Genomic DNA, 56,998 nt, shown 5'->3' with positions numbered 1-56,998 from the left:
AGAGCAGGCGCCAGCCAAGGTCCAGGCTCTGGTCGATGGTGCGGTCCTCATTGGGGCCCTGGCCCAGAAATTCTTTTTCGAAGTGGGCGCCGAAATCCAGATACAGTTTATCGGTCTCGCCAAGCTCCTCTTCGCCGATGACGCTGGCCAGGTCCCGCGCGTCGTTTACCTTGGCGTAGCTGGCGAACAGCTGGTTGGAAACGTCCGCGTGATCGGCACGGGTGTAGCCTTCGCCGATGCCGTCCTTCATCAGGCGGGACAGGCTGGGCAGAACACTGATGGGCGGATAAACGCCCTGCTGGTCCAGGTAGCGGTCCAGCACGATCTGCCCTTCGGTGATATAGCCTGTCAAATCGGGGATGGGGTGTGTGATATCGTCGTTGGGCATCGTCAGAATGGGAATCTGCGTTACGCTGCCCTCGCGCCCCTCGATAACGCCCGCGCGCTCGTACAGGCTGGCGAGGTCGGAATAAAGATAGCCCGGATAGCCCTTGCGGCCCGGGATCTCGCCCTTGGAGGATGAGAATTCGCGCAGCGCTTCGGCGTAGCTGGTCATATCCGTCATCACCACGAGGATATGCATGCCCTGCTCGAAGGCGAGGTATTCGGCCGCTGTCAGCGCGCAGCGCGGCGTGAGGATGCGCTCTACGATGGGGTCGGACGAGAGGTTCAAAAACATTGTAACACGGGACAGCGCGCCGGATTCTTCAAAGCTGCGGCGGAAATATTCCGCCACGTCCTTGGTCACGCCCATGGCGCAGAACACCACGCCGAAGTTGGCACCCTCATCCTCACTCAGCTTGGCCTGCCGCACGATCTGCGCGGCAAGCTTGTTGTGGCTCATGCCGCTGCCGGAGAAGATGGGCAGCTTCTGGCCGCGGATCAGCGTAATAAGGCTGTCGATGGAAGAAATACCCGTGCGGATGTAGTTGCGCGGATAACTGCGGGAGACAGGGTTGATGGCGCTGCCGTTGATATCCTCGAAGCGCTCGGCGTAAACAGGGCCGAGGCCGTCGATGGGTTCGCCCGCGCCGTTGAAAATGCGGCCCACGATCTCGGGCGCGAGCGCCAGGCGCATGGGGCTGCCCGTAAAGCGGCTGGCCGTGCCTGAAAGCGTCATGCCGCTGGTGCCCGCAAACACCTGGATGACGGCGCGCTCGCCTTCCAACGCCGCGATGCGGCCCAGGCGCGTGCCGGTGGCGGTTTTCATCTCCACCATTTCCTCGAAGCCGACGCCTTTTACGCCGTCCACCGCGACAAGCGGGCCGTTGATGTCAGAAAGGCCCAAATATTCCATTGCCATATGCAAACGCTCCTTTCCGTTCAGCCCGCCGCAGGGGTCTGCTTTGCAAGCAGCTGCGCGCACATATCGTCCAGCTCCTTGTTGTACTCGCCGAACATTTCCGGCTTGTCGTTGGGAATCTCATACTTTACCTTTACCAGCTTGTCGAACAGCCCCGCTTCGGCCATGGCACTGACGGGAACGCCCTTGTCCACCAGCTCCACGGCGCGGTCATACAGGTGGAGAATGGCCTCCATCATCCACATCTGTTTGTCCAGCGGCACATAGGTGTCGTTTTTGTGGAAAGCGTTCTGCTGCAGAAAGCCCGTCCGGATGACGCGCGCCGTCTCAATGACGACCTTCTGGCTGTCGGGCAGCACATCCGAGCCGATGAGCTTGACGATCTCCATCAGCTTGTTTTCCTCGCTGAGCAGGCCCAGGATGCGGCCGCGCATGGTGCAGAACTTTTCACCCAGATGCTCGGTGTAGTAGGGGTCCAGGTCTTCGTAATATTCGCTGTAGCTCATGGTCCAGTTGATGGCGGGGTAATGGCGCGCGTAGGCGAGGCTTTTGTCCAGCGCCAGAAAGCAGCGCACGAAACGCTTGGTGTTCTGGGTGACGGGCTCCGAAAAATCGCTGCCCTGGGGCGAAACCGCGCCGATGATGGACACGCTGCCCGCCGCGCCGGAAAGGGACTGCACGCAGCCCGCGCGCTCATAGAACGCGGCCAAGCGGCTGGGCAGGTAGGCGGGGAAGCCCTCTTCGGCGGGCATCTCCTCCAGACGGCCGGAGATCTCGCGCAGCGCTTCTGCCCAGCGGGACGTGGAATCCGCCATCATGGCCACGTCGTAGCCCATGTCGCGGTAGTATTCCGCCAGCGTGATGCCCGTGTAGATGGACGCCTCGCGTGCGGCCACGGGCATATTGCTGGTATTAGCGATGAGCACCGTGCGCTCCGTCATGGGCTTGCCGCTTTTGGGGTCGATCAGCTCGCGGAATTCGTTCAGCACCTGCGTCATCTCGTTGCCGCGCTCGCCGCAGCCCACATAGATGATGATGTCCGCGTCGCTCCACTTGGCAAGCTGGTGCTGCGTCATCGTCTTGCCGGTGCCGAAGCCGCCGGGAATGGCGGCCGTGCCGCCCTTTGCAATGGGAAACAGCGTGTCGATGACGCGCTGGCCCGTGATGAGCGGACGGCCGATGGGCTCCCGCGCGGCCACGGGACGGGGCGTGCGGATGGGCCACTTTTGTGCCAGACAAACGGTCTTTTCCTCACCGGAGGCCGTCGTTATCTTACAGATGGGGTCCGTCACGGTATATTGGCCGTTTTCAGCGGCCCAGGTAACGACGCCGGAAATATCCGGGGGCACCATGCTTTTGTGGGTGATGATGCTGGTCTCCGGGCAGGTTGCGACGACGGTGCCGCCCGAAACGCTGTCGCCGGGCTTGACGGTGACGGTCACATCCCACCTGCGGGCCATATCCAGGCTGTCCACATGGACGCCCGTGGCGATGAACGCGCCGTTTTTTTGGGCGATATCCGTGAGCGGACGCTCGATGCCGTCAAAAATATTTTCCATGATGCCGGGCCCGAGCGTGGCGGAGAGCGGCGCGCCGGTGCCCTTGACGGGCTCACCCACCAGCAGGCCGGTGGTGTTCTCGTACACCTGGATGGTGGTGCGCGCTTCGCTGACGCTGATGACCTCGCCGATGAGGCCCGCGTTTCCGACGTACACCATCTCCGCCATGCCGAACGTGCTGGTATCCTTCACCGTGACGACAGGCCCGTTGATCGAATAAATTACATCTTTCATAGGCTTGCTCCTAATTCCAGGCCGTCCGGAAAAAACGCTTGAAAAAACGGCTTTTCCGGCAGCGGCCCATACTCGTTTGCGCGCCTGCGCGCCCGGATGGGCGCGCAGGCGCGCGTTACTCCACCCGCAGCTTGCAGCGCGTCAAAAAGGCGGCGCGCTCGGCTGCGGCGGCGAAATCCAGCGTTTCGTCGTACAGGATATGCTGTGTCTCCAGCTTGACGCCGCCCAGACGGATGGAACCGTCCACGGCGATATCCGCCGAGGGCAGGGCCTTTTTCACCACGGGGGCCAGCAGCGCCTCGTCGGCACGGCGCAGGCGCACCGTGCATTTGCCGGAAATTTCCGGTGCGCGCCTGGCCAGCGCGTCCGCCACGCGCTGGGCGTAAGCGGGTGTCCCGGTGTACTCCTCCAGCGCTTCTTCCATTTCGGCAAACAGGCCGTTCACAAGCTGGCTGCGGTACACCAGCAGCTTTTTGCGGTTGTCCTGCTTGACCGAGGCCATTTTGCGGGCCAGACGGTTCTTGGCCTCTTCCCGGTAGGGGATGAGCGGGTCGCCCCGGTGGCCCTCCATCAGCTTGTCAAAGTTGGCGTCCCCCTGGCGCCTGGCGTCGTCGATGATGCGCTGCGCCTGCGTTTTTGCCGCTTCAATGACAGAGTCCTCGAACTCGGAGTATTGCTCCGGCGTTTCCATGCTGCGCGCGGCGCGCTGCTGCTCGGCTGCTTTCTTATTCATGCTCGTCACCTCAAATTTTAACGCCCACGACCTCGGAGATATAGCGTTTGATGCTGTCGCCGGGGTTCGAGTCGCTGTGGCGGTCCGGCATTTCGACGATGAGCGGCCGCTTGCGCGTGAGCTTGTATTCAAATACGACCGCGGAGCATTTCGCGACCAGCTTGTCGGTGATGAGCACAAGGCCGATGTCCGGGTCCGCACAGGCCTTGTCCAGCGCCGCGCGCACTTCGTCCTCTTCGTGCACCACGACGCCTCTGACGCCCACCAGCCGCATGCCGGCCAGCGTGTCCACGTTGTCGCTGATCAGGAAATATTTCATGGCTTAAAACTTGGTGATGATGAGGATGGCGATGAGCATGCCGTACAGCGCGATGCCTTCGCCCAGAACCACGAAGATCAGCGCTTTGCCGAAGCTCTTCGGGTCCTCGGTGAGGGCGCCGATGGCGGCGGGCGCGCCGGAACCGACGGCAATGCCGGCGCCGATGCCGGCGACGCCCACGGCCAGGGCGGCGGCGATCATGCCGATGCCCATATTGTTGTCGGGAGCGGCGGCTGCGGTCTCGCCGTCGGCGGCGAAGGCCATGCTGGAAAAGGCGCACGCCAGTGCGAATACGGCAATCAGTACCAGAAAGGTGCGGGCAAACTTTTTAACATTCATCTTTTTCATAACAGATACTCCATTCTGCCGCAAAGCGGCGTTGTGTTGATATAAAAAATAATAGCGCAGCTACTATTTTTTACACGCATCCGGGCACTTTGTGCCCGGGCGCTTGAAATCTTAGGCCGTGGGCCGGGACGGCCCACAGGACCGTTTTTTATAGCTTTGCTGTGCAAAGCTATAAAAAAATCTATTCACAAACCCCGGAGCCGTCCGGGCGGGGTAGCAGAAAAGAAGCTGCGTACGGCAGCGGTGCGGCCCATGCGCACAGAGGTTCATTCGGCCTTGTCCGCGGCTGGGTCCAGAGAGATTCTGAGCGGGGCGAAGGGAACGCCGTTCGCGTCGAAAAAGCGGCTGAAGATCTCATAGAACTCCAGGCGCAGCACCTGAATGCCTACGAACAGCGCCTCCAGCGCCATGACGAACACGTTGCCTACGGCGACGATGAGCACATAAAATACACCGCCCGTCATATTGGCCAGCGTGAACACGACGGTCATCATGCCCGCGTGAACCAATACGAACCCGCCCACACGCAGAAAGCTCATGGTGTTGGAGGCAAAGCTCAGCACGGTGTCGAACATCTCAAAAAAACCATTGAGAAGGATATCGCCCACCGAGCCCTCGGGCTTTTCGCCGGCGCACAGCGCGCTCAGCGGCTCGGCAAAGTACATCAGGAAGAACGGCACCGCGATGCACAAGATAAGATACGGCACGCTGCCCACGAAGGGAAGCTCCATGCCCAGCATCGGCAGCAGAAGCGCGATGAGACTGACGTAGAACACCAGCCCGGAAACGCCGTTTACGGAAAAGATGGTCTTTGCAATGATGTGCTTGCGCAAATTGGAAATGATGCCCGTGACGATGGCGGAAACGATGATGAGCACGCCCGCCACCACGCTGGCGATGAGGATGTTGTTGATGCCTTCGGGAGCCAGTACTTCCAGCGGCTTTTCAGCAAAGCCCAGCGCGTGGAACATCGGGTCCAGCACATGCTCGTAGCCGAACACGCTGCCGTACAGAAAACCGAAAATAACGCTGAAAACGCTGCACCGTGCTACCACGCGCCCAAGCTCCATGTGCATTTTTTTCCACATGACGAAATAGGCGATAAGGCCCAGCAGCAAGCCTTGGCCGACGTCGCCGAACATGATGCCGAACAGAAGCGCGTAAGTGACGGCCACAAAGCCGGTGGGATCCAGATCTCCATAGCCGGGCAGGCCGTACATGGTGATGAACATTTCAAATGGCCGGGCGAACCAGTTGTTTTTCAGCTTGACGGGAGGCTGGCGGTCCGGAGCGCCGTCCACGGCATCGGCTTCGTCGTCCTCGCAGGCTTTCACGCCGTGCACCATCAGCAGCCCCTGCTTCAGGCGTTCTACATCGCTTTCCGGCACATACCCGCTGATATAATACGTGTGCTCCAGCGTGATGACATACTTGCGCATGTCGAAGATCTGCATCTCATAGTTGAGCCAGGAGGCGTATTCGCGCAGGCGCTCGATGTCTGCGGGCGCGGCGATGTCGCTCATGTTGTCCAGCTCTTTCTGCTCGGCCTGCAGTTCGCTTTCCTGCGTCATGATCTGCGCCAGCGCGTCCTGAGGCGTGCCGTGCACAAAATCCGGCACCCACATGCGCTCGAAGTACAAGTTGGCGAAGATATCGTCCACTTCTTTGGCGTGGCTTTCGGGCACGAAGTACATACCCCAGTAATACTCGCCGTCAAAGTCGTACTCACTGAAGGTGAACGAGTGGTCGTCGTAATACGGCAGCTTCAGGTAGCTGTCCTTGGGGATGCGCCCGAAGCGCACCTTCAGGTATTTGCAGGCGAAGATCTCGTCCACGCTTGTATGCAGGCCTGTCAGATGGTACAGCTGCGTTTTTGTCTGGGCATAGGTGGCCAGCTTTGCGCTGATCTCAGCCTGGCGCTTGCCGCGCTCAGCTACCTGGGCGGAAAGCGCCTCCACCTCGTCCTTCACCGCGCCGTATTCGAAGAACCTGCCGCGGTATTCCTGCAGAGCGGGATCTCCGCCCACGTCCTTGATGAGCCCGAGCGTGCTGGCCAGCAGCGGCGTGTACAGGTTTTCCGCCGCGCCCGCCGCTGCGTTGATGCGCTCGGCGTCCTTGTCGGGGTGGAAACACGCCAGCTTGGCAAGCACTTCAAGCGTCTGCTGGGGGTCCTGCTCCGGCCCGTAGATGTTAATGTGCTTCATTTTTACCATGCCCATGCTGTGGTACCTCGCTTCTTTTCAATTGCTCCCGCGCCCCGGCGCGGGGAAGGGGATGGCCGCGGCGTCCGGCTGCCGCGATACGGTCAGTATTTCAAGAAGGCGCTGATCTGCTCCGGCGAAAGGCCGTAGCGCACGCCCTCGATGACGTTGATGATATTGCTGCGCTCCAGATTGGCCAGGCACAACAGCGCGGCAAGCACCGTCTGCGGCGTGCTGGAAAAATGCAGCAGCTTCTGCGCGGCGCGGTACAGAGCGCGCGTTTCGGATACTTCGGAGGCATCCGCCGGGTCTGCCGAGCGGGCGCCGTATACCTGTCCCGCGCGGCCCGCATTGTACAGCTTCAAAAATTCGTCCAGCCCCCGGGTATCGGCCAATGCGTTCATGTTTTTGGCCGAGAGCACGCCGTACACCGGTATAAGGAGCTTTTTCAAGTCTTCGGGTGTGAGCTGGGGGCTGAAAAACGCTTTGGCGCGGAACAGGAGGTCCAGGTTGTAGATCTCCGCTTCCATACGGAACAGGCGCTTTGTGTCCGCTGCGCTGCGGCCGGAGAGGTCGCGGTCGATCTGCGCCAGAACAGTGGTGTAGAAGTAAGACTGAAACGCATGCTCGCATTTCAGATAATCAAGCTTCTGGCCCGCGGCGGGCAGCACGCCGGCCAGCACCTTGGCGTAGGGCGTGCCGGCCACTACCTCAAGGCAGTCCTGCGCGCTTTCGGCCTTGGCCAGCCTGAGCAGGCTGAAGCTGGTTTTGGGCATCAGAAAGCCGGGCACCTGGATGATATAATGATGCCGGAAGCCCATGGACAGAAGCCGCAGCTTGGCAAGAAGCTCGTTGATCTCGCTGCGCATTAAAAAATACGCTCCGAACTTGCCCTTGCGGAAGCTGTAGCGCATCAGCGATTCGTATTTGTAATAAACGTCCTTGCTGAGTGCCTCTTCGATCTGCGCGCGGTGCAGGTTGGTTTGGGAAAGCCCTTTCAGGCTGTCCTTAAAATAGGGATGGCTCTGCAGCGCGGCCGTCACCTCAATGACGCTGCGCTTGCGCATCAGCTCCAGGTAATCGCCGTGCGAAAGGCGGCGTGCGGCGATGGCCTTGGCCTTGGGTACGATGGCAAGCGCGGACAGATTTTCAAGCATGGCCTTTTCGCCCCTTTCTGTTATGCGTAGCGCGCGTCACAGCGCGGCCAGCGTATTTTGTGTGATCTCGGCCAGCCATGCGTCATGCCCGGCCTCAAAGGCGTTGTCCAGCGCATGCTTGGCGTCCAGATAGGCGGCGTCCATACGCTCGCTCTCGCGGGCCTCGCGCTGGGCGAATTCCTCATCGATGGCGGCGCGTCCCTTATCGGCCTCGGCTTCGCGGCGGGCGATCTCAGCATCGGCGCGTTTTTTGGCATCTGCCAGAACAGCCTGCTTTTCCTGCTGGGCCTGCTCGATGATCTCGCGGGCCTTGCGGTCTGTTTCAATGATGCGGTCTACAAATTTTTCCATGATATCCCTCCCGCAATGTTGTATACTATATAAATAGGAAATAAAGCGATATTACTTACCTACTTTACTCCCATTCTTCGGAAATATCAATATTATACATCTGCCAAAGTTTTGTCAACCCTTCCTGGCAGATGTTGCCATTTTGTACAGTATTTCTGTAGGAATGTTTTTGAACGAAAAACAAATGTGTTTTGAATCCTGCCATCTGTGTGTGGAATGCGGGCATTTTTCCGGCTGAAAGCACGCAGCTAAAAAAATGGAACGAACGCAAACGCCCCCGAAACGCGCGCGGCGTTTCAGGGGGCGTGTTCTTTGCGGGATGTGCGTCCGTATATACGGTGCGGCAGGCGCGTTCTTCTTATGCGGGGTTCGGTCGTTCCAGCCGGAGCGCGGGCTGCCCGTCCGCGCCGTCGTACAGGGCGGTCCCGCAGAAGCCCTGTTCCAGCAGGCGGGAGACCGCCAGCGTGTCCGCCAGAGGGATGTGCACACGCCGTACGGCGTCTTCATTCGGCGTTCCCGGGGCAGGCTGCCGAAGGCCGGGCGGCGTCAGCAGGTAATGCGGGCGCAGCGCCGCCAGCGGGCGCACGAGGAACAGCGTAAAGCCCGCCTCGAAAAAGCCGTCCAGCAGCAGGCCGCCCGTTTTGACGGGGACTGCGGCGGCGAGCCTTTTTTCGGGGGAGGCACAGGGCGGCCAGAGGCGTTCGCCCAGCAGGGAAAGAAAGCGCCCGGCAAAGGCCCGGCCCTCGGGCGTGGCGGCGGGCGGCAGCAGAAAACGGGCCGGAAGGCGCGCGGGTGCCAGCGCGCCGCGCAGAGCGGCAGCCTGGGGCGTGGCGGAACGGGCGGGTACACAGGCGCAGCAGACAACCAACTCTCCGCCCAGAAAACCGCCCCACCATTCGCCTTCGCCAAACAGCGCGGCAAGCGTTTCGCGTGTGCCCCAGGCGGCGTCGCGCCCGCAAGCGCCATACAGCGTGCAAATAGCCGCAAGGTCCATCAATACCAGCCGCCGCACAGTGAAGCGCGGCGGCACAGGATACAGTGAATGCTCCATAAAATGATTCCTCCCAGTTGAAAATGACGGCAGGCCTTTTTGTGCCGCTCGCCGTGCCGCGCGGGAGCGCCGGGACGGAAAACTGCCGCGGGCAAGCGGGCGCAGCCCGGTGCTATAACCCATATGCGTGCCGCTTTTGTTTTATGCGGGTGGATTTTTACACGCCGGCATGCTACAATAAGAAAAACGACAGGCTTGCCCCGCCGGGAGGAAACGTATGAAACTGCCAAAGATTTTTTTCCGCAAGCTCATCATCGGCGCTGTGCTGTTGGCCATCGCCACCGGCATGACGGCGTTTATTAAGGAATCCCTCGATACGCAGGACCCGGAATCCGCGCTGCCCATCATTACAGTTCTGTATGGGGATGAGGAGCTTGTTCCGGACAAGGAGGTGCGCCGGGCGGGTTGGGAATGGAATTTTTTCCTGACACAGGAAAAAACGCCGCTGCTCTCGCCGGAGGACGTGCCGCTGCAGCCTGTGGACGTGATGCCGGGCGCACAGATGCGCATTCTGTTCACCAAGGAACCTTCGGAGCTGCGGGTGATGCGTGCCGTCAGCGATAAGCCGACGGAATATCTGGAGCTTTCGGATGCGGGCGGCGGCCGTTTCAGCACACCCACCACGCCGGGCCTCTATTTTTATAAAGTACGGGCGGAATGGTCCGGCCGGGGCTTTATCCAATATTATTTTGCTTTGCAGGTGCGTGAGCTGCAAATATAATGAAAAGGCCGTTCCCGTGGGAACGGCCTTTTCACGGCTTTTGCGGAATGGCATGCCATACTTATGTGCCGGGAGCCGTCAGCTCACGTGCGCCTGCGCGGTACCATTTTGTTTTGCGCATGCCCAGGTAGAGCAGCAGCATCACAAAGGCCGCGGCCAGCGTGTCGCTGAGGTAATGCCGCCCGATGACGAGCCTGCACAAGGCCATAAAGGCCACATAGGCCCAGCAAAGCGCCCATACCAGCGTGCGGCGGCGGTTCCACTTGAGGCAGACGTCACAGGCCAGTGTCAGGATGAACACACTGCACGCGGCAGCCGTGTGGCCGGACGGAAAGCTGGAACCGCCGTTGCCGAACGGCTGCATCCAGCTTGTAAACTGTGCGAACGCGCCCTCGAAGCCGCCGCCCGCGGCGGTGAGCATGTCGTCAAAGCGCGTGCGCTGCCAGACAGCCTTGATAATGTTGATGGCGGCAAGCCCGGCCAGCAGATACACCGTGCCCCAAAGGCATACGAATTCCAGCTTTTTGCGCCCCCCGCTGCGGGAGCGGTACAGCGCCAGTGAGCATATACCCAGCGAAAGGCCGCCCAGCAGGACGGTCCACAGTGTGATGGAAGGGCCGGACATCCCGCGCTTTACAAGATGGTGCGCGCCCATATACAGCAGGATGCCGCTGCCGGCAACCGCCAGCAGGCCGCCCGCGGCGCGCAGCGGCATGCTTCGCGCACCGTCCAGGGCAATACAGACGCACAGCACGACGGCGGGCAAATACTGAGGAAACCAGCCGAAGGCCTCCATCAATACGGCGGGCAGGAACCCGGGTGAATACAGCGCGAGGTCGATCTCCAGATCCCAGAGTGCCGCGGCGCCCAGCCCCGCACACAGCAGCGCGGCACCCAATGCCAGGAACCAGCGGTTCGTTTTTCCTTTCAGCATGGCATGCTCCCCTCCGGCGGGCCGCTTCCGGCCGCGCCTCATTCTCAACGTTTTGCTCTATCATATCACAAAAAGAACTTTGCAACAAACCGGCGCGGGTGTATAATCGGGGTTGACAGGCAACGCCGCGCCTGCGGCAAACGGCAAAAGGAGGAAACTGCGTTATGCAATACAGAATTTTGGGAAAGACAGGTTTGAAGGTATCTGCTGTGGGTTTTGGGGGCATTCCCATCCAACGCATCGACGCACGGGGAACCCGCGCACTGATGGAACGCCTTGTGGAAAAGGGTGTGAACTACATTGACACCGCGCGCGGCTACACTGTGTCGGAGAGCTATCTGGGCGAGGCATTGTCCGGTGGTCTGCGGGAGAAGTTCATTCTTGCAACGAAATCCATGTCCCGCGGTTACGCGGACATGGCGCGGGACATCGGCATCAGCCTGAGCAACCTGAGGACGGATTATATCGACCTGTATCAGCTGCACAATATAAAGTCTGATGCTGATTTTGAGCTGGCGTTTTCTGCTGAGGGCGCCGTGGCTGCCATTCAGGACGCCATCCGGGCGGGCAAGGTCGGACATCTCGGCGCAACAGCTCACTCGGTGGACAGCTTCGAGCGGCTGCTCTCCTATCCGGAGATCGAGACCATCATGTTCCCATATAATATCGTTGAAAGCCAGGGTGAAGCGTTGATGGAGCGTGCGGCCGCGCAGAACGTGGGGGTCATTGCGATGAAGCCGCTGGCGGGCGGCAACATCACCGACGGTACGCTGGCCATGCGGTACATCCTGCAAAACAAGACCTGTACGCTGGCCATCCCCGGAATGGCCACGTTGGAAGAGATAGAGCAGAACACAGCTGCGGCGGAGCAGGACGGCCCGCTTACACCGGAGGAGTTGGCCGCATGCGAAGCCATCCGCGCCGGGCTTTCGGGCAATTTCTGCCGCAGGTGCGGATACTGTGCGCCGTGCACGGTGGGCATCGATATCCCGGGTATCTTCACGCTGGAAAACTATCTCAAGCATTACGATCTGGCGGACTGGGCCAGATCGCGCTACGAGTCTCAGACGGCAAGGGCGGGGGACTGCATCGGCTGCGGTAAGTGCGAGGCGCGCTGCCCTTACGAGCTGCCCATCCGTGAAAAGCTGAAGGACGTGGCCAAGGCGTTCGGCGCGTAGCCGCTTTACAGGCTGCTGCAGCCGGTGATAAAAGAAAAAGGCCGGAGTTCTGATTGAAAATGCAATCGGAGCTCCGGCCTTTAAACTCGAATTCCCTCCGTGAGGGGGAGCGACCGCCGGCGCAGCCTCCTTGATTGCCAGCAGCGCGGTTTCAATCCACGCTCCCCGGGAAGGGAGCGGCAGCTTTCAGCATGCGGCGAATCCCTTTCCGTCGGCTTTGACGGTGGGCGGGGTACATCAGAGTGGCCGGATGGAAGGCGCCTTCTTTTTCTAGCAGCCTGAACAACTCCCGCGCGGCTTCCCGGACATGAAGGCCTCGGTATCCAGAAAATCCGCGGCCACCAGGCAGGAATAAAGCATGCGGATAAAGAACATGCCCGCTCCCGGGTTCTGCTTTGCGAAGGGGGGAGGTTGTCCGCCGGGCAGGGATACTTCCCGGGCCCAGGCGCCGTAAGGCTCCAGCCCGCCGCGGCCCGCCCGGTTGATCCGTCCCCAAAAGGTGGCGGCTTCCGGGCCGTCTCCGCGCCCGCCGCCATCCGGAAGGCCGCCGTGATGGCCTGCCACGGCGAAGGCGGCGAAGGGCTGGCCGCGCCCCATACATTCAAAAGCGCCGGCAGTGGCGTGATCCACCCGCCTGGAATCGCCCGTCAGCCGCCGCTGAAACGCAGCAGAGTATTTTCCAATGTCATGGGCCGTCCCGGCCAGCAGCCCCTGTGCCTCGCCGCCGAAAGGGCGGGAAAACTCCGCCGCCAGATGCTCGAAAACCGTTTGTTCCCGTCCGTCCTCCGCGATGTGTGCAAGAAATTTATTTTCCATAGCCGCTCTTTTCTTGGCAGCCCGGCACGAGCGCCTTGCGGTGGGCCGCAGGGATGGGTGAACAAAACATGTGGCTGAACAGAATCGCCTGTATTTGTTGTTATTTCCAGTATGTATTAGTATTTGTTGAAATTAAAACGGAAAAATAGGGAAATAAATTTGAGAATTTTATCGCTTTTTACAAAACACAGGTCGGCCCTGTCTGCCGTGGGGGCGTTGCTTGAAGGCTTGCATGCGGTGGAAAAGGCAAAACAGAGCGGCAGCCCGTTCCCTGCCGACGGCCTGCCGCTGTATTGCCGGTTATTCTATTTCCGGATGGTATTTCTGCCGTGTGGCCGCGCCGCCGCGCAGATGACGCTCCTCTTTATTCACGCGCAGCACCTTCTGCACCTCGTCGTACAGAGTGTGATTCTGCTTTTCCAAACGGTATGTAATATCCTTGTGCACTGTAGATTTGCTGATGCCGAACGCTTTGGCCGCGCTGCGCACGGTGGCGCCGGTCTCCGTGATGTATTCGCCCAATTGCACCGCCCGCTCCTCCGGATTGCCCTTCATGCCGCAACAACTCCCTATTTGTGTTTGTTGCATATATATGGCGGCTTCGGGCGGTTTATGCGGACAAAGCGAAGAGAAAGGCCGGCGTACAGTAAAATGTGAACCGTCCGCCGCGGCAGCAGCGGCCTGCCATAAGCGGCCGAAGTGCAATGTGCAGCCGCGGTGGTACGGATTTTGGAATTTTAAGCAAAATATGCAATGCTTCTTTTGGAAGCGGACAAAACCTGTGTTGTTTTTTATAGATAAAAAAACTATGATAATAACAAAGCACAAGCCGCGGCGGCACGCCGCGCGGCGCACAAGCACCGGCTTTTGCCGTCACTTCTATTTGGAAAGGGAGCCCCCATATGAAAGAGCATTACAACAAGGTCCTGCGGGACAGCGACGCCCGTGTCGCACGCTTTATGGAGATTCAGATCCTGGACCGGAACGACCCGTTTTTTGGCGGATTCCCCTCGGCGGACAGCATTGCGGAGCCGAAGGTGGCCATCTATCATCTGACGACCATGACGGCCTGCTGCCTGAACGCGGACAGCAAATGGCATCTGGACGCAGAGGTGCTCCGGCGCATTTTGCTGGCGCTGGATTATGTGCGCCGCTCCCAGCGGCCGGGCGGCTATTTCGACCTCGTCAACTGCAACTTTTTTTCCGGCCCGGACACGGCTTTCTGCACGAAGCGGCTGCTGCCCGTGTACGTATATCTGCGCCGGATCGCGGAGGGTGCGCAGGCGGCGGACGCGGCGGAAAAAGATGTGTGCGCGCAGCTGCTGCCGCTGTATGAAGCCATTGTGAAAGATGCCGCCGAAGCACTGACACACTGCGGTTTTCATACGCCGAACCACCGCTGGGCCATCGCATCGGTACTGATGATGTGCCACAGGCTGCTGGGCGGCGAGACGTACAAAAAGGCCGCGGACGCTATTTTGCTGGAAGGCAGCGACTGCAACGCAGACGGCGAATATGCGGAGCGCTCGGCGGGCAATTACAACCGGATCAACAACGACGCGATGATCATGCTGGCCGTGGCCACGGGCGACGACGCTTATTACGAACCTGTGGTGCGGAACCTGACCATGATGCTCACCTATATCGAGCCGGACGACAGCATCTTTACGAACAACTCCACCCGGCAGGACCGGGGGCGCAAGATCTATCCCAAAGACTATTACTTTGAGTATCTGTATATGGGCGACGTGCTGCAGAAGCCGGAATTTCTGGACGCGGCGAATGAGATCATAGCGGCAGTGGACCGCCACGGCCTGAAGGCCATGGATTGCCTGATCCAGTTCATGCTGCAGCCCCGCCTGGCCGCGCTGGAGCACGCGGGCAGCGGTTTCCCGGCGGATTATCACAAATTTTACAAGGGCAGCGAGATCGTACGCTGCCGCCGGAAGGGGTATTCCTACACCATCATCAACCACAGCGCGGGCTTTTTGTATTTCCAGAACGGCGATTTTACTGTGAGTATGCACATCGGCGCCAGTTTCTGTGAGCACCGCAGCTTCATCCCCGAGACGCTGGCCTCCACGGGCGAAAACGCCTATGCGCTGCACCAGACCATGACGGGCTGGTATTATCTGCCGTTTGAAGAAAAGCCGGAGACCAGCGACTGGTGGAAAATGGACCACACGAAGCGCGCGCAGCTTCACGGGCCGGATATGATATTCGATGTGGAGGTCACCGAGGCGGAGAACGGCATTGACGTGCACATCGTCAACACCGGGATCGACCGTGCGCCTCTGCGTGTGGAGCTTGCGTTCGACGCGGGCTGCCGCGTGGAGACGGAGCATTTTGCCGCGGACGGCGCGGAGGGCGGCGGTATCGTCGCCAAATCCGGAACGCTGACGGCCTCCAGGGGAAGGTACGCCATCGAGGCGGGCCCGTGCTTCGGCGCGCACGGCTTCACAGCGGGTAAGTTTGGAAGCATGAAGCGCACCGAGGGCTGCTATACTGTGTATTTGACGGATTACAGCTGTTTTGAGCACACCATCTCTCTGCGGGCGAAACCCAGCCTTCACGATTGAGACCCCTGAAAAAAACGAAACGCATTGCCCCGGCGGATGCCGGGGCGTTTTTTGAAGAAGCGGAAAAGCCGTGTGCATCCGGAAAAATTTTTTGTGTAAAAAATGGCGGATCCGCTTGCTATTTTGGAGCAGCCGTGCTAATTTATAAGTATCATTCGAATGTTCCCGGGCGCGTTGTGTGCTTCGGGAAGGCCGGAAAGGTCTTTTCAACTGAATACGCGGATAGAGGCGCGGGACTCATGCGTACCCGGAACAATGGCCAGGCAGCCGTTTCGGGGAGAGGGGGAACCGCCGAAGGAGCAGCCGCCTGCCTGGGCGGCGTATCCTGGGCCGTGGGAGAATATCCTGCGGACTGTCACAAAATTTGTGGAGCGCTATCCAGACGCATCTTCCAGCGGAGGCTGCGTCCGGTTGCCCTGTGCGCTCTATGCGCACAGGGCTTTTTGTTTTTTCCAGCCTGTGTCCGTGTGTCGGAGCGGAGGGCCTGCGGCAGAACACAGGAGGAGGAACAGTATGAAAAAAAGGATTCGGCTGCTGCCCATGCTGGCGGCGGTGCTGGTGCTGGCGGTTTTGTGCGCGGCGCCGGCTTTTGCGGAAAGCGGCGCGCAGGACGAACCGGGTTCGCGCATGGTGGAATGCGCGGAATGCGGCGGCTCGGGCGCTTGCATGGAATGCCTGGGCAAGGACGCGGCATGCGGGGCGTGCGGCGGGAAAAACATCTGCGGGGCCTGCGGCGGCTCCGGCAGGACAGAGGCGGAAAGCCGGTTTTACAATACGGCATGGTCCCTGCTGCCGCCGCTCATTGCCATCACGCTGGCGCTCATCACAAAAGAGGTGTATTCTTCACTGTTTATAGGCATTGCTGCGGGCGGCCTGCTGTATGCGAATTTCAGCTTTGAGGGCACGGTGCTGCACGTATTTCAGGGAGGCATCGTCTCGGTGCTGTCGGATGCATACAACGTCGGCATCCTGGTGTTTCTTGTCGTTTTGGGCACGATGGTCTGCATGATGAACAAGGCCGGCGGTTCTGCGGCCTTCGGACGATGGGCACAGACACATATCAAATCCCGCGTGGGCGCGCAGCTGGCTACGGTAGCGCTGGGCTGCCTCATTTTCATCGACGATTATTTCAACTGTCTGACGGTGGGCTCCGTGATGCGGCCCGTCACCGACAAGCATCGGGTATCGCGCGCCAAATTGGCGTATATCATCGACGCTACGGCGGCACCGGTGTGCATCATTGCGCCTATTTCGTCCTGGGCGGCGGCTGTGTCCGGTTTTGTGGAGGATGGAAAGGGCCTGTCCCTCTTCATCCGGGCCATTCCCTATAATTTCTATGCACTGTTCACCATCGCCATGATGGTGATGCTTGTTGTGCTGCGGGTGGATTACGGCCCCATGGCGAAAAGCGAGGCGCTGGCCGGCGGGGGAGACCTGTTCGGCGGCGGGCCGGACCCCTATGCGGGCGCAGGGGAGGCCCCGGCGGACAAAGGGCGTGTGGTTGACCTTATTGCACCCATTGCAGTGCTTATTTTCTGCTGCGTGGTGGGCATGGTGTATTCCGGCGGCTTCTTCGCAGGCGGGGAAGGCGGCGTGCTGGCGCGTTTCAGCACCGCGTTCTCAAACTCCGACGCGTCGGTAGGGCTGATGCTTGGGTCCGCATTCGCTCTGGTGTTCAGCTTCGTTTATTATATGCTGCGCCGGGCAATGTCCTTCCGCGAGATGATGGGCTGCATCCCGGACGGCTTTAAGGCGATGGTGCCTGCCATTATGATCCTCACATTCGCATGGTCGCTGAAAGCCATGACGGATTCTCTGGGCGCGAAATACTTTGTGCGGGACCTTGTGAAAAGCGGCGCGGAAGGCATGCAGATGTTCCTGCCGGCCATCGTGTTCCTGATCGGCTGCCTGCTGGCTTTTGCGACAGGGACAAGCTGGGGAACGTTCGGCGTGCTCATCCCCATCACCATGGCGATCTTCCCTCTGGACGACCCCATGGGAATCGTGTGCATTGCCGCATGTATGGCGGGCGCCGTGTGCGGCGACCATTGTTCGCCGATCTCCGACACAACGATCATGGCCTCTGCGGGTGCCCAGTGCGACCATGTCCAGCATGTCTCCACACAACTGCCCTATGCAATAACGGCGGCAGCCGTTTCCTGCATCTCTTATGTGGCGGCGGGTCTGCTGGTGCATTTCGAGCTGCCGGGTCTGCTGGCGCTGCCGTTCGGGTTGGCTCTGATGGCCGGTTTCCTGCTCTGGAAGAAAAAAAGCGGCACACGCTGACACATATTGGGACGAAAGGCCGTCCGCGGCGCATACCGCGGACGGCTTTTTAATTGCAGAGCGGTGAAAAGACTGCCCAAACGGCTCGCCGGATGGCATGAAAAACGGCGGGGCTTTTGATGTGCAAGAAATACAATGTACTTGATGCGCGTAAGAGGGTATTCTTTATTGTAATGGAATTGCTGGAAAAGGCCGGGCGGAAAGCGCCCTGCCGGAGCCGCACCGTCAGGAAAGAAAGCAGGGAGGGAAGCCGGTATGAAAAACCATTTTGTACATACGCCGTGCGGGCCCGTACAGGGCGCGGCGGGCGGAGCGGACGGCGTGTCCGTATTCCGCGGCATACGGTACGCCACGGCAGGGCGCTGGGAATATCCCCGGCAGGTGACGCATTGGGACGGCGTGTATGACGCCGCCAATTTCGGCGCGTGTTCGTTTCAGCCGCGCGCGTTCTACAGCGAAGAAGACGTGCCGGAAAAGGCGTTTTATTACAACGAATTCCGTCGGGGCGAACACTACGATTACAGTGAGGACTGCCTGTTTTTAAACATTTGGGCTCCCGACGACGCAAAAAACGCGCCCGTGCTGTTTTATATTCACGGAGGCGGATTTTTGGGTGGGTGCGGCCATGAAAAGCATTTTGACGGCACGGCCTGGTGCAAAAAGGGCGTTGTTGCCGTCACCATCAATTACCGTCTGGGCCCTATGGGCTTTTTGTGCCTGCCGGAGCTTGCCGCCCGGGACGGGCATACGGGCAACTACGCAATGTTTGACCAGATGGCCGCGCTGTGCTGGGTGCGGGACAATATCGCCGCTTTTGGCGGCGACCCGGGCCAAGTTACTCTTATGGGCCAGTCCGCGGGCGCGATGAGCGTACAGCAGCTTTGTGTTTCGCCCATGACGAACGGGCTGTTCCGCGGCGCGGTGATGATGAGCGGAGGCGGCGTTTCCAGACTGCTGGGCGCGGCGCAGAAAGCGGAAGAAGCGTATCCGTTCTGGCAGGCGGTGCGGCAGAAGCTGGGCGCGGCAGATTTTGCGGCGCTGTGCGGCGCAGAACCGCAGGCGCTGTTCGCGGCGTTCGCCGAGGCAAGGAAAGAACAGAAGAACCCCATGGCCGGGTGCGGCCCGGTGGTGGACGGCGTATTCCTTACGGAAAGCGCGGCGGAAGCTGCAAAAGCAGGGCGGCAAAAGAACATCCCGTACCTGATGGGCTCCACCAGCGAGGACGTTGTGCCGCCCATCGTGCATAAAATGGCAAAGGGCTGGGCGCGGTTGCAGGCGGACCAGGGCAAACAGCCCAGCTATGCCTATTTCTTCAGCCGTCAGCTGCCCGGAGATGAAAAAGGTGCGTGGCATTCGGCAGACCTGTGGTATGCGTTCGGCACGCTGGACAGCTGTTGGCGGCCTTTCACGGAATGGGACCGGGCTTTGTCCGAAGCGATGGTGTCGTACCTGACGAATTTTGCAAAAACGGGCGACCCCAACGGGCCGGGATTGGCGGAATGGCTGCCTGTGAAAAAGGGCCAGACGCAGGTGCTGCGGTTTGGAGACAGGGATATCACCATGGGCGGCGTCTCTGTTGCCAGGCTGACGCACACCATGCTCACCAAGCCAAACGTGGGCGAATGACGGGAGAGCGAGGTGCACGGTATGTATGACGCCGTCGTCGCAGGAGCGGGCCCCGCGGGAGCGGCAGCGGCCAAGGCGCTCTGTGAAGCGGGCCGCCGTGTGCTGCTGGTGGAGCGGTTTCGGCTGCCGCGATACAAATCCTGCTCTGGCATATTGATCAAAAAGTCGTTGGGGCTGGTGAAGCAGTATTTTGGCGAGGAAGTACCGTCGGCTGTCTGCTGTGCTCCGGTGGAAAACCGGGGGATGATCTTTACCGATGACAAGGGCGGGGAATATGCTTTCAGGCAGGAAGGGCGCAATGTGTGGCGCGGCGCTTTTGACGGCTGGCTCGTGGCGAAGGCGGCGGAAAGCGGAGCGGAGCTGCTGGACGGTACCGCCGCGATTGCCTGTGAAGAAGAGAACGGCGCTGTTTGGGTCACGCTGCAGAACAGGGAACGCTGTAAAGTGCGGGCAAGGTATCTGCTGGACTGCGAGGGCGTGACGGGCGCGCTGAAACGGAAGCTGGCGCCGGGCCCGGCGCAGTATATCACAACGTTTCAAACCTTTAACGAGGGCCGCATCGCGCTGGACCCGCATTATTTTTACGCCTATCTTCAGCCGGAGCTTTCGGAGTACGACGCATGGTTCAATGTGAAGGACGGCTTTCTGGTGCTGGGCGTGTCGGTGCGGGATGCGAAGCGGGCGGAATATTTTTATCGGCGTTTCCTTTCCTACATGGAGGAGCGGCACGGCCTGTGCACCGGCCGGGAGGAAAGACGCGAGAAATGGCTGATGCCCCGTATTCCGCCCGGCTGTCCCATCTATTATGGACAGGGACGCGTTTTGTGCGCGGGCGAAGCGGCGGGGTTTCTGAACCCGATGGGCGAGGGTGTCTCGGCTGCGCTGGAGAGCGGACATCATGCAGCCGGCGCGCTTATGGAGCATTGGAATGAGCCGGAGCGCGCCCTGGCGCGCTACCGGGAACGGACGAACGCCCTGCGGGCTTACATGCGGCGTCAATGGAGTTTTACCGCAGGCATGGCGGAGACGTTCCGGGAGATGAGGACGTAAGGAGACCGCCTGAACGCCGAATGACGGGAAAAACGGCAATGAACGCCTCAAAAACAGACGGCCGCTCTTGACGGCCTGCCTGCCGCCGCGTTATGCTGAATACAGCAAAGCGGTGCGTCCGGGCTGCGGCCGCACCGAAAAATGAGAGGATGTGTTTTTTTTGGAACGCAATATAAACGAGCTTGTGGCGCAGATGACGCTGGAGGAAAAGGCCGGGCTGTGTTCGGGCGCGGATTTCTGGCATTTGAAGGGCGTGGAACGGCTGGGCATCCCGGGCGTGATGGTGTCGGACGGCCCGCACGGGCTGCGCAAGCAGGACCAGGAGGCGGACCATCTGGGCATCAACGACAGCATCAAGGCGGTGTGCTTCCCGGCGGCATGCGCGACGGCGGCCAGCTTCGATGAAGCGCTGCTGGAACGGATGGGGCGGGCGCTGGGCGAGGAGTGCCGCGCGGAGGATGTGTCTGTGCTTTTGGGGCCGGCGGTGAACATCAAGCGCAGCCCGCTGTGCGGGCGGAACTTTGAGTATTTCAGCGAGGACCCGTATCTGGCGGGAAAGCTGGCGGCGGCGCAGGTGCGCGGTGTGCAGAGCTGGGATGTGGGCACGAGCGTGAAGCATTATGCTGCCAACAACCAGGAATACCGGCGCATGACGTGCTCGTCCGACATGAGCGAGCGGACGCTGCGGGAAATTTACCTTGCGCCGTTTGAGACGATCGTGAAAGAGGCGCGGCCCTGGACGCTGATGTGCAGCTACAACAAGCTCAACGGGGTGTTTGCCAGTGAAAATCCGCACACGCTCACAGAGATCCTGCGGGATGAGTGGGGGTTTGACGGATATGTGATGAGCGACTGGGGAGCGGTGAACGACCGCGTAAAGGGCCTGGCCGCAGGGCTGGAGCTGGAAATGCCATCGTCCAACGGCGTGCGGGACGCGCAGATCGTTGCGGCAGTGCGCGGCGGTACGCTGGATGAAGCGGTGCTGGACAAGGCGGTGGCACGCATTCTGAACATCGTGTTCCGCTATGCGGATGTACAGCATCCGGAGGCGAAGTTTGACCGCGCGGCACACCATGCGCTGGCGGCAGAGCTGGAAAAAGAATGCGCGGTGCTGCTGCAGAACAAGGGCGCGCTGCCGCTTGCACGGGCCGCGAAGATTGCGTATATTGGCGGCTTCGCGGAAAAGCCCCGGTATCAGGGCGGCGGCTCGTCGCACATCAATGCCAGCGCCGTGACCAGCGCGCTGGATGCGGCACGTGTGAACGGCACGGACGTTGTATACGCCGAGGGATTCCCGGCGGACCGGGACGAGACGGACGAAGCGAAGTTTGCCGCGGCGGTGGAAGCGGCGCGGGCTGCGGACGCGGCCATTATTTTTGCAGGCCTGCCCGACAGCTTCGAAAGCGAGGGCTACGACCGCAGCCATATGCGTTTGCCGGAATGCCAGGACAGGCTGATCGCGCGTGTGGCGGCGGTGCAGCCCAATACAGTGGTGGTGCTGCACAACGGAAGCCCGGTGGAATGCCCGTGGGCGGAGAGCGTGAACGCGGTGCTGGAAATGTATTTGGGCGGCCAGGGCGTGGGAGCGGCCGCGGACGCACTGCTGTACGGAGATGCAAACCCCAGCGGCCGACTGCCGGAGACGTTCCCGTATCAGCTGGAGGATAACCCCAGCCATCTGAATTTCCCGGGCGACGGTAAAAATGTGGAGTATGCCGAGGGCGTATTTGTGGGCTACCGCTACTACGACAAGAAAAAGATGGCCGTGCGCTGGCCCTTCGGCCACGGGCTTTCCTACACCACGTTCGAGTATTCAAACGTGCGCGTTTCGGCGGATGTGTTGAATGACGGCAGCACGGTGACGGTGTATGCGGACATAAAGAACACGGGTGACCGCGCGGGCAGGGAAGTGGTGCAGCTTTATGTGGCGGACCGCACCGGCACGGCGGGACGGCCGGAAAAAGAGCTGAAGGGCTTTGCAAAGGTGGCGCTGGAACCGGGCGAGACAAAAACAGTTGAGCTGAGCGTGGACGCGCGCAGTCTTTCCTGGTACAGCGAGGCGTTGGGCGGCTGGTATGCGGCACCGGGACGCTACGAGCTGCTGGTGGGGCATTCGTCCCGTGATATCCGGGGTGCGGCAGCGGTAGAGTTCCGCACAGAAAAGCTGCTGCCTTTCCATGTGGATGAAAATACCACTGTCGGAGAGCTTTTGGCTGATCCGCGCACCGCATCTTCGGTACGGCAGATGGCGCGTCAGTTTATGGACACGATCGCGCCCGCGGCGGAAGATAGCGCAGATGCCGCAAAAGAGGCGGTTTCCGACGAGATGGCCCGCCAGATGATGGACAATATGCCCTTGCGCGGCCTGCGCAGCTTCGGCGCGTTCCCGGAGGGGGCGCTGGAACGGATGATCGCAGATCTGAACGCGAAGATGGCGCAATAAAAGAGCGGGCTGCTATCCGGCCGCTTTGCTCTGGCCGCGGCCCTTGAGACAAGCTTTTCATTGCGGTTCAGGAAAAGACATTCGTGGAACGATGAGCAAAAGCCTGCCGTGCCTTTGGGTGCGGCGGGCTTTTGCTGTACAGAGTGTCTGCAGCCGTTACGGTAAGCGGGCAGCCTGGTTGAATGTACCTTAGCTTTTCAGGTGAAGCTCTTGACATTTGGGGTTAGCAGTGATAAACTTTCAATTGCGATAAGTTAGCATTAACTAACTATAACGGTGAGGCCGTTCGCAGAATAAGACAGAAAGAGGGAGGGTCAGCCATGAATTTTCCAACAGCATTGCTTGCCGCCGCAGTTGCGGCAGTATTTATTTCGATCGTCGTTTCCGGCGTGCGCAGAAGGAAAAGGGGCGGAGGCTGTTCCGGCGGCTGCGGTTGTTCCGGCTGTGCGGGAACGTGTCATCTGGAAAAATGAGCGGCGCGCCGCCGGGAAAGGAAGCTGCGGTGGAATTGACGAGTGGGCAGGCACGGTATCTTCTGGCCGTCTACCACCTGGGGCTGGGTGCGCGCGGCGTGCGCTGCGCAGATATCGCGCGGATGCTGGATGTAACGCGTCCCTCGGTTGTAAAGATGCTTTCCTTCTTTTCGCAAAGATGTCTTATCGCCCGGGAGCGATATGGGAAGGTGTATCTGACGGACACCGGTTGTTTGCTGGCGCGGTGTTATGCCCGGCGGCTGGAGAAGGTTGAGCGCATACTGGCGGCAGAGCTTGCGCTGACGCGGGAGGAAGCGCAGCTTGCCGCCTGCGCGCTGCTGGACGTGCTGCCGGAGCGCTGCTTCACGCAGGGGGAGGTGCCCTCTGCTTAGACAAAATTGCCTGGATGTAAAAAAATGCGACAACCGTCCGGGATTGCATATCCCGTTGTTGTACAGGGCATGATACAATAACGGCAGATCCTGCAAAAAAGGAAGGGACGTTTATCATGAAGGGCATCAAATCATTCCGGCGCACGTTTTTATTGATTGCGGCGCTGTATCTGGCGTGCGGCATTTCGCTGCTGGTCTGGCCCGCGCAATCCGGCCTTGTCATATGCTATGTGTTCGGCGGCATATCGCTGCTGTATGGGGCGGTACAGATCATCCGCTATTGCTGCAACGCTGCCGTTTCCATTTTCCGCTATGAACTTGTCACAGGCATTCTCTGCTGTGCGTTTGGCCTGTTTGTTATCCTGCGTGCGGACATGGTGCTGGCGGTACTGCCGTTTGTGTTCGGCTGCGCCATCGTGTTTGACAGCGTCATGACACTCCAGAACGCCATTGACCTGCGCCGCCTGGGTTTTTCCCGCTGGTGGCTGATTCTGCTGCTGGCGGGCGTTACCGGCGCGTTCGGTGTGCTGCTGTTTTTCGAACCGTTCGCGGCGCTGGCCATGGTGCGCTTCATCGGTGCGGTGTTGGTGCTGGACGGCTGTGCGGATCTTGTCAGCGTGCTGTGTCTGACCTACTGGGTAAAAAAGGTGAAGCGTGGCCTGGAGGCGATTTATGACGAAGCCCGTTACGAAGCAGCCGCCATCGAGGCCGAGGGCCGCATCCAGGACGAGTCCGAGCCGTGAGGCAGAGCAGAACAAAAAAGCGGCCGGGCCGCCCTGCGGGGCGGCCTGTTTTTGTGTAAAAAGAGGCGGCGGCAGGCTGGGACCCCCTTGTGCACCAATGCTGTCCGGTGTAAAATCAAAGAAAGCACAGAGCGCGAACGCGCCGTGTGAGACCAGGCGATAGAGAAATAACGGATGGCGCGGGTCTGTACGCTCTCCTGCCACTGCGGCCCCAATTGTATGGGCGTCCTGCTCATCCGCAGTGCATAACACAGCGATGTGCTTCTGCGCGTCCGGTATGAAGAAAGGGAATTTTTATATGATACGTTTGGTGGCGAGCGACATCGACGGCACGCTGCTGCAGGGCGGCGCGCGAGCGCTTTCGGACGAGCTGTTCGGCCTTATCCGGGTGTTGAAGAAGCGCGGAATTCTGTTCTGCGCGGCCAGCGGGCGGCAGTACCGCAGCATGCGGGCGCTGTTTGCACAGGCGGAGGATGATATCGCTTACCTTTGCGAAAACGGGGCCATTGTGTACCGGGGCGGGAGCGTGGTGTCCAAGCTGGCCATGGAGCGCGCCGATGCGCTGGCGCTCATTGGCCAGATTCAGGCGCAGGAGCAATGCGAGGTGCTCATCTCCGGCGCGGACACCAGCTATCTGCTCCCCAAGCATCCGGATTATGTGGACCATATCCGCTATTTTGTGGGCAATCACATTACGCGGGTGAAGCGGGCGCAGGACATCCCGGAGGATATCCTCAAGGTGTCGGCTTACTGCCGGGATGGCGCGGCGAGCCATACACAGACGCTGGGCGCGCCGTGGAAAGCGGCGTACAGCGTGGCTGTGGCGGGGGAAAAATGGCTGGATTTCACGCGCGCAGACAAGGGCACGGGCCTTGCTGCCCTGTGCGGGGAGTTGGGTGTGCGCCCGCAGGAGGTCATAGCATTCGGTGACAATTTCAATGATGTTCCCATGTTGGACCTTGTGGGCAGCCCCTATATCATGCAAGGGGCCGTACCCGCGCTGCTGGAGCGGTACCCGATGCAGTGTGCCCGGGTGGAGGATGTGTTGCGAAAACTTGCAGAGGGGTAGCACTCGCTATTTTTTTGGCTTGTTTGGATATTGGAATAAAAAAATTACGAAATACATAAAAAATATACTAACGCTTTGCGGCAATGAGATGATACAATAAAATTGATATCCACAAGAGAAGCCGCGGTATGGTGCTCCGGGCGGAGTGTTCCGGGGGCGGACGGGCTTCGGATAAAAGTTGTTTTGCCTGAAAGAAAGGAAGATTGCCATGGTCGATCTGAAAGCGAAACCTTATTGCCTGCCGGACGAGGATGTGCGCTGGGTGGAGGAAACCATCGCCGGGATGACGCCGGAGGAAAAGGTAGGCCAGCTGTTTTTTCAGCTGACGGCCTCCCAGGATGAAAATTATCTGCGCGAGCTGATGGAAAAATACCATCTGGGCGGCTGCCGCTATAACCCCATGCCCGGCGCGGCCGTGCAGCAGCAAAACCGCACGCTGCAGAAATACGCCAAGGTACCGGTGTTCATTGCCTGCAACACCGAGGCCGGAGGCGACGGCGCCTGCGCGGACGGCACCAACATCGGATCCGGCATCAAGATCGGCGCTACCCGCAACAACGATTACGCCTATGCGCTTGGCAAAATGGCCAACGAGGAGGCTGCGGCCATCGGCTGCAACATGGCTTTCGCGCCGGTGTGCGACATCCACTACAACTGGGAGAATACCGAGATCGTGACCCGCGCTTTCGGCAACGACCCCGTCCGCGTGGCGCAGATGAGCAAGGCGTATATGGACGGCCTGCACACCATTCCGGGCTTTGCCTGTACGGCGAAGCATTTCCCGGGCAACGGCCTGGATTTCCGCGACGCGCATCTGTCCAACAATGTCAACACCTTCAGCGTGGAAGAGTGGGACAAGACCTACGGGATGGTGTATAAAACGCTTATTGACGGCGGTCTGGATGCCATCATGGGCGGGCATATCATGCTGCCGGAGTACGCGCGGGCCATCAATCCCGCGCTGAAGGACGAGGACATGATGCCCGCCACGCTGAGCCCGGAGATCATGACCACGCTGCTGCGCGGCAAGCTGGGCTTCAACGGCATGGTAGTAACGGATGCCTCCCATATGGTGGGCATGACGGACCGCATGACCCGCCGCGAGATGCTGCCGGCATCCATCAATGCCGGATGCGATATGTTCCTGTTCTTCAACGACCCGGACGAGGACTTCAATACCATGCTGGATGCATACAAAAGCGGCGTCATCAGCGAGGCCCGCATGACGGAAGCGCTCACGCGTATCCTGGGCCTGAAAGCGCATCTGGGCCTGAACAAAAAAGAGAAGGAAGCGCTTGTGCCTGCGCCCGAAGTGCTGGCCGGGGCGCTGGGCAAAGAGGAATACAAGGAGATGCACAAGGCCATCAGCCGGGACTGCATCACACTGGTAAAATACAAGGACAGGGATGTGCTGCCCATCACACCGGAGCGTTATAAACGTATTATGATCGTGCATGTCAAGGGCGCCGAAAGCGGCATGGGCATGCTGATGAAAGCCATGGGCATGGGCGGCGGTAAAAACCCGGCCGAGATGCTTAAGGAGCGCCTGTGTGAAAAAGGCTTTGACGCGTTTATCTACGAAAGCCCGCTGGACGCGATGAAAAAACAGATCGCAGCGGGCGAAAAGCCCAACATCAACCTGTATTTCGCGGGCAAGAACGCCATCGACGACTTCGTTTCCGGCATGGACCTTGTCATCACGCTGTGCGACGTTTCCAGCGGGCGGCCCAGCTTTGGCCTGTCCAAGGGCGGCGGAGAGATCCCCTGGTATGTATTCGAGCTGCCGGTGGTCGTCATCGGCTGCGGGCAGCCCACCATGCTGGCGGACGTGCCCCAGGCCCGCACCTACATCAACACCTACGATGCAAAGCCGGCCACTTTCGACGCGCTGGTGGACGACCTTATGGCGGGGCCGGACGCGTTCAAGGGGCGGGACCCGATCGACAGCTTCTGCGGCCTGTTCGACGCCCGGCTGTAATTTTGCTTTTTCGGTAACACACAAGTCCCCTCCCGCAGGTGGACCGTCCCCAATTGTGCAGACAGTCTCAAAAGAATCCTCTGTGAAGAAACTTCCAGGTTTTGGCAGGAGCGGTGCGGCGGCGCCGCTCCTGTTTTGTATTAAAGACATTCCCGGTTGTAAAAGCGAACGTATGGCTGGTCATGTGGTTGTTCTTAAAGGCAGTGGAGGCTTTGTACGAAAATGCGCTTTGCTCTCAAAACAGAGAAGGCTTTCTGCCATTGCGTAGACGCGCGGGCGTGTTGGTTTTCTTTCGTTTGTATCGTTGACGGCCTGCGCGGGCCTTTACCGCATATGCATTTCCAGAGTCCTGTACATTTAGCTGTTTTCTTCCGGAATTTCCGTAATTTATTCCTGTCTTTAATTTTTGGCAATAATTCCTGCCTATGCATGCAATTCCTTTTGTCCATAGAAAGCCCCCTGATGTTTTGGTTTTCTGCATCAGGGGGCTTTTTGTCTGTTGTCCGTTTTTTTATTGGTGCGGTCCGTTTGATTCAGGCTGAGAAACGCTTTTTTGCGGGCGAGCGTTATTTTGTGCAGCTGCGGGTACGGCCCACGCGGGTGTTATCCTTCTCGCGGTCCTGCAGCGCCTTCACAGGATGCGGTGCGTCCTCATAGCGGTAATCGCGGCCGTATTCGGCCAGATAATCCTCTATGACAGCGTGGCTGGGAACCTGCGCGGTGCGTGCGTTTACAGTGCGCTGGTAATTGAAGAAGCGGAAGTCTGCGGGCAGCGTGCGCACGTCGGTGAACTCCTCGCCGTCCGCCGTCCATTCCACTGTGCCGGCCAGAACATCGCGGATATATTCCTTCTGCGGGCCGAATTTCAGCAGCTCGGGGAATTCGCCGTCCGGAATGACCTGCCGCCACTCTTTCTTTTCATAGGTCTGCAGCAGGCGCGCGGCGGCGTGCAGGTGGGAAAGCTCCTGATGGAAATGCTGTTCCCAGATTTTTTTCACAGGACGGTCCGTCTCGTCGTTGAAGCACGACCAGTACAGGTAGCATTCGGTATATTCGTGCATCAGCAGGCTTTCCAGCCAGGTGCACTTCGTATCCAGCAGCGCGCCGTACTGCGTCACGTGCTGCTCTTCGATCATGCCGATCTCCTGGTAGAGCTTCCGGCCGCGGTCGCTTTTGTAAAACGCGGCGATGTTCATATAATAGTTCATGGTCTGCTGCTCGGCGGCGGTGATGATGGAGGTGTTCAGTTTCGTGATGGGCGCGGCCTTTTTGAAGCTGCAGGCGCGGCGCACGCTGTCAAAGGGATGGCGGTGCTCCGATATGGTGGGGCGGCCGGGCATGATCTCGGTATAGCTGCCCACAAGGCGCTCGGCGTGGACGCCGTCCTCCATGTCCAGCAGGTCCGCGTAGCGGTACAGATGGTCGAAGTCCTCCAACAGCGCGAACTGCATCACCTTTACAACGTATGGGTCCGGCTCCCGCTGGGCCAGGATTGCCGTCAGGTCCACCGCGAGCTGTTCGTAGCCGATGGTCGTTTCCAGCGGCGTTTCGTCGATGGGCTTGAGGCAGGAGATGCGCTTTTGCTGCTGCTGCTCTACCCGGCGCGCCAGCGCCAGCTCGCGCCGCAGGTCGTTGTTCGGGCAGTGGCGGTGGAACTGGTGGCTGAACCACACGGCCTCATATTCGGTGCCGTTCATCAGGATGATACGCACCTTGGTGTAGGGGTCCACCTCGTTTTTGTCGTAAGAGCGGGCGTATACGGTGCTCCAGTCCATCAGGCCCGCGTCCACGGGAGACGGTTTTTCCAGGAAGGGATTCATACGGTCAGTCCTTTCTTTTTCGCGCGGAAAAGCGCGGCTTCGTCTGCCGCTATTATTTCCGGAGAAAGGCATGTGTATGCGCGGGTTCGGAAACATGGTATAATAACCTCAAAGCCGCCGCTGGCGCGGCTGCGCGTGTGCAAGGCACACGCTTCTGTGCCGGCGCACAGGGCTTTGAGAACATTGAACCATGCAAAACCGCAATGGATGCGGTTTTGTTGAGGCCGCTTCGCGGCGTTATGGTATAATATGTCCGGTTAACGAATGCGGGCCGCAGGCGAAGCATGAGTTTAGCGGCATAGATACCCTGTTTCTTAGTGAACACGAGCGGTACGCGAAGTGTGAGCTTAGAAATATGGTATACTAAAGAACAGGCTGTCCCGTGAACCGGAACGGCAAAGCGCGCCCCATGCGGAGCGGGCGGCGCGAAGAAAAGGAGTGACCCCGTGATGTGGTTTGAAGAAAGCGCGTTTTACCAGATCTATCCGCTGGGCCTGTGCGGCGCGCCGCGGGAAAACGATGGCGGAACGGAGCCGCGTATTTTGAAGCTGCTGGACTGGGTGCCCCATATCAAAAAGCTGGGGGCGGACGCGGTGTATTTCTGCCCGGTGTTTGAATCCGACGCTCACGGCTACGATACCCGGGACTATACGAAGCTGGACGGCCGCCTTGGTACGAACGCGGATTTTGCGCGCGTGTGCGCGGCGCTGCACGCGGCGGGCATCCGGGTGGTGCTGGACGGTGTGTTCAACCATGTGGGGCGCGGCTTTTGGGCCTTCCGGGACGTACTGGAGAAGCGGGAGGCCAGCCCGTACCGGGATTGGTTCCACATTGACTTCGGCGGCAATTCGGGTTACAACGACGGCCTGTGGTACGAGGGCTGGGAGGGCCATTACGAGCTTGTAAAGCTGAACCTGCGCAATCCGGCTGTGGCGGAATACCTGTTCGGCTGTATTCGCGGCTGGGTGGAGGAATTTGGCGTCGACGGCCTGCGGCTGGATGTGGCCTATTGTCTGGACGAGGATTTCGTGCGCCGTCTGCGCGCCTTTACCGGCGGCCTGAAGCCGGAATTCGTGCTCATCGGCGAAATGCTGCACGGCGATTACAAGCGCATGGTGAACGGCGCCATGCTGCACAGCGCCACCAATTATGAGTGCTACAAGGGGCTGTATTCCAGCTTCAATTCCATGAACCTGTTTGAGATTGGCCACAGCCTGGCGCGGCAGTTCGGCCCCGAGGCGTGGACGCTGTATAAGGGCCTGCCTCTGCTGTCCTTTGCGGATAACCATGATGTAACGCGCGTGGCCACGATTTTAACGAACAAAGAGCATCTGTGGCCGTTGTACGGGGTATTGTTCGGCATGCCCGGCGTGCCCTGCGTTTATTACGGCAGCGAGTGGGGCATGGAGGGCGGCAAAGAGGACGGCGACGCGGCGCTGCGCCCCGCGGTGGACATGCCGCAGAAAAACGGGCTGACGGAGTATATTGCCCGGCTGGCGGCGGCGCGCCGGGGCAGCAGGGCACTGTGCCATGGCGCTTACCGCACGGTGCTGCTGACGAACCGGCAGTACATCTTCGAGCGCGCGGCGGAGGGCGAGCGCGTGCTGGTGGCCGTGAACGCGGAGGGCGAACCGTTCGACGCGCACTTTGACGCGGGCGCGGGGCGGGCGGTGGATCTTGTCACCGGAAGGCCGCACGATTTCGGTGGCGGCAGCCGTCTTGCGCCGTACAGCGCGGCTTATTGGCGCGTGGAGTAAACGGACGAGGAAAATGGCGGAGAAAAACGCAGGCGTCCGGCGGATAAGGCCGGACGCCCGCGCTGTTTTGCGTTTTTTGAAAAGAACGAATGCCTGATAATTTTGAATTTGTCTATTAGCCTGCATGTGAATGATTATGTATGTGCATAGGATTATATACAAAATGTCTATGCTCGTATGTGTGTACTATGCGCCCATGTTTATGTTGATGGATATGGACGTAACCATTATATAATTTTTCATTGCCAAGCGTATCCTTTATCATAAGCAATGTACTGATTATCATAATTCCAAGAGCAATGTAAAATTGAAATGTCGGTCTTTCGCCTAAAATAATAAAACTAAATCCAACTCCTAAAAATGGTGCAACAGAATAAAAGGCACTTGTTTTTGCGGCACCTAAATTTTTTTGTGCCATAATGTAAAAGTTAATGCTCAAGCCATAGGAAACGAAACCAAGTAACATAGCGGCAAGCATATAGGTGATTTCAGGCGGTTTTTCCCCAACAATAAATGCAATAAGGACACTACCGATACCAGAGAAAATTCCTTTCACCAAAACGATTTCTTCTGAACTCTTATCACTTATACTCCTTGTGCAATTATTCTCCACGCCCCAGCATATACAAGCGCACAATACAAACAATGAACCCTTGTTAAATACAAATGCCTCTGTTCCCTCAAAACCAAGAATTGCACTGGATAGCATTACAAGGATAATTGCGGCCCATAACCTCCTGGAAATTTTTTCTTTAAAAATTACAAGAGCAATCACAGAAGTTTCAACAATTTCAAAATTATTAATCAGCGAAACATTAGCGGAATTTGTATTAGCAATGCCAAGCATTAAGAATATAGGTGCTGCTATGTCGAGACCAATCATTGCAATCGTATAAGGCAAATCTTTTTTATCCAGCCATTGTTCGTCAGCCAGCCTGTTCTGTGTTTTCCTTATTCCAAGAAGTACACCAATACCAACACCTGCTCCTAAATATAAAAATCCTGCAAGCATTCTGGGCGACACATTTATCAGTAAAAGTTTTGATAATGGCACATTAATTGCATATAGTGCCGCAGCCGAAATTGCAAAAACCGTAGCTGTCTTGTTTTTACTCAACGTCATCGCACCTTTTATCAAATCTAAATTTACCACAGCCGAAACAGCAAAGGGCGGCATGGCGAAAAGAGAGCGGAATACCACAGTGCGTCCGCTCAGTACCGGATGACGCTGCCGCTGCGGGTGTTTTGGAACACGCCGTCATCCACGGCGAACACACCGTTCACCATCACATAGGGGATGCCGTCGGGCGGGGCGTCCGGCTCGCCCTTGTCGGGCATTTTGGCGTTGTCGCGCACGGCGTCCCGGTCAAAAAGCACAAGGTCCGCGTCATATCCCGGCTCCAGCACGCCCTTGCCAGGAATGTGGTATGTTTGGGCGGGCAGCAGCGTGCATTTGTACACGGCTTCCTCCAGCCCCAGCAGGCGCTTTTCCCGCACCATCTTACGCAGAAAACGCGGATAGCTGCCCGCAATCTGCGGGTGCCCCTCGCCGGGGGCGTAAGCGCCCGCGTCCGTACTCATCATGGCATAGGGCTTTTGCAGCGCCTCGTAGATCTCGTACGGCTCGCCGGAATAGCAGATGATGGACTCGTCCGGATATTTGTGGCGCAGAAGCTCGTACAGCTCCCGGTTCAGGCGCGTGCCCGTATACTTGCCCGTGGCGGCGACCATATCGCCGAAGCGCAGGGAGTTGTCCTTGATGGTCTGCTCGTCAAAGGTGGCGGTGCCTGCATAGGTGGCCCAGTCGGTATACATGCCGCTGTCCATCCATACGTCCATGCCCTTGGCGCGGGCGGCGTCCACAACGTCCAGCGCCGGGCGCAGCGTGCCGAAGCCGCTGTACTGGTAGACGAAATGGCTCAGCAGCAGCCGCCCGCCGCTGCGCTTGGCCGCGGCCAGCATCTCGTACAGGGAATAAAGGTCGTTTTGGGTGAACAGGCGTGTATGCACGGGCAGGCAGCGCCCGTATTCTGCCGCTATGGCGGCCATGGCGTCTATCTCGGCCAGGCCGCTGCCCGGGGCGTAGTCCAGCCCCAGGGAAACGCCCGCCGCGCCCGCGCGCAGCGCCCTGTCGGCAATGCGGATCATCGCGTCCGTCTGGGCGGCGCTGGCCCGGGCATTCACATCCTCGATGCCCACGGCCCGGCGCATGGAAAAGCTGTGGCCCACCAGCTCCGCCTGGTTGATCACATAGCCTGTGCGCGCCTGTCCGGCGAACCAGCCCTCCAGGTCCAGCGGGGAAAGCCCGCAGTTGCCGCCGACAGTGGTGGTAATGCCCTGCATGGCGGAGAGCTGCCCCGCATAGGCATGGCCGTCCAGATGGCCGTGCACATCGATAAAGCCCGGGGCCACAACAAGGCCCGCCGCGTCCACCACGCGTTTTGCAGGAAGCTCATGCGCGGAGATATCCACAATCTTGCCGTGTTCCACGGCGACGTTTGCGATACGGGACGTGCATGTCCGCACGTCTACCACGCGCCCGCCCGTGAATACCACGTCAACCATCGCACGCCTCCGTGTCCGCCAAAGCAAGGCGGCGGGCGAGCTCGCGCCGCTGCCAGCAGCGCAGCCAGGTGACCAGTTCCCGGCGGGGGAAAGGCGTGAGGCTCGTGGGGATGGTGGAGAGCAGAAGATCGTCCGCAACGGCGCGCAGGTGTGCGGCGCAGGCGCTGTCGGGCGCGGTGTCGAACACCGTTTTGCCGGCAAGGGAGCTGTATTCCAGCTCTTTGCAGTAATCCAGACTGGCCAGGATCTCGATGGTGGCGCGCCGGGCATAGCTGGCAAGCTCCTCTTTCGTCTCCTCACAGGAGGCATTGTTCACGATGAGCTGCACGGGGAAGTTGTCCGCGCCCGCCGCGCGCAGGATGGCCTGCAAAATGCTGTTGGCCGTGGTGACGGAGGCAAAGCTTCCGTTGGTGACAATGATGCACCGCTGCATCACGCCCTCGCGGATGGGAAGGATGTAGCCCGTGCAGGGCGTTTCCCCGGAGATATCATAGAGGATGAAGTCGAGCTGCAGGGAATTGGAGACGCCCTGAGTATCCAGCATCTCATCAATGAGCGTGACGCCGCGGGCCAGGCAGCCCACGCCGGGGTCGATGCTGCCCAGCTCCAGGCAGTATACGCCGCTGGGCGTGGGGATGACGTAGTCGTTCAGGTCGATCTCGTAGTGTTCCCGGTAATCCTCCAGCGCGGGGGAGATATCCGCTTCTCCGCGCAGCAGCACCGTGGAGGAAAGGCTGATGTCGTTGCCCACCAGCAGCACGTGGTACCCTTTGAGGGCCAGCGCGTGGCCCAGGTTCTGCGCGACGGTGCTTTTTCCGCTGCCGCCGCGTCCCAAAAAGCAGATGCGCTGTGCCATCAGCCCTGCCTCCTTACTGTTTCGATATAGCTTTCCCGTGTGAACACGGGGGTGAATCCGTCCATTGTCCGGCGCGCCAGCACCGCGCCGTCCTTCAGCAGATGATAGGCCGTCAGAGCCATCATCTTGGCGGGAGCGATATAGGCCTTGTCCACGTCCGTGACGGCAAAGTCCGCGCTGTGGAGCGCGCCCGCCGTACCGCCGTGGGTAAAGTTCACCACGGGCATCACCTGGGAGAGGTCGCCTACGTCGGTGCTGGCAATGTTCTGCATGCCAGGCTCGGCGCATTGGGCCGAAAGCCCGGGCAGCGCGGCGGCTGCCGCCAGCAAAGCGGGGTCTGCCGGGGCCGGGCGCACGGGCATGTAGCCCTGATAAGTCAGAATCTCGGCGTGCGCGCCCAGAGCCTCGGCCGCGTGGGTGCAGGCCCGGTCGAATTTTCGGGCCGCGTCGTCCAGCGCCTCCAGTGTGGCGGCCCGCACCATGGCCTCCATTACCACGGTCTCCGGCACCACGTTCAGCGCCGCGCCGCCCTCGCGGATGTTGGTGTGGATGCGCACCGTGTCGCATTCGCGGAAAGTCTCCCGCAGAAGCCCCACGGCGTTCAGCGCCAGCGCGGCCGCGTTGAGGGCGTTTACGCCCGCGTGGGGCGCAGTGGCCGCGTGGGCGGCCTTGCCGTGAAAGACGACCGTTTTGCTGGTGAAGCCGTTGCAGGCCACGTTGCCCAAAAGGAGGTCACTTTCGCAGGGAATCATATGTACATGCGTGGTCAGCGCAAGGTCCACGCCGTCGAAGCCGCCCGTGCGCAGCAGTTCGGATTTGCCGCAGCAGAATTCCACGCCCTGCTTTTGCAGCGCCTGCCGCGTGCCGATGGGGACATATTCCTCGGCGGGAACGGCAAAAAACGCCACGCTGCCCGAAAGCGCCTCGGCCACCCCGGGCGCGCTCAGCGCCAGCGCGGCGCCCACCAGCGCGGTGAGCTGCGCATTGTGCCCGCAGGCATGGGCAACGCCGTTTTCGGGATTTGCGGCGGGGTGCGCGGGGCAAAGAATGCCGTCCAGCTCGCCGATGACGGCCGCGCAGGGGCCGGGCGCGCCGCCCTGCAAAACGGCCTTTACGCCTGTGCGGGCCAGACCGGTTTGCGGCGAAAGCCCGCAGCCGCGCAGCAGTTCGGCCACACGGGCGGCGGTGCGTGTTTCAAAAAAGCCCGGCTCGGCGTGCGCGCCGATATCCTGTGCAAAGGCAAGCAGCGTTTCACGCTGGGCGTCAACGGTGGCAAGGATCTTCTGTTCAACAGCATCCATGGTTTTGAACCTCCCCAATACGGGAACAAGGGCCGTCAAAAGACGGCCCCCATTTTCCCTGAAATCTGGTTTTTATTCCGAAGCAGCCTAAAAAGAAATTAACCGCAGGCATCCAGAAATTCTATCCAGATTTGGTTGTGCAGGTCAGTTGCTTCTGAGGAAATCGTCCGGATCGCCTCGCCGCTGCCCTGAAAACTCTCCGGCATCGTCACATATTCGCGGACGGATTCATCCAGCAGTTCATCCGCAGCCTTGTTGGTGCAATAATAACCCAGCACGTCAAAGCACTGTTTGGCAACCTCAGGACGCAGGATATAATCAATAAAGGCGTGAGCGGCATCCGGATGCGGCGCGTTCGCGGGAATGAATTGCGGCATAACACCGAAGCCGATGCCCTCGGCAGGGAACACCTGTTTGAAATTCGCGTTGGTCTGCAAAGCCTGTGTGGCCTGTGAGGAATAGACGAGCGCCGCGCCCACCTCACCGGTGATAAGAGCGTCCTGCAGGTTGTTGTCGTTGATAACACGCACATTTGGGGTAAGCTCCAGCATCTTATCGCCCGCTCGCTGGATAATATCAAGGTCCTCGGTGTTATAGCTTTCGCCCATCATTTTCAGCGCCATGCCTGTGACTACACGGGAATTGGCGATCAATCCCAGGTTATCTTTTAAAGAGGGGTCCCACAAATCAGCATAGCTGGTGATTTCCATGTCTACCGCCGAGGGGTCGTAGATGATGGACATTACACCCGCGCCATAAGGCACGGTATATTCGTCCTCGGGATCATAAAACTGGCCCTGGTACAACGGGTTGATATTACCGTAATTGGTGAGCAGTGTTTTATCCAGCTTCTGTGCCAGCCCCTGGGCAATGACAGGCTCAAGGATATAATCGTCGGCAATTACAACGTCGTAGTCTCCACCGTTTGCGGCTTCCAGTTTCATCAGCATGTTTTCGTCGGTATCGAAGCTGGAATAGTTCACCTTGATGCCGGTCTCGGCGGTAAAGGCGTCCAGCACCTCCTGGGGGAACATGCCCTCCCAGGTGTACAGGTTCAGTTCGGTAGAGCCGGTCGTGCTGCCGGAAGCCGCGGACGGCGTGGAAGTGGAAGCGGACGTGCCGGAGCAGCCCGCGAACGCGGTGAGCGCCAGCGCCAGAGAGAGTGCCAGTGCAAAGAATTTTTTCATTGGTTTTCCTCCTTATGGTGTTGCTGCGGCGGCTGCAGAATCACTGCGGCTGCGCCGGGACGGGAGCCGCGGAACGCTCCGCGGTCTCTTTATGCTGCTTCCCGGTCCGGGGCTTTCCCACTTTACCCAGGACATTCGAGAGAACAACCAGAATGATGGTAGCGCCCAGCATCAATGTGCACAGGGCGTTGATTTCCGGCGTGACGCCGGTTTTAAGCTGCGTATAAACCTTGATGGGCAGCGTGTTCACATTGACACCCGTGACGAAGATACTGATGATGACGTCGTCCAGGCTCATGGCGAAGCTGAGCAGCATGCCGGACAGAATGGCAGGCACCAGCAGGGGCAGCGTGATATCGAAGAACACGCGCACCTCGCCCGCGCCCAGGTCCCGCGCGGCTTCCGCCAGGCTTTTGTCCATGCCCACAAGGCGCGCTTTCACCAGCATATAGACATAAGGAACGCAAAAGACAGTATGGGAGAGGATGAGCGTTGTCATCCCAAAAGGCAGGCCCAGCAAGGAGAAGAAAGCCATAAATACCATCCCCAAGATGATCTCGGGGATCATGATGGGAAGCATGGACACATATTCCACGGCGCTTTTGGTGCGAAGCTGCACCTTGGTGAAGCCGTAGGCACCCAGCGTGCCGATGACCGCCGCGCCGAGGCTGGCGCACAGCGCCAGAACGATGCTGTTGCCCAGCGCCTCGAACATGGCGGCGTCCCTGAACAGCGTTTCGTACCATTTGAGAGAAAAGCCGCCCCACACCGAGCTGATCTTGCTTTCGTTGAACGAATAGATGATAACGAGCACGATGGGCAGATACAGAACGGCCGTGACAACGCCGATATAGATGTTGGGCAGTTTTGTACGGTTTTTCATAAGATGCCCTCCAGTTCCGTGGTGTGTGTCACACGCTTGTACAGCGAGATCATCAGGCTGGTCAGGATCATCAGCACCACGCTCAGCGCGGCCGCAAAGGGCAGGTTGTGCGTTTTGTTTACCTGGTCCTGAATCAAAGTGCCCACCAGCACCACCTTGTTGCCGCCCAGGATGTCGGCGATGAAGAACAGGCCCATGGAGGGGATGAACGTAAGGATAACACCCGAGAGCAGGCCCGGTAGCGTCAGCTTGAGCGTGACGGTAAGAAAGGCCTTCAGCGGCGTAGCGCCCAGGTCCCGCGCGGCCTCCACAAGGCTCCAGTCCATTTTTTCCGCGCTGGAGTAAACGGCCAGGATCATGAACTGAAGCAGCGCGTATACCATGCCCACCACCACGGCGGGGTAGGTGTACAGCAGCTTGAGCGGGCCGTCGGTAAGGCCCAGGCCCATCAGCAGCTTATCCAGCGTACCGTTTGCACGGAAAATGATGATCCATCCGTACAGCCGGATGAGCGAGCTGGTCCAGAACGGGATCATGAGCAGCAGCATCACGCGCTTTTTCCACTGCGCGGGCAGCTTTGCCATAAAATAGCCGAAAGGATAGCCGATGGCGCAGATGAGCAGCGTGCTGGTGAGCGCCAGCTTGAAGGACTCCACAAAGGTGTTCAGGTACACGGGCTGAAAAATATTTTTGTAGTTGTCCAGTGTGAACTGGTTCACCACACCCCATACCTCGGCGCGCGTCTGGAAGCTGAGTACGAACATATACACCAGAGGCCCGGCCACGAACACCAGCGTGAACAGGTAGAGCGGCAGCAGCGTCAGCCAGACGCCGCTCTGCTTTTTTTTCTTTTTAAAAGGGGTGGAGGCTGCTTTCATTTCGCTTCTTCCGCCTCCACGTCCACGGGCACGGCGCTGGCCGGCGCCCAGGTCACGCGCACCGCGTCGCCCGTCTGCACATCCATATCAATGCCGTGGCGGCTGGCGATGAGCGTCGTGCCGTCGGAAAGCTCCAGTGCGATGCGCAGCATGCCGCCGGCAAACGTCTTTTCCCGGATAACGGCCGCGATACCGCAGGCAGCGGGGTCCTTTGTGAATTCCACGTGCTCGCTGCGCACGGCCAGTGTGATGGGCGCACCGGGGGCAAAGGAATATCCGCGGCGCAGCGCGCCCGCGCAGCCGCCTGCGCAGGCTACCTTCAGCACGTCGTCCTCCACAGCCTCAACCGTGCCCGTCAGCACATTGGCGGTGCCCACAAAGCGCGCCACATAGCTGGTGCGCGGGCTGTCATACACCTCCGCCGGAGTACCGAGCTGTTCGAACCGGCCGTCTTTCATCACGGCGATGCGGTCCGACATATTAAGGGCTTCCTCCTGATCGTGGGTGATGTAGATGAACGTGATGCCCAGTTGTTTTTGCAAAGCCTTCAGCTCCAGCTGCATTTGGCGGCGCAGCTGCAGGTCCAGCGCGCCGAGGGGTTCGTCCAGCAGCAGCACGCTGGGACGGTTCACCACGGCGCGGGCAATGGCGACACGCTGACGCTGCCCGCCGGAAAGCTCCGCAGGCATGCGCTTGCCGTAGCCGGAGAGCTGCACAAGGGCCAGCGCGTCGTCCACGGCTTTTTTTATCTCGTCCTTGGGACGTTTTTTCAGCTTCAGACTGTAGCCGATGTTCGCGGCCACTGTCATGTGCGGGAACAGGGCGTAATTCTGGAACACGGTGTTCACGTCGCGTTTGTTGGGTTCGGAGTCCGTCACGTCCTGCCCGTTCAGAATGACACGGCCCTCGTCGGGCGTTTCCAGCCCGGCAATGATGCGCAGCGTCGTGGTTTTGCCGCAGCCCGAAGGGCCGAGCAGCGTGATGAATTCGCCTTTGCCGATTGAGATGCTGATACCGTTCAGCACGTCGGTATCACCGAAATGCTTTGCGATGTTTTGCAGTTCCAGAATTGTTTCTCCCATTTTCCTCTCCTCATTAAAACCGATTGGCCCGGGCGCGGGCCGGAAAAGCGGGCCGCAATACAGCAGCCCGCCGCCGCAAAGCGGCACTTTAGAGCGATTATAACATGATGTCGCCGCGAAGCGGCCACAACAAAACCATGCGCGTCATGGTTTTGCATGTTACAAAAGCCGAAAGGAAAGCGCAGCGCGCTTTCAGGGTCTGCCGGGCAGGCCCGCCGCAAAGCGGCACTTTAGAGCTATTATAACAGAAATGCGCATTTTTCAAAGAGCTTTTGCCAAAAAAATCCTTGCCGCGCCGCCAAATTTTTGCCCTCTGTCCCGCGCAAAGTTGTGTAAGTATACGAATTTCGTGGGTTTTGCCCCCGCCGAAGCATTTTGCGTCGCCCCACGAGGGTGCAATGCACGGGGAGCCGCAGCTCCGCAGCGGCGTTTCTTCTGCTGCCCCTGCGGAGTTTTCCGGGAGGGGGCTGCGAAAGGTTTTGAAGAAGCGGTCTGTTTTTTTTAGTATAAATATGGTATGATATTCTATCATATACAAGAATGTGAATGCCTCCGGCCGCGCGGTGCGGAGGCGGTATGGGAGGCTGCGGATGGAAAACCTGATCATCCTCGGCGCGGGTGGCTACGGCCGCACGGCGGCCGAAACAGCGCGGGCTATGGGCGTTTTCGGGCGTGTGGCGTTCCTGGACGACGGATGCACGGGAACGGATATCCTCGGCCCGTGTACGGACTATATACGCTTTGCGGGGGAATTCCGCTGGGCGTATCCGGCCTTTGGCGCCAACGCGCTGCGCGCTGCCTGGCTGGAAAAACTGGCCGCGGCGGGCTACAGCCTGCCGGCGCTGGTGCATCCGAGAGCCTATGTCAGCCCCACGGCGGATATCCGTCCCGGGGCTGTGGTGCTGGCGCTGGCCGCTGTGGGAGCGTGTGCTGTCGTGGAGCAGGGGGCCATCGTGAACATGGGGGCGATCGCGGACCACGACTGTGTGATCGGCGCGTGCGCCCACCTTGCGCCCGGGGCCATTGTCAAGGCCGGCAACACCGTGCCCGCGCAGATGAAGATAGAATCCGGCACCGTGCTCGAACGGGGCGCGGCATTTTTACCATTGGGGGGACAGCATGTCTAAACTTTTGATCTTGGGCGCCGGCGGCCTTGGCCAGATGGTGGGGGAAGTGGCGCGCGCTGCAGGGAACTGGGACGGCGTGGCGTTTCTGGACGACGCCGTCCGCGGCTCGGACGTTGCAGGCAAATGCATGGACTACACTTCGCTCACGGGTGAATACCCTGAGGCCGTGGCGGCGTTTGGCGACAACCGCCTGCGCCTGGCGTGGACGCGTCGCCTGCTGGACGCGGGTTACCGTGTGCCCAGCGTGGTGCATCCCACAGCCATCGTCAGCCCGTCCGCGGTGCTTGGGCCGGGCTGCCTTGTGCTGCACGGGGCCATCATCAACACCAATACTGTGCTGGGCGCGGCATGCCTTGTAAACAGCGGCGCGCTGGTGGACCACGATAACGTCCTGGAAGACGGCGTGCACGTCAATCTGCACGCCACCATCAAGGCCTGGTGCCACATGGAGCCGTGCGCGCGCACCGAGGCGGCCACCGTGCTGTATTCCACCCGCCGGCACATTGACGGGGTGGAGGACCACAACCTGGAGGACGCGCTGTTCGCTTTCAAGCTGGGCGAGACGGCCAGCTATGTAAAGCCCTTCGGCGCGGGACACATCAACGACACCTATGCCGTGTACATGGCGGCGCAGGGCGGCGACGAGCTGCGCTATGTCATCCAGCGCATCAACACGGGTGTGTTTAAGGACCCGCGCGCCGTCATGGAGAATATTTTCGGCGTGACGGAATACCTGCGCCGAAAGATACTGGCGCGCGGCGGCGACGCGGACCGCGAGACGCTGAATTATATCAAGACGAAAACAGGCGACAACTATTTTGAGGACGCGGTGGGAAGCGCGTGGCGCTGCTATAACTATATTCCGGATTCCGTGTGCATCGAAAGCGTGACGGACCCGATGGACTTCTACCATTCGGCCAAGAGCTTCGGCGGCTTTTTGCGCGCGCTGGAGGATTATCCGGCCGGGACGCTGCACGAGACCATCGAGAAATTCCATGATACCCGCAAGCGTCTTGCAGACTTTGACAAGGCGCTGGAGCGCGACGTGAAGAACCGCGCGCGGACCTGCCGGGAGGAGATTGCCTTTGTGCAGCGGCGCAGGGCGGACTGCGCGGTGCTGATGGACTTGCTGGACGCGGGAAAGCTGCCGCTGCGTGTGACGCACAACGACACGAAGCTGAACAATATTTTGTTTGATGCCCACACCGGCGAGGCGCTGTGCGTCATCGACCTCGACACCATCATGCCGGGGCTTGCGCTGAACGATTACGGCGATTCCATCCGCTTCGGCGCGTCCACGGCGGCTGAGGACGAGCCGGACGTTTCCAAGGTGCATTTTGACCTGTACCTGTTTGAGCTGTATACCCGCGGTTATCTGGAGGCCGCGGGCGCCGCGCTGACGGACACGGAAAAAGAGTACCTGCCCTGGGGCGCCAAGCTGATGACGCTGGAGTGCGGCATCCGTTTTCTGACGGACTATCTGCAGGGCGATACCTACTTCAAGGTGAGCCGGGCGCGCCAGAACCTGGAGCGCTGCCGCACCCAGTTCAAGCTGGTGGCGGACATGGAAAACGTTTGGGACGAAATGGCGTCCATCGTGAAAAAGTATTCGTGAGAGGGGAAGAAAAACACCATGCACATCGAAACAAAATGCCTGCATGAGGGCTACAAGCCCGGCAACGGCGAGCCGAAGGCCCTGCCGATCTACCAGAGCACCACCTACACCTATGATTCCACCGAGCACATCGGCCAGCTGTTCGACCTTTCGGCGGACGGCCACATGTATTCCCGCATCTCCAACCCCACCGTCGCGGCGGTGGAACAGAAAATCGCGGCGCTGGAGGGCGGCGTGGGCGCGCTGTGCACCACCAGCGGACAGGCGGCCAGTCTGCTTGCGGTTCTGAACATCTGCACCGCGGGCGACCATTTTGTCGCCGCCTCCACCATTTACGGCGGTACGGTGAACCTGTTTGCGGTCACGCTGAAGAAGTTCGGCATCGAATGTACCTTCGTGGACGCGGACGCGCCGGAGGAGGAGATCGAAAAGGCGTTCCGCCCCAACACAAAGGCGTTGTTCGGCGAGACCATTGCCAACCCTGCCATCGCTGTGCTGGACCTTGAAAAATTCGCGCGCACCGCCCACAGAAACGGCGTGCCGTTTCTTGTGGACAACACCTTTGCCACGCCTGTGCTGTGCCGTCCCATCGAGTGGGGCGCGGATATCGTGGTGCACTCCACCACGAAGTACATGGACGGCCATGCCATCCAGGTGGGCGGCGTGATCGTGGATTCCGGCAATTTCAACTGGGAAAACGGAAAATTCGGCGAGCTGTGCACGCCGGACGAGAGCTATCACGGCGTGACCTATACCAGGGATTTCGGCAGGGCTGCGTATATCACCAAGGCGCGGGTGCAGCTGATGCGCGATTTCGGTATGTACCCCTCCGCGCAGGATGCGTTTCTGCTGAACCTTGGGCTGGAGACGCTGGCCGTGCGCATGGAGCGTTACTGCCGCAACGCGGAACAGGCCGCTGCCTTCCTGGCAAGGCAGCCGGAGGTGGAGTTTGTCAATTATCCCGCGCTGTCCGGCAGCCCTTATGCCGCAGCCGCAAAAAAATACCTGCCCGACGGGTGCAGCGGGGTGATCTCGTTCTCCATTCGCGGCGGGCGCGAGGTGGCCGTCAAGTTCATGGACAGCCTGTCCCTGGCCAACAAGGTGGTGCATGTAGCCGACATCTGCACCTGCGTGCTGCATCCGGCCAGCAGCACCCACCGCCAGCTCACCGACGAACAGCTTGTGGCCGCGGGCATCACGCCGGGGCTTATCCGCCTGTCCGTGGGGCTGGAGCACATCGACGATATTCTGGACGATCTGAAAAAAGGCTTCGCGGCCATCCGCTGAACGGCTCGCGGCCTGTTGGGATGAAACGCGGCGCAGAGCATTTTTTGCTCTGCGCCGCGTTTTGTTTTGCAAGGAGGCAAAAAGTTTTCCGAAAGCTGAAACAAAATGTCTGCGCGTGCGTCTAACATGCTGAAAGGAGGCGTCCCGATGCAGGAGATCGAACAGATCTATACTCAGTACCGGCAGGATGTGTACCGTTACCTGTGCAGCCTGACGCGGGACGCCGCCCTTGCGGAGGACCTGCTGAGCGAGACGTTCCTGCGGGCGCTCACAGGGCTGAGCGGCTTTCGGAAGGGCGCATGTGTGCGCACCTGGCTGTTCAGCATTGCACGGCATGTTTGGATCGACGGGCTGCGGCGCAAACGGCATGTACTTTCCGGCGATGAGCTTTTGGCCCGGTATGTGGAGGAGGGCGGCACGGGCGCGCCTCCGTTTGAAACGCAGGTGGACGCCCGGGCGCTGGCCGCGCGGGCAAAGGAACTGCTGCAAACGCGCCGCCCGCCCGCCGGAGAGGTGCTTTGGCTGCGGGCGCAGGGATATTCGTTCGCGGAGATCGCACAGAGGTGCGGCGTCAGCGAAAGCGCGGCCCGCACGTTGGATTTTCGCACGCGCCACTGGCTGCGGGAGCAATTGCAGAAGGAGGGGGCAGAGCTATGAAAACACAAACAGAGCGAGGGATACGCTTTGACATTTCCTGCGAGGTATGCCGGGACCTGATGCCGCTGGTACGGGACGGCGTGGCCAGCGCGGACAGCGAAGCGCTGGTACGCGCGCATACGGAGCGTTGCGGTGGCTGCCGCACGATGCCGGAAAGCGAAACGCCGCCCGAGCACAGCATGCCGGACGATGCGCGGGTACTGCGCAGGCTGCGCTGGAGGCTGCTGGCGCAAAGCGTGCTGTTCGCGCTGGTGGGCGTGCTGGGCGCGCTGTGGCTCACCTCCCGCGCGGGCGGCGTGTATCTTGCGTGGTGGCTGCCGCTGGTGGGCGCGGCGTGTTATTATGTCCTGCGGCGCAGGTGCTGGCTGGTGCCGGCTGCAGCGGCGGCGTTTGTGCTTTTGTATTTTTTTATCCCAAACATGCAATCGCTGCAGTGGGGTTCAGTGGTGCCGTATGTGTCTATGGCGCTGGCGGTTGCCGGGCCGCTGGCCATAGGCTGTGCAATCGCGGGGCTGCTGCATTTTGCGTTTGGAAACAGGAAGGAGGAAAAATATGCAGACGGCAAAAAGCATTGACGAAAGAGCGGGCGAGACGCACAAAGGCAGGACTCGCGTTCCGCGTACGAAAACAACGCGTGCGCTGGCGCTTCTGTTGGCGCTGATTCTTTTGGGAGGACTTGTATGGTGGACATGGCGAAAGACGGGAAATCCTCTGATCGCCTGGTATACAGAACAGAAAATTACCGCGCATTATAGGGCTTACCATCCGGGTGAAGGCTACGTTGTCGGGCCTGCCCGTTATCAGTGGGTCGTCCGGGCGGACAAATCGGCGGGCATGGATTATGTGTGTACGGTTCGCAAAGAAGCAAGCGAGGATGTTGAATTTCCGGCATATTTCAGCGATGGAGCAGTGTTCAGCCAAATAGACGGAGCAGTCCGTTCGGGTTGCAACACCTACGAACGGTTCAAAAATCTTTTGAACTCGGAGCTGGAAAGCGGCGCAACGGCGGCGCGGCTGAGAGCGCTGACGGGAGAAGCCGAAGTTCATGCAGGCTTTTACACAACGCAGGAAGGCCCTTTGTTTGACCCGGACGCGCCGGTCTTTCGGACAGACGAGGAATACGACCGTGCCGGGCTTCCGCTTCCGATAGAGCTGAGCGTAAGCTTTTCTGCGGTTGGCGCGCCGGCTCCTGCAGATGCGGAATTGGCGGACTACCTGCTGAAAACAAAGGCTGTCTGCGAAGAAACGGGCCAGCCCTTTGCATATTATTCCGTGGCGCTTGCCTTCAAGCCGACAGAACAGAAGGACCCGGTTTGGTGGGCGGCAGAGCATATCCCGTCGGAAGAGATCACGGAGGAGAAGATTCTGGATTATCTGGCAGCTTTGGACTGCGGGGTAAAGGCAAACTGCGGCCAGAGCCTGAACGGCCGGAATGAAATTATAGAGGAGAGAAAAAACGCGTGGCTGATCTCCCACGGGTACGAGCATTGCGCCCACTGAAAGAACAGGATACAGATACATCAAAGCCGCCGCGCGGCGGGATGTCTCCACGCCGCGCGGCGGCTTTTTACACCCTTTCCCGCGCAGCGTCGCCTTGGGCGCGGCACAGTGCCAGGAATTCCCGCGCTGACGCCGTAAGAAATTTATCCCGGTGGTGCACCAGGCGGAATTTGCGGGAAAGATCCAGCCCATCCACGCGGAATACCGCCACCTGTCCCTTTTCCAGCGCGTCCGCTGCCATGCGCAGGGGCAGCACCGCCACGCCAAGGCCGCGGGTGGCCGCATTCACCAGCGCCAGCGTGCTGGTGGATTCCCATACCGGCGCGACCGTGAAACCCGCGGCCGCGGCCGCGCTGTCGAATTGCTCGCGGGTGCCGCTGCCTTTTTCGCGCAGCAGAAAGCGCTGGACGCGGAAGGCGTCCAGCGGCACGGTCTGGCCCTGCGTAAAGGGACGGCCCGGCGCGCAGACGACGGCCAGAGTATCCGCCATATATTCCTCCGCTGTCAGCGCACTGCCGTGGACAGGCCCTTCCATCAGAGCGACGTCCAGCGTGTTGTGCAGCAGCTTTTCCTCAAGCTGCTCCGACGGCCCCACCCAGACGCGCACATCCACCCCGGGGTGTGCCGCGCGGAATGCGTCCACATAACCGGGCAGGAACTGGGAGCCGATGGTAATGCTGGCTCCTACGCGCAGCACGCCCTGTTCGTCCCAGCTGCGCAGGCCCTTTTCCAGGTCGTCGAACAGGCCGCAGATGTGCACCGCGTATTCCCACATGCGCCGCCCGGCCTCGGTGAGATACAGGCGGCGGCCGATACGGTCGAACAGGCGCACACCGTAATATTCCTCCAGCTCGGCCACGGCGCGGCTTACGGCCGGCTGCGCCAGGTACAGCGCCCGCGCCGCGCGGGTGGTGTTGTTGCCGTTTTCGCACACGGCCAGAAAAATGCGGATGTGCCGCAGCGTCATGCCAAAATCTCCTTATAACAAAAATAATATGATATTTATAATATAATAGTATTTTTATTATTAAATTGCAAGGCGTATGATGATAGGGAAGGGGGAAGCGAGGTATGGAACAACAGCCAAAACACAGCAGGAAGGATTATCTGACGCTGTTCACCTCTACGTTCACGCTCAGTGCGTTCACATTCGGGGGCGGATTCGTCATCATCCCGCTGATGCGCAAAAAGTTCGTGGAGCAGCTGCACTGGATCGACGAGGAAGAGATGATGGATCTGACGGCCATTGCACAGTCCTCGCCGGGAGCCATCGCAGTGAACGCATCCATCTTAGTAGGCTACCGCGTGGCCGGCGTGCCCGGGGCGCTGGTCACGGTGCTGGGCACTGTGCTGCCGCCGCTCATCATTTTATCCATCATTTCTTTTTTTTACACTGCGTTTCGGGATAACCGCATCGTCGCGCTGGTCATGCGGGGGATGCAGGCCGGCGTGGCCGCCGTCATCTGCGACGTGGTGCTGACGATGGGGCGCTCCGTTCTGGGGGAAAGGCGCGTCCTGCCTGTGGTGATGCTGTTGGGCGCGTTTGCTGCGGCGCGCTTTTTCGGTGTGAACGTAGTGGCCATTATCCTGGTGTGCGGCGCGGTGGGCGCCGCTGACCTGTGGCGCAGGCAGCGCACCTCGAAAGGAGGCCGCGCGCAATGATCCATCTGGAACTGTTCTGGAGCTTTTTTCAAATCGGGCTGTTCAGCATCGGCGGCGGCTATGCCGCCATGCCGCTCATCCAGCACCAGGTGGTGGAGCTGCATCCCTGGCTTACGCTGGAGCAGTTCAGCGATATCATTACGATCTCGCAGATGACGCCCGGCCCCATCGCCATCAATTCGGCCACGTTCGTGGGCCTGCAGTTGGGAGGGCTGCCCGGCGCGCTGGTGGCCACGGCGGGGTGTGTCCTGCCTTCCTGCATTATTGTGCTGACGCTGGCTTATGTATATTACCGCTACCGGGGCCTTTCCATGGTGCAGGGGGTGCTGGCGGGCCTGCGCCCGGCTGTGGTGGCGATGATCGCCTCCGCGGGCGTGACGCTGGTGAACCTTTCATTTTTCGGTGCGGACGCGCTGCCCGCAGGGCTCGCGGATGTGGACCTCATTGCCGTGCTGCTGTTTGCCGCCGCGCTGTTCGTGCTGCGGCGCTGGAAGAAGGACCCCATCCTTGTGATGGCGGGCGCGGGCGCGGCGGGGCTTGTGCTGTACACGCTGCTGTAAGGCATTGCGCCCGAATGGCAAAAACCGCCCCGGACGGCAAAACGTCCGGGGCGGTTTTTGCATTGTATGGCAGCGGAATGCCGCAGGAACGGCCGGGGCGGGACCTCTCAAAAAACATGCAGGGAAGCGCCTGCCGTACCGTCTGTGCCAGGGCTTAGGGCGTTCTGCAATTCTATTGCATGCAGCGTATTCCCTTAAAAGAGCCAACCGAAAAAAGCGCAAACGCTGCAAAAAGGAAACCTTTAAGGCAACACCGCACAATTCTAAGAGTCGAAGCGCGCCGGCCGGTTTTTTGGCAGGTTAAACAAAAATGCTCGCGAATACTTTGTGTATTCGCGAGCATTTCTGTGACAGTTGCCGGAAAATCTGCAAGCGAGGCGACGCTTAAGGCGTCAGCCGTGAATTGTGCGGTGTTGCCTTACACGGAATGGAACGCTTGAGGGCGCACAGATCATGTCTGCACCAGCCCTGCGATCTCGCGCCGGAGCTCGTTGATGAAGGCAACTTCCGCCGCGCTGAGCGCGCCGGGACGGCGGCGCACAAGCACGTCGCGGTAGCGCGAGGCGCTGCGGCAGGGCTTCTGCACCAGCTCCTGCTGGGCCAGGATCTCAAAGGGAACGGGGCTCACCCACATATAGCTGCCCGGCACATTCCGCAGAATGTCAAACTGGCCGCCGCGGTCAAATACGGCGATGCGGCCCTGCCTGCCGCCTGCCGCCTGCGCGGGCTGTTCGGCGGGCAGGACGGGCGTAAGGTCTCCGTGGACGATCTCGGGATAATCGCCCAGCAGGTGGTAGGGGATATCCCCCAGCGCGGCCAGGGGATGGCGTTCGTGCAGCAGTACCACCATGCTGAACTCCCAGAGCACCTCACCGGAGAGCGCGTTTTCCCGCAGGAGGTTGTCCAGCGTGGCCGCATGCTCCGCCTGCCAGCGCACGACGCCCAGATTGGCGGTGCCGGAGGCGACGTCGCTGATAACGGCGGCAGCGCTGGTCTCGCGGTACTGCACCTGCAGCGGGGCGCGCCCCTCCGCACCAAGGTACCGGCTGAACGCCTGCGCAACATAGCTGGCACGCGGCGCACAGACGGAGAGCTGCGTTCCGGTCTCGGTATGGGGGCCGAACATCGTCTCCAGGCTTTCCATCTGCGCGATGATGCTGCGGGCATAGCCCAGAAAATCCTCGCCGTTTTTGGTGGGCGCCACACCGCGGGCCGTGCGCTCGAACAGTGTGATGCCAAGCTCCGCCTCCAGCTCCCGGATGCTCTTGCTCAGGTTGGGCTGGCCCATATACAGATTTTTGGCTGCGGCGGTTATGGACCCCGTTTTGGCGACCTCGACGGCGTAGCGCAGCTGCTGCAGGTTCATGACGTGCACCTCCGAAACAGATATGTGAAAATAGATATAGGTACCATTCCTATTATACATTACCCGGCGGGAAAAGAAAGTGATAAAATTTTAACAAGGGATAAGGGCACGGCGGCGCCGGCGCTCCTGCCCCAACAGCCGGACCCCGGCGCGTTGCCGCCGGACAACATAATCCATCAAACTTACTGGAGGTTTTCGTTATGGCGCGTTTTACATTACCGCGTGATCTGTATCATGGCAAGGGCTCTATCGCGGAGCTGGCCAACCTGAAAGGCAAAAAGGCCATCGTCGTTGTTGGCGGCGGCAGCATGAAGCGCTTCGGCTTTCTGGACAAGGTAGAGGGCTACCTGAAGCAGGCCGGCATGGAAGTGCGCCTGTTTGAAAACGTGGAGCCGGACCCCTCTGTTGAGACTGTGATGCGCGGTGCGGCGGCCATGCGTGAGTTTGAGCCGGACTGGATCGTTGCCATGGGCGGCGGTTCCCCCATCGATGCTGCGAAGGCCATGTGGGCGTTTTATGAATATCCCGAGGTCACCTTTGAGGACCTGATCACCCCGTTCAGCTTCCCGACGCTGCGCACGAAGGCGAAGTTCTGCGCCATTCCGTCCACGTCCGGCACTGCCACCGAGGTCACCGCTTTCGCTGTTATTACCGACTATGCGAAGGGTATCAAGTATCCTCTGGCGGACTTCAACATCACACCGGATATCGCCATTGTGGACCCGGACCTGGCCGAGAAGATGCCCCCGAAGCTGACGGCCCATACCGGCATGGACGCCATGACACACGCCATTGAGGCCTATGTGTCCACACTGCATTGCAATTATACCGATCCTCTGGCGCTGCACGCCATCAAGCTCATCCACGAGAACCTGAAAAAATCCTACGACGGCGATATGGCTGCCCGCGATACCATGCACGACGCGCAGTGCCTGGCCGGCATGGCGTTCTCCAACGCGCTTCTGGGCATTGTGCACTCCATGGCGCACAAAACGGGCGCCGCATATTCCGGCGGCCACATCATCCACGGCGCGGCCAATGCCATGTACCTGCCCAAGGTCATCAAATTTAACGCCAGAAATGCCGAGGCGGCCGGGCGTTATGCCGAGATCGCTCGCTTTATCGACCTGCCGGGCAGCACCACTGAGGAGCTGGTGGACGCGCTGATCGCGGAGCTGCGCAAGATGAACAAGGAGCTGAATATCCCGTACGCCATTCAAAATTACGGCGAGGGCGGCGTCATCGCGGAGCAGAGCATCATCGACGAAAAGGAATTCAACGAGAAGCTGTCCGAGGTCGCGAAGAACGCCATTGCCGATGCCTGTACGGGTTCCAACCCCCGTATCCCCACGCAGGAGGAGATGGAAAAGCTGCTCACCGCTGTATACTATGACAAGGAAATCGACTTCTAAGAGCCGATTTTTGGTAGCAGCGCACAATTTGATGGGAAGCATAAAATTTTGAACACTCCCGTTTGTGTTTTATGCTATACTATACCCAATGGCGCAGCCGCCGGCCAGCGGCTGCGCCTTTCTTGAATGGTTCCCCCGCGCGTCCGCACGAGGGCAGAATGAGGAGGAGTGCGTGAAGTATGTATAAGATTTTGGAAAAGACGCCGCTGAACCCGACGGTGACAAAAATGGTCATCGAAGCGCCGCTGGTGGCGAAAAAAGCGGAGCCGGGACAGTTCATCATCTTCCGTGCGTCGGAGGACGGCGAGCGGGTGCCGCTGACGATCGCGGATTATGACCGTAAGGCCGGCACCGTGACGATCATCTTCCAGATCGTGGGCGGGGCGACGATGGAATTGAACGCCCTGAACGCAGGGGACAGCCTTGTGGACTTTGTGGGTCCGCTTGGCACACCCAGCAAGCTGGAAGGGCTGAAAAAGGTAGCCGTGGTGGGCGGCGGCGTTGGCTGCGCCATCGCGTATCCCACGGCGAAGAAGCTGCACGAGCTGGGCGCGGAGGTGCACAGCGTGGTGGGCTTCCGCAATAAGGACCTGGTGATCCTGGAGAAGGAGTTCGAGGCTGTCTCCGCCCAGGTGGTGAAGATGTCCGACGACGGCAGCTGGGGCGAAAAGGGCCTTGTGACGAACGCGCTGGAGACGCTCATCAACGCGGGCAACCAGTACGATGAGGTAATTGCCATCGGGCCGCTGGTGATGATGAAATTTGTGTGCCAGCTGACGAAAAAATACGGCATCAAAACGACGGTGTCCATGAACCCGATCATGATCGACGGAACGGGCATGTGCGGCGGCTGCCGCCTGACCGTAGGCGGCAAGACAAAGTTTGCCTGCGTGGACGGGCCGGATTTTGACGGCCACGAGGTGGACTTTGACGAGGCGATGCACCGCGGCACAATGTACCGCGACTTTGAGGCGCACGCCCGTGAGGCGGAGTGCGAGCTGCTGAAAAAGGAGGTCGAATGATCATGCCGAATATGGACCCGAAAAAGTGCCCTATGCCGGTGCAGGACCCGGACGTGCGCAATAAGAATTTCAAGGAAGTGGCACTGGGCTATACCTATGAGATGGCTGTGAACGAAGCAAAGCGCTGCCTGAACTGCAAAAACAAGCCCTGTGTGAGCGGCTGCCCGGTGAATATAGATATCCCCGCCTTTATTGCGAAGGTGGCCGATGAGGACATGGAGGGCGCGTACGCCGTGCTCAGCGCGTCCAGCGCGCTGCCGGCGGTGTGCGGCCGCGTGTGCCCGCAGGAGAACCAGTGCGAGGGCAAATGTGTTCGCGGCATCAAAACGGAAAGCGTGGGCATCGGCCGTCTGGAGCGGTTTGTGGCCGACTGGCATCGGGAGCACAGCACCGAAAAGCCCGCCATGCCCGTGCCCAACGGGCACAGGGTGGCGGTCATCGGCTCCGGCCCGTCCGGGCTGACGGCTGCCGGCGACCTTGCAAAGCTGGGCTATAAGGTGACGGTATACGAGGCGCTGCACACCGCGGGCGGCGTGCTGGTGTACGGCATTCCGGAATTCCGCCTGCCCAAGGATATCGTGCGCCAGGAGATCGACGGCCTGAAGGAGCTGGGCGTCGACATCGAGACCAACGTGGTCATTGGCAAGACGATCACCATCGACGAGCTGTTCGAAATGGGCAACGAGGCGGTGTTCATCGGTTCGGGCGCGGGCCTGCCCCGGTTCATGGGCATTCCGGGCGAGAGCCTGAAGGGCGTGTACTCGGCCAACGAGTTCCTCACGCGCATCAATCTGATGAAAGCGTACAGGGAGGGGGCGAAAACGCCCATCCAGCATGCAAGGAACGTGGCTGTTGTGGGCGGCGGCAACGTGGCCATGGACGCGGCGCGCTGCGCCAAGCGGTTGGGCGCGGAAAATGTGTACATCGTGTACCGCCGCAGCATGAACGAGCTGCCCGCCCGTAAGGAAGAGGTGGAGCACGCGGTGGAAGAGGGAATCATTTTCAAGACCCTCTCGAACCCGGTGGAGGTGCTGGGAGACGCAGACGGCAGTGTGTGCGGCATGCGCTGTGTGGAGATGGAACTGGGCGAGCCGGACGCAAGCGGCCGCCGCCGTCCGGTCGTGAAGGAAGGCAGTGAATTTGTGCTGGAGGTGGACTGCATGGTCATGTCCATCGGCACCAGCCCGAACCCGCTCATCCGCAGCACGACGCCGGGCCTGGAGACAAACAGCCACGGCTGCATCATCACCAACGGCGACGACGGCCTGACGACGCGCAACGCGGTGTACGCGGGCGGCGACGCCGTGACGGGCGCAGCCACGGTCATTCTGGCCATGGGAGCAGGCAAGCACGCCGCCAAGGCCATTGACGAGTACATCAAAAGTAAGGACAATGCCTGACGGATAAAAGGCAACAAAAGACGGGCTGCCGGCGTCTGCCGGCAGCCCGTCTTTTGTGGGTGCCATAGAGGAAAGAAAGGGCAGGCGCCTTATTCCCGTTCAAAGGAAAGATAGCGTGTGCCCTGAAAGGTGAGCCTGCCGCGGTCGCCCTCGGCCAGCATGCCGTATTCCGCGCCCGAAAGGCGCAGTTCCATGCGGTCGCCGCTTTCCACCTGGAACGTGGCGTAATAAGTGGTGCTGGAGGTGACGTGCGCCGCGCCGCCTGTATTGTGGTGGGAGTGCGTGGTGGCGGTGCGCTTCGCCGCCACGACGGCGGGCACGGTCAGGCGCGGGGAATGGTTGTTTTGGTTCCATTGCAGCAGGCCGCGCACCGCAGTAACAAGGATGACGGCCAAAACCGCGAAGAATGCGAGGGAGAACAGAATTTCAAATCCACCGCCGAAGAAAAAGAAATCCATCAGAAAAAAACTCCTTTCACGTCCGAGCCGGGTGGGAGGACGTCACGGCTCAAAGCCCCAGGCGCGCATGGCGTCCAGGCTCTCCCGCATACACAGGAAAGCGTCCTTTTCCCAGCGCTCCTGCTCGGCAAAGGCCCAGCGCACGCCGGTTTCCCGGCAGGCGTCCACGGCGGCGCTCCAGTCCGTCACGCCCTGTCCCACGGGCACCAACGTTTCCGAGCCGTCGGGGGCGATGCAATAATCCTTGAAGTGCACGAATTCCACACGCCCGGCCCAGCGGCGCAGCAGTGCGTCTGGCGCGAGACCCGCTTTGCCGGAGTGGTACAGGTCCAGCCCGAGCGTTACGTTTTGAGGCGTGTGCTCCAAAAGCAGTTCCGTGCAGGAAAGGCCCGGCTCGGCCGTGTCTGCGGGCGCCCATTCCCGCGCGCGTGGATGAAACGCCAGCGTCATGCCCAGCGGCGCGATGCGCGCCGCCATGGCGGCCAGCTCCGCCGAAAAGGCAAGCACGCTCGCAGTGTCCGGCACCGGAGCGGGGATGCCGCTGACGCAGACGCAGGTGCTGCCGCACAGCACGTTCAAGCGCACGGTGCGCTCGAAATCATCCCGTACGGCTGTGTAGAGGTCTTGCGTGGAAACGCAGGTAAGCCCGGCGTCCCGCACGGCGGCGGCAACAAGCTCCGGCTCGAACTCCGGGTTCCACCACTGCATCTGCACCGTGCGGTAACCCATGTCCGCCAGCTTTTGCAGGGATGCGCGCAGCTCCTGGGGCGTTTGCAGATAGGGGCGCAGACTGGAGACCTGCGCGCCCACGATGTTTTTTTTATTGCTCATTACAGATTCCTCCCGGTTCGGTTTTGAGAAAAAAGCCCCGCTGTGCGCGGGGCTTTTGCGTGCGGTCCACACCCGCCGCGCGGCCCTGTGCAAACGGAGCCGCGCGTTATTGTTTTATACGGGGTGAAAAGGCGCTTTATTACAGGGTTGTCAAAACAAGCTGTGCGCGGCCCGCGATGGTATACGCGCCCAAGCCTGCGGGAAGGAACAGGCTGTCGCCCTTGGCAAAAGGCACAGCCCCGCCGCCGCAAATGACTGCGCCGCTGCCGGACAGGCACAGCAGGGAATGGAAGCTCTCGCCGTCCGCGCACAGCGGCGCGCTGCCCGCTACGTCCAGCAGGCGCGCGGTGAAATAACCGCACTTGGCCAGCAGCGTGGAAGTGCAGTCCCCGTTCTGTTCCGGTTTCCCCATGGGGCCTGCCGGACGCTCGGGCGGGCACAGGCGTGCCACGTCCAGGGCCTTTTCCACGTGCAGTGCGCGGGGCTTTCCGTCCGCGCCCAGACGGCCGTAATCGAACACGCGGTAGGTGGTGTTGGAATTCTGCTGGATCTCGGCGATAAGGATGTCCGCGCCGATGGCGTGCACGGTACCGGCGTCAATGAAAAATACGTCGCCCGCTTTTACGGGCACGGCGTTCAGTACATCGGTGAGCGTGCCGTCTGCGATGCGCCGGGCGGCCTCCTCACGGGTGAGTTCCCGCTGGAAGCCGTAATAGAGCTGTGCGCCGGGCTGTGCATCCACCACATACCACATCTCGGTCTTGCCCGGTTCGCCCTCCACGCGCTGGGCGTAGGCGTCGTCCGGATGCACCTGCACAGAGAGCGGCCTGGCCGCGTCGATGAGTTTGATGAGCACGGGGAACACGCCGTCTGTATGCCTTGTCCCCACACATGCGGGGTGCCGGGCCGCATATTCCGCCAGCGTCCGGCCGGCGTCCGGCCCATTGACAATGGTGCTGGGGCCGTCCTTGTGGCAGCTCAGCTCCCAGCTTTCGGCCAGGGGCGACAGTCTGGTATGCTTGCCGTATTCGCTTTTCAGGCGTTCGCCGCCCCACAGGTAGTCCTTGAACGCGGGCGCGAGCTTGAGCGGCATTGCGGCCGGGGCGGAAAGACACAGCGCAGCCGCGCCGATGATGCCCGCCTTGTTGCCCAGCGTGGCGGTGTCCACACGTGTGACAAAGCTCTTGTCACCGCCGAAGCAATGGGCTTTCACGTATTCGTTCATCGGGTCCGTCAGGGCTTTGCCTTCGCCGGAGATACCGCCGCCCAGCAGCAGCATTTCAGGCCGAAAGATATTCACCATGTCCACAATGGCCTCGCCGAGATATTCCTCGTACTGCGCCACGACGGCCTTTGCGGCATCGTCGCCCGCGCGCATGGCGTCATATACGGATTTTGCGGTGATGCGTTCTTTGTTCAGCAGGCTTTCAGGATGCGCGGCCGCAGCCTCTGAAGCCTGGCGGATGAGAGCCGTGGCGGAGGCATAGCTTTCGATGCAGCCCCTGCGCCCACAGGTGCATTCCACGCCCCCGGAGATGAGCGTGCAGTGGCCCAGCTCTGCGCCCGCGCTGGCCTGCCCCTCATAGATATTCCCGTCGATGACAACGCCGCCGCCCACGCCTGTTCCCAGCGTGAGCAGTACGGCTGTTTTGCAGCCTTTGGCCGCGCCGGCGACCACCTCGCCCAGGGCAGCGCAGTTGGCGTCGTTGCTCAGGCGGCAGGGCAGGCCCGTCAGGCGCGTCAGGGTGGGGCAAAGGGGCACGTCGTCCCAATACAGGTTGTTGGAATAGACGACCTCGCCTGTGTCGCCGTTGCAGATGCCCGGGCTGCCCACGCCGATGCCCGCACAGTCGGCCCTGGAAAGGCCCGCCTTTTCCACAAGTTCCATCGCCAGGCGGGCCATATCGGCCGCGACCTCCTGCCACGGGCGCTGCGCCTTTGTGGGAACGCTGCCCTTTTCCAACAGCTTATAGTCCTCTGTAACGATGCCTGCGGCGATATTTGTACCGCCCAGATCAATGCCGATCGCATAACGCATTGTAGTGATGTCCCCCTTGTTTTCCGCGCTGGTCACACGCGCGTTTTACTACTGTAAAGTGTAAGGCAGGGGTCGGGGCATGTCAAGAGAACACGCGCGTTTTAGACGGAAAATTTCTAGTGGCGTACAGGCTGGGAAGATGGTATAATAACCTTAAACCCGCCGCTGTTGCGGCCGTGGGGGGGGGGGG

At 60.1% G+C, this 56,998-nt stretch carries 50 protein-coding genes and 1 riboswitch (1 of these 51 cut by a window edge); of the genes, 24 read left to right on the top strand and 26 right to left on the bottom strand.

Annotated elements, in window-relative coordinates; all coding sequences use genetic code 11:
* The 9 genes from IIY41_RS00575 to IIY41_RS00535 form a co-directional block, all read right to left on the bottom strand.
* On the bottom strand, window positions 1-1,303 hold the 5' portion of the coding sequence (locus IIY41_RS00575; RefSeq protein WP_058722888.1) for a V-type ATP synthase subunit B. 71 nt of this gene lie to the left of the window's left edge; only the first 1,303 of its 1,374 coding nucleotides appear in the window; it begins with the start codon at window positions 1,301-1,303; the stop codon falls past the left edge of the window.
* A gap of 20 nt (window positions 1,304-1,323) precedes the next feature.
* The gene (locus IIY41_RS00570) at window positions 1,324-3,096 is read right to left on the bottom strand and encodes a V-type ATP synthase subunit A (protein ID WP_009324545.1); all 1,773 of its coding nucleotides are present in this window, start codon (window positions 3,094-3,096) and stop codon (window positions 1,324-1,326) included.
* 115 nt (window positions 3,097-3,211) lie between these two features.
* Window positions 3,212-3,829: a V-type ATP synthase subunit E family protein gene (locus tag IIY41_RS00565; protein WP_117473039.1), complete on the bottom strand. Its 618-nt coding sequence runs from the start codon at window positions 3,827-3,829 to the stop codon at window positions 3,212-3,214.
* Window positions 3,830-3,839: 10 nt separating this feature from the next.
* Window positions 3,840-4,148, bottom strand: a complete 309-nt coding sequence (locus IIY41_RS00560) for a V-type ATP synthase subunit F (RefSeq protein ID WP_009324543.1) — start codon at window positions 4,146-4,148, stop codon at window positions 3,840-3,842.
* Window positions 4,149-4,151: 3 nt separating this feature from the next.
* A complete protein-coding gene (locus IIY41_RS00555) occupies window positions 4,152-4,496 on the bottom strand; it encodes an ATP synthase subunit C (RefSeq protein WP_009324542.1) in 345 nt (114 codons plus the stop codon).
* Window positions 4,497-4,762: 266 nt separating this feature from the next.
* The gene (locus IIY41_RS00550; protein ID WP_287399160.1) at window positions 4,763-6,715 is read right to left on the bottom strand and encodes a V-type ATP synthase subunit I; all 1,953 of its coding nucleotides are present in this window, start codon (window positions 6,713-6,715) and stop codon (window positions 4,763-4,765) included.
* 86 nt (window positions 6,716-6,801) lie between these two features.
* Window positions 6,802-7,854, bottom strand: a complete 1,053-nt coding sequence (locus IIY41_RS00545) for a V-type ATPase subunit (protein WP_009324540.1) — start codon at window positions 7,852-7,854, stop codon at window positions 6,802-6,804.
* A gap of 36 nt (window positions 7,855-7,890) precedes the next feature.
* Window positions 7,891-8,205 (bottom strand): hypothetical protein, encoded by a 315-nt coding sequence (locus tag IIY41_RS00540; RefSeq protein WP_117460399.1) that lies wholly within the window; start codon window positions 8,203-8,205, stop codon window positions 7,891-7,893.
* Window positions 8,206-8,563: 358 nt separating this feature from the next.
* Window positions 8,564-9,256 (bottom strand): hypothetical protein, encoded by a 693-nt coding sequence (locus IIY41_RS00535; protein WP_287399157.1) that lies wholly within the window; start codon window positions 9,254-9,256, stop codon window positions 8,564-8,566.
* A gap of 217 nt (window positions 9,257-9,473) precedes the next feature.
* Here IIY41_RS00535 and IIY41_RS00530 point away from each other — a divergent pair, with 217 nt between their 5' ends.
* A complete protein-coding gene (locus tag IIY41_RS00530) occupies window positions 9,474-9,977 on the top strand; it encodes a hypothetical protein (RefSeq protein ID WP_009324537.1) in 504 nt (167 codons plus the stop codon).
* Window positions 9,978-10,038: 61 nt separating this feature from the next.
* Here IIY41_RS00530 and IIY41_RS00525 read toward each other — a convergent pair whose 3' ends face one another.
* Window positions 10,039-10,911, bottom strand: coding sequence for a phosphatase PAP2 family protein (locus tag IIY41_RS00525; RefSeq protein WP_287399154.1), 873 nt, complete (start codon window positions 10,909-10,911; stop codon window positions 10,039-10,041).
* Window positions 10,912-11,075: 164 nt separating this feature from the next.
* On the opposite strand from IIY41_RS00525, the gene IIY41_RS00520 reads away from it, so the two are divergent.
* Window positions 11,076-12,089 carry an aldo/keto reductase gene (locus IIY41_RS00520; RefSeq protein ID WP_287399153.1) on the top strand — a complete coding sequence of 338 codons (1,014 nt, stop codon included), beginning with the start codon at window positions 11,076-11,078 and terminating at the stop codon, window positions 12,087-12,089.
* Between the two features lie 270 nt (window positions 12,090-12,359).
* Here IIY41_RS00520 and IIY41_RS00515 read toward each other — a convergent pair whose 3' ends face one another.
* Together IIY41_RS00515 and IIY41_RS00510 are read right to left on the bottom strand one after the other, a co-directional pair.
* Window positions 12,360-12,905 carry a CRISPR-associated endonuclease Cas3'' gene (locus tag IIY41_RS00515; protein WP_287399151.1) on the bottom strand — a complete coding sequence of 182 codons (546 nt, stop codon included), beginning with the start codon at window positions 12,903-12,905 and terminating at the stop codon, window positions 12,360-12,362.
* A 300-nt stretch (window positions 12,906-13,205) separates the two neighbouring features.
* Window positions 13,206-13,460, bottom strand: coding sequence for a sporulation transcriptional regulator SpoIIID (locus IIY41_RS00510; protein WP_009324533.1), 255 nt, complete (start codon window positions 13,458-13,460; stop codon window positions 13,206-13,208).
* Window positions 13,461-13,807: 347 nt separating this feature from the next.
* Between IIY41_RS00510 and IIY41_RS00505 the strand changes: the two genes are divergently transcribed.
* The 10 genes from IIY41_RS00505 to IIY41_RS00465 all read left to right on the top strand — a co-directional run bounded on the left by IIY41_RS00505 (window position 13,808) and on the right by IIY41_RS00465 (window position 27,544).
* The gene (locus tag IIY41_RS00505) at window positions 13,808-15,484 is read left to right on the top strand and encodes a hypothetical protein (RefSeq protein ID WP_055081140.1); all 1,677 of its coding nucleotides are present in this window, start codon (window positions 13,808-13,810) and stop codon (window positions 15,482-15,484) included.
* A 215-nt stretch (window positions 15,485-15,699) separates the two neighbouring features.
* Window positions 15,700-15,869: riboswitch (Lysine riboswitch) on the top strand.
* Between the two features lie 128 nt (window positions 15,870-15,997).
* Window positions 15,998-17,770: a Na+/H+ antiporter NhaC family protein gene (locus IIY41_RS00500; RefSeq protein ID WP_055081139.1), complete on the top strand. Its 1,773-nt coding sequence runs from the start codon at window positions 15,998-16,000 to the stop codon at window positions 17,768-17,770.
* 255 nt (window positions 17,771-18,025) lie between these two features.
* Window positions 18,026-19,396: a carboxylesterase/lipase family protein gene (locus IIY41_RS00495; RefSeq protein WP_009324530.1), complete on the top strand. Its 1,371-nt coding sequence runs from the start codon at window positions 18,026-18,028 to the stop codon at window positions 19,394-19,396.
* 21 nt (window positions 19,397-19,417) lie between these two features.
* Window positions 19,418-20,446: an NAD(P)/FAD-dependent oxidoreductase gene (locus IIY41_RS00490; protein ID WP_009324529.1), complete on the top strand. Its 1,029-nt coding sequence runs from the start codon at window positions 19,418-19,420 to the stop codon at window positions 20,444-20,446.
* A 160-nt stretch (window positions 20,447-20,606) separates the two neighbouring features.
* Window positions 20,607-22,889 (top strand): glycoside hydrolase family 3 C-terminal domain-containing protein, encoded by a 2,283-nt coding sequence (locus IIY41_RS00485; protein WP_055081622.1) that lies wholly within the window; start codon window positions 20,607-20,609, stop codon window positions 22,887-22,889.
* A 320-nt stretch (window positions 22,890-23,209) separates the two neighbouring features.
* Window positions 23,210-23,362 carry a FeoB-associated Cys-rich membrane protein gene (locus tag IIY41_RS14025; RefSeq protein ID WP_117460374.1) on the top strand — a complete coding sequence of 51 codons (153 nt, stop codon included), beginning with the start codon at window positions 23,210-23,212 and terminating at the stop codon, window positions 23,360-23,362.
* Between the two features lie 29 nt (window positions 23,363-23,391).
* Window positions 23,392-23,754, top strand: a complete 363-nt coding sequence (locus IIY41_RS00480; protein WP_287399145.1) for a metal-dependent transcriptional regulator — start codon at window positions 23,392-23,394, stop codon at window positions 23,752-23,754.
* 116 nt (window positions 23,755-23,870) lie between these two features.
* Window positions 23,871-24,497 (top strand): HdeD family acid-resistance protein, encoded by a 627-nt coding sequence (locus IIY41_RS00475; RefSeq protein ID WP_287399143.1) that lies wholly within the window; start codon window positions 23,871-23,873, stop codon window positions 24,495-24,497.
* A gap of 298 nt (window positions 24,498-24,795) precedes the next feature.
* A complete protein-coding gene (locus tag IIY41_RS00470; protein WP_055081122.1) occupies window positions 24,796-25,566 on the top strand; it encodes an HAD-IIB family hydrolase in 771 nt (256 codons plus the stop codon).
* Between the two features lie 208 nt (window positions 25,567-25,774).
* The gene (locus tag IIY41_RS00465) at window positions 25,775-27,544 is read left to right on the top strand and encodes a glycoside hydrolase family 3 protein (RefSeq protein WP_287399140.1); all 1,770 of its coding nucleotides are present in this window, start codon (window positions 25,775-25,777) and stop codon (window positions 27,542-27,544) included.
* A gap of 566 nt (window positions 27,545-28,110) precedes the next feature.
* On the opposite strand, the gene IIY41_RS00460 is transcribed toward IIY41_RS00465, so the two are convergent.
* A complete protein-coding gene (locus tag IIY41_RS00460) occupies window positions 28,111-29,364 on the bottom strand; it encodes a hypothetical protein (protein WP_009324521.1) in 1,254 nt (417 codons plus the stop codon).
* A gap of 449 nt (window positions 29,365-29,813) precedes the next feature.
* On the opposite strand from IIY41_RS00460, the gene IIY41_RS00455 reads away from it, so the two are divergent.
* Window positions 29,814-31,121 (top strand): alpha-amylase family glycosyl hydrolase, encoded by a 1,308-nt coding sequence (locus tag IIY41_RS00455; protein ID WP_205485515.1) that lies wholly within the window; start codon window positions 29,814-29,816, stop codon window positions 31,119-31,121.
* Window positions 31,122-31,236: 115 nt separating this feature from the next.
* Here IIY41_RS00455 and IIY41_RS00450 read toward each other — a convergent pair whose 3' ends face one another.
* The 8 genes from IIY41_RS00450 to IIY41_RS00415 all read right to left on the bottom strand — a co-directional run bounded on the left by IIY41_RS00450 (window position 31,237) and on the right by IIY41_RS00415 (window position 39,873).
* Window positions 31,237-32,322 (bottom strand): DMT family transporter, encoded by a 1,086-nt coding sequence (locus tag IIY41_RS00450; protein ID WP_287399135.1) that lies wholly within the window; start codon window positions 32,320-32,322, stop codon window positions 31,237-31,239.
* Between the two features lie 11 nt (window positions 32,323-32,333).
* A complete protein-coding gene (locus IIY41_RS00445; protein WP_117473913.1) occupies window positions 32,334-33,686 on the bottom strand; it encodes an amidohydrolase family protein in 1,353 nt (450 codons plus the stop codon).
* The gene (locus tag IIY41_RS00440; RefSeq protein ID WP_050005450.1) at window positions 33,679-34,542 is read right to left on the bottom strand and encodes a nucleotide-binding protein; all 864 of its coding nucleotides are present in this window, start codon (window positions 34,540-34,542) and stop codon (window positions 33,679-33,681) included. The genes IIY41_RS00445 and IIY41_RS00440 overlap by 8 nt, the downstream gene beginning before the upstream one ends.
* A complete protein-coding gene (locus IIY41_RS00435; protein WP_287399133.1) occupies window positions 34,542-35,843 on the bottom strand; it encodes an amidohydrolase in 1,302 nt (433 codons plus the stop codon). The genes IIY41_RS00440 and IIY41_RS00435 overlap by 1 nt, the downstream gene beginning before the upstream one ends.
* A 98-nt stretch (window positions 35,844-35,941) precedes the next feature.
* Window positions 35,942-37,030, bottom strand: coding sequence for a polyamine ABC transporter substrate-binding protein (locus tag IIY41_RS00430; RefSeq protein WP_117473915.1), 1,089 nt, complete (start codon window positions 37,028-37,030; stop codon window positions 35,942-35,944).
* 40 nt (window positions 37,031-37,070) lie between these two features.
* Window positions 37,071-37,913, bottom strand: a complete 843-nt coding sequence (locus IIY41_RS00425) for an ABC transporter permease (RefSeq protein WP_287399130.1) — start codon at window positions 37,911-37,913, stop codon at window positions 37,071-37,073.
* The gene (locus IIY41_RS00420; protein ID WP_117473917.1) at window positions 37,910-38,791 is read right to left on the bottom strand and encodes an ABC transporter permease; all 882 of its coding nucleotides are present in this window, start codon (window positions 38,789-38,791) and stop codon (window positions 37,910-37,912) included. The genes IIY41_RS00425 and IIY41_RS00420 overlap by 4 nt, the downstream gene beginning before the upstream one ends.
* Window positions 38,788-39,873: an ABC transporter ATP-binding protein gene (locus IIY41_RS00415; protein ID WP_009324502.1), complete on the bottom strand. Its 1,086-nt coding sequence runs from the start codon at window positions 39,871-39,873 to the stop codon at window positions 38,788-38,790. The genes IIY41_RS00420 and IIY41_RS00415 overlap by 4 nt, the downstream gene beginning before the upstream one ends.
* A gap of 590 nt (window positions 39,874-40,463) precedes the next feature.
* Here IIY41_RS00415 and IIY41_RS00410 point away from each other — a divergent pair.
* The 6 genes from IIY41_RS00410 (at window position 40,464) to IIY41_RS00385 (ending at window position 46,059) form a co-directional block, all read left to right on the top strand.
* Window positions 40,464-41,000, top strand: a complete 537-nt coding sequence (locus IIY41_RS00410) for a PglD-related sugar-binding protein (protein ID WP_117473919.1) — start codon at window positions 40,464-40,466, stop codon at window positions 40,998-41,000.
* Window positions 40,993-42,615 (top strand): phosphotransferase, encoded by a 1,623-nt coding sequence (locus IIY41_RS00405; RefSeq protein ID WP_154524182.1) that lies wholly within the window; start codon window positions 40,993-40,995, stop codon window positions 42,613-42,615. The genes IIY41_RS00410 and IIY41_RS00405 overlap by 8 nt, the downstream gene beginning before the upstream one ends.
* Window positions 42,616-42,633: 18 nt before the next feature.
* Entirely contained in the window at window positions 42,634-43,902 is a 1,269-nt protein-coding gene (locus IIY41_RS00400; RefSeq protein WP_009324497.1) for an O-acetylhomoserine aminocarboxypropyltransferase/cysteine synthase family protein, read from the top strand.
* Between the two features lie 147 nt (window positions 43,903-44,049).
* On the top strand, window positions 44,050-44,559 hold the full coding sequence (locus IIY41_RS00395) for an RNA polymerase sigma factor (RefSeq protein ID WP_055081113.1): 510 nt from the start codon (window positions 44,050-44,052) through the stop codon (window positions 44,557-44,559).
* The gene (locus IIY41_RS00390; RefSeq protein ID WP_287399123.1) at window positions 44,556-45,134 is read left to right on the top strand and encodes a zf-HC2 domain-containing protein; all 579 of its coding nucleotides are present in this window, start codon (window positions 44,556-44,558) and stop codon (window positions 45,132-45,134) included. Before IIY41_RS00395 ends, IIY41_RS00390 begins: the two co-directional genes overlap by 4 nt.
* Window positions 45,112-46,059 carry a hypothetical protein gene (locus IIY41_RS00385; RefSeq protein ID WP_117461515.1) on the top strand — a complete coding sequence of 316 codons (948 nt, stop codon included), beginning with the start codon at window positions 45,112-45,114 and terminating at the stop codon, window positions 46,057-46,059. The genes IIY41_RS00390 and IIY41_RS00385 overlap by 23 nt, the downstream gene beginning before the upstream one ends.
* Before the next feature lie 67 nt (window positions 46,060-46,126).
* Here IIY41_RS00385 and IIY41_RS00380 read toward each other — a convergent pair whose 3' ends face one another.
* The gene (locus IIY41_RS00380; protein WP_155201344.1) at window positions 46,127-47,026 is read right to left on the bottom strand and encodes a LysR family transcriptional regulator; all 900 of its coding nucleotides are present in this window, start codon (window positions 47,024-47,026) and stop codon (window positions 46,127-46,129) included.
* Window positions 47,027-47,130: 104 nt separating this feature from the next.
* On the opposite strand from IIY41_RS00380, the gene IIY41_RS00375 reads away from it, so the two are divergent.
* Entirely contained in the window at window positions 47,131-47,721 is a 591-nt protein-coding gene (locus IIY41_RS00375) for a chromate transporter (protein WP_009324492.1), read from the top strand.
* Window positions 47,718-48,281 (top strand): chromate transporter, encoded by a 564-nt coding sequence (locus IIY41_RS00370; protein WP_009324491.1) that lies wholly within the window; start codon window positions 47,718-47,720, stop codon window positions 48,279-48,281. The genes IIY41_RS00375 and IIY41_RS00370 overlap by 4 nt, the downstream gene beginning before the upstream one ends.
* 451 nt (window positions 48,282-48,732) lie before the next feature.
* Here the strand turns inward: IIY41_RS00370 and IIY41_RS00365 are convergent, their stop codons facing one another.
* Window positions 48,733-49,647: a LysR family transcriptional regulator gene (locus IIY41_RS00365; RefSeq protein ID WP_009324488.1), complete on the bottom strand. Its 915-nt coding sequence runs from the start codon at window positions 49,645-49,647 to the stop codon at window positions 48,733-48,735.
* Window positions 49,648-49,847: 200 nt separating this feature from the next.
* On the opposite strand from IIY41_RS00365, the gene IIY41_RS00360 reads away from it, so the two are divergent.
* The 3 genes from IIY41_RS00360 (at window position 49,848) to gltA (ending at window position 53,481) form a co-directional block, all read left to right on the top strand.
* Window positions 49,848-51,059 carry an iron-containing alcohol dehydrogenase gene (locus IIY41_RS00360; protein WP_009324487.1) on the top strand — a complete coding sequence of 404 codons (1,212 nt, stop codon included), beginning with the start codon at window positions 49,848-49,850 and terminating at the stop codon, window positions 51,057-51,059.
* Window positions 51,060-51,238: 179 nt separating this feature from the next.
* On the top strand, window positions 51,239-52,081 hold the full coding sequence (locus IIY41_RS00355) for a sulfide/dihydroorotate dehydrogenase-like FAD/NAD-binding protein (RefSeq protein WP_117461516.1): 843 nt from the start codon (window positions 51,239-51,241) through the stop codon (window positions 52,079-52,081).
* Window positions 52,082-52,083: 2 nt separating this feature from the next.
* Window positions 52,084-53,481: an NADPH-dependent glutamate synthase gene (gene gltA, locus IIY41_RS00350; protein ID WP_009324485.1), complete on the top strand. Its 1,398-nt coding sequence runs from the start codon at window positions 52,084-52,086 to the stop codon at window positions 53,479-53,481.
* Window positions 53,482-53,570: 89 nt separating this feature from the next.
* Here the strand turns inward: gltA and IIY41_RS00345 are convergent, their stop codons facing one another.
* From IIY41_RS00345 to IIY41_RS00335, 3 genes are all read right to left on the bottom strand, one after another.
* Window positions 53,571-53,939 carry a DUF2500 domain-containing protein gene (locus tag IIY41_RS00345; protein WP_050005440.1) on the bottom strand — a complete coding sequence of 123 codons (369 nt, stop codon included), beginning with the start codon at window positions 53,937-53,939 and terminating at the stop codon, window positions 53,571-53,573.
* Window positions 53,940-53,981: 42 nt separating this feature from the next.
* On the bottom strand, window positions 53,982-54,770 hold the full coding sequence (locus tag IIY41_RS00340) for a sugar phosphate isomerase/epimerase family protein (RefSeq protein WP_050005439.1): 789 nt from the start codon (window positions 54,768-54,770) through the stop codon (window positions 53,982-53,984).
* A 139-nt stretch (window positions 54,771-54,909) separates the two neighbouring features.
* Window positions 54,910-56,808, bottom strand: a complete 1,899-nt coding sequence (locus IIY41_RS00335) for a type I phosphomannose isomerase catalytic subunit (RefSeq protein ID WP_278886015.1) — start codon at window positions 56,806-56,808, stop codon at window positions 54,910-54,912.
* Window positions 56,809-56,998 lie beyond the last annotated feature (190 nt).

Source organism: Ruthenibacterium sp. (assembly GCF_017421385.1).
Lineage (GTDB): Bacteria > Bacillota > Clostridia > Oscillospirales > Ruminococcaceae > Ruthenibacterium > Ruthenibacterium lactatiformans.
Note: the sequence above shows the minus strand (reverse complement) of the source record. Positions and strands in the feature narration are given on the sequence as shown.

Coding starts and splice junctions, on each gene's coding strand:
- IIY41_RS00570 (WP_009324545.1), bottom strand. CDS start 3,096: ATGAAAGATGTAATTTATTCGATCAACGGGCCTGTCGTCACGGTGAAG.
- IIY41_RS00565 (WP_117473039.1), bottom strand. CDS start 3,829: ATGAATAAGAAAGCAGCCGAGCAGCAGCGCGCCGCGCGCAGCATGGAA.
- IIY41_RS00560 (WP_009324543.1), bottom strand. CDS start 4,148: ATGAAATATTTCCTGATCAGCGACAACGTGGACACGCTGGCCGGCATG.
- IIY41_RS00555 (WP_009324542.1), bottom strand. CDS start 4,496: ATGAAAAAGATGAATGTTAAAAAGTTTGCCCGCACCTTTCTGGTACTG.
- IIY41_RS00550 (WP_287399160.1), bottom strand. CDS start 6,715: ATGGGCATGGTAAAAATGAAGCACATTAACATCTACGGGCCGGAGCAG.
- IIY41_RS00545 (WP_009324540.1), bottom strand. CDS start 7,854: ATGCTTGAAAATCTGTCCGCGCTTGCCATCGTACCCAAGGCCAAGGCC.
- IIY41_RS00540 (WP_117460399.1), bottom strand. CDS start 8,205: ATGGAAAAATTTGTAGACCGCATCATTGAAACAGACCGCAAGGCCCGC.
- IIY41_RS00535 (WP_287399157.1), bottom strand. CDS start 9,256: ATGGAGCATTCACTGTATCCTGTGCCGCCGCGCTTCACTGTGCGGCGG.
- IIY41_RS00530 (WP_009324537.1), top strand. CDS start 9,474: ATGAAACTGCCAAAGATTTTTTTCCGCAAGCTCATCATCGGCGCTGTG.
- IIY41_RS00525 (WP_287399154.1), bottom strand. CDS start 10,911: ATGCTGAAAGGAAAAACGAACCGCTGGTTCCTGGCATTGGGTGCCGCG.
- IIY41_RS00520 (WP_287399153.1), top strand. CDS start 11,076: ATGCAATACAGAATTTTGGGAAAGACAGGTTTGAAGGTATCTGCTGTG.
- IIY41_RS00515 (WP_287399151.1), bottom strand. CDS start 12,905: ATGGAAAATAAATTTCTTGCACACATCGCGGAGGACGGACGGGAACAA.
- IIY41_RS00510 (WP_009324533.1), bottom strand. CDS start 13,460: ATGAAGGGCAATCCGGAGGAGCGGGCGGTGCAATTGGGCGAATACATC.
- IIY41_RS00505 (WP_055081140.1), top strand. CDS start 13,808: ATGAAAGAGCATTACAACAAGGTCCTGCGGGACAGCGACGCCCGTGTC.
- IIY41_RS00500 (WP_055081139.1), top strand. CDS start 15,998: ATGAAAAAAAGGATTCGGCTGCTGCCCATGCTGGCGGCGGTGCTGGTG.
- IIY41_RS00495 (WP_009324530.1), top strand. CDS start 18,026: ATGAAAAACCATTTTGTACATACGCCGTGCGGGCCCGTACAGGGCGCG.
- IIY41_RS00490 (WP_009324529.1), top strand. CDS start 19,418: ATGTATGACGCCGTCGTCGCAGGAGCGGGCCCCGCGGGAGCGGCAGCG.
- IIY41_RS14025 (WP_117460374.1), top strand. CDS start 23,210: ATGAATTTTCCAACAGCATTGCTTGCCGCCGCAGTTGCGGCAGTATTT.
- IIY41_RS00475 (WP_287399143.1), top strand. CDS start 23,871: ATGAAGGGCATCAAATCATTCCGGCGCACGTTTTTATTGATTGCGGCG.
- IIY41_RS00470 (WP_055081122.1), top strand. CDS start 24,796: ATGATACGTTTGGTGGCGAGCGACATCGACGGCACGCTGCTGCAGGGC.
- IIY41_RS00465 (WP_287399140.1), top strand. CDS start 25,775: ATGGTCGATCTGAAAGCGAAACCTTATTGCCTGCCGGACGAGGATGTG.
- IIY41_RS00460 (WP_009324521.1), bottom strand. CDS start 29,364: ATGAATCCCTTCCTGGAAAAACCGTCTCCCGTGGACGCGGGCCTGATG.
- IIY41_RS00455 (WP_205485515.1), top strand. CDS start 29,814: ATGTGGTTTGAAGAAAGCGCGTTTTACCAGATCTATCCGCTGGGCCTG.
- IIY41_RS00445 (WP_117473913.1), bottom strand. CDS start 33,686: ATGGTTGACGTGGTATTCACGGGCGGGCGCGTGGTAGACGTGCGGACA.
- IIY41_RS00440 (WP_050005450.1), bottom strand. CDS start 34,542: ATGGCACAGCGCATCTGCTTTTTGGGACGCGGCGGCAGCGGAAAAAGC.
- IIY41_RS00435 (WP_287399133.1), bottom strand. CDS start 35,843: ATGGATGCTGTTGAACAGAAGATCCTTGCCACCGTTGACGCCCAGCGT.
- IIY41_RS00430 (WP_117473915.1), bottom strand. CDS start 37,030: ATGAAAAAATTCTTTGCACTGGCACTCTCTCTGGCGCTGGCGCTCACC.
- IIY41_RS00425 (WP_287399130.1), bottom strand. CDS start 37,913: ATGAAAAACCGTACAAAACTGCCCAACATCTATATCGGCGTTGTCACG.
- IIY41_RS00420 (WP_117473917.1), bottom strand. CDS start 38,791: ATGAAAGCAGCCTCCACCCCTTTTAAAAAGAAAAAAAAGCAGAGCGGC.
- IIY41_RS00415 (WP_009324502.1), bottom strand. CDS start 39,873: ATGGGAGAAACAATTCTGGAACTGCAAAACATCGCAAAGCATTTCGGT.
- IIY41_RS00410 (WP_117473919.1), top strand. CDS start 40,464: ATGGAAAACCTGATCATCCTCGGCGCGGGTGGCTACGGCCGCACGGCG.
- IIY41_RS00405 (WP_154524182.1), top strand. CDS start 40,993: ATGTCTAAACTTTTGATCTTGGGCGCCGGCGGCCTTGGCCAGATGGTG.
- IIY41_RS00400 (WP_009324497.1), top strand. CDS start 42,634: ATGCACATCGAAACAAAATGCCTGCATGAGGGCTACAAGCCCGGCAAC.
- IIY41_RS00395 (WP_055081113.1), top strand. CDS start 44,050: ATGCAGGAGATCGAACAGATCTATACTCAGTACCGGCAGGATGTGTAC.
- IIY41_RS00390 (WP_287399123.1), top strand. CDS start 44,556: ATGAAAACACAAACAGAGCGAGGGATACGCTTTGACATTTCCTGCGAG.
- IIY41_RS00385 (WP_117461515.1), top strand. CDS start 45,112: ATGCAGACGGCAAAAAGCATTGACGAAAGAGCGGGCGAGACGCACAAA.
- IIY41_RS00380 (WP_155201344.1), bottom strand. CDS start 47,026: ATGACGCTGCGGCACATCCGCATTTTTCTGGCCGTGTGCGAAAACGGC.
- IIY41_RS00375 (WP_009324492.1), top strand. CDS start 47,131: ATGGAACAACAGCCAAAACACAGCAGGAAGGATTATCTGACGCTGTTC.
- IIY41_RS00370 (WP_009324491.1), top strand. CDS start 47,718: ATGATCCATCTGGAACTGTTCTGGAGCTTTTTTCAAATCGGGCTGTTC.
- IIY41_RS00365 (WP_009324488.1), bottom strand. CDS start 49,647: ATGAACCTGCAGCAGCTGCGCTACGCCGTCGAGGTCGCCAAAACGGGG.
- IIY41_RS00360 (WP_009324487.1), top strand. CDS start 49,848: ATGGCGCGTTTTACATTACCGCGTGATCTGTATCATGGCAAGGGCTCT.
- IIY41_RS00355 (WP_117461516.1), top strand. CDS start 51,239: ATGTATAAGATTTTGGAAAAGACGCCGCTGAACCCGACGGTGACAAAA.
- gltA (WP_009324485.1), top strand. CDS start 52,084: ATGCCGAATATGGACCCGAAAAAGTGCCCTATGCCGGTGCAGGACCCG.
- IIY41_RS00345 (WP_050005440.1), bottom strand. CDS start 53,939: ATGGATTTCTTTTTCTTCGGCGGTGGATTTGAAATTCTGTTCTCCCTC.
- IIY41_RS00340 (WP_050005439.1), bottom strand. CDS start 54,770: ATGAGCAATAAAAAAAACATCGTGGGCGCGCAGGTCTCCAGTCTGCGC.
- IIY41_RS00335 (WP_278886015.1), bottom strand. CDS start 56,808: ATGCGTTATGCGATCGGCATTGATCTGGGCGGTACAAATATCGCCGCA.